The 49,385-nt window shown below is 74.2% G+C and carries 45 protein-coding genes; 24 read left to right on the forward strand and 21 right to left on the reverse strand.

What is annotated here, in order from left to right; all coding sequences use genetic code 11:
- The first annotated feature begins 131 nt into the window (after positions 1-131).
- From erpA to K7640_RS28730, 3 genes are all read left to right on the forward strand, one after another.
- Positions 132-500: an iron-sulfur cluster insertion protein ErpA gene (erpA, locus tag K7640_RS28720; RefSeq protein WP_222958076.1), complete on the forward strand. Its 369-nt coding sequence runs from the start codon at positions 132-134 to the stop codon at positions 498-500.
- Between the two features lie 226 nt (positions 501-726).
- Positions 727-1,704, forward strand: coding sequence for a carbohydrate kinase family protein (locus tag K7640_RS28725; protein WP_222958077.1), 978 nt, complete (start codon positions 727-729; stop codon positions 1,702-1,704).
- Entirely contained in the window at positions 1,701-2,240 is a 540-nt protein-coding gene (locus tag K7640_RS28730) for an ATP-binding protein (RefSeq protein WP_222958078.1), read from the forward strand. Before K7640_RS28725 ends, K7640_RS28730 begins: the two co-directional genes overlap by 4 nt.
- Before the next feature lie 62 nt (positions 2,241-2,302).
- On the opposite strand, the gene K7640_RS28735 is transcribed toward K7640_RS28730, so the two are convergent.
- Together K7640_RS28735 and K7640_RS28740 are read right to left on the reverse strand one after the other, a co-directional pair.
- Positions 2,303-2,530 carry a sulfurtransferase TusA family protein gene (locus K7640_RS28735; RefSeq protein ID WP_222958079.1) on the reverse strand — a complete coding sequence of 76 codons (228 nt, stop codon included), beginning with the start codon at positions 2,528-2,530 and terminating at the stop codon, positions 2,303-2,305.
- On the reverse strand, positions 2,527-3,678 hold the full coding sequence (locus K7640_RS28740) for an aminotransferase class V-fold PLP-dependent enzyme (RefSeq protein ID WP_222958080.1): 1,152 nt from the start codon (positions 3,676-3,678) through the stop codon (positions 2,527-2,529). The genes K7640_RS28735 and K7640_RS28740 overlap by 4 nt, the downstream gene beginning before the upstream one ends.
- Positions 3,679-3,848: 170 nt before the next feature.
- On the opposite strand from K7640_RS28740, the gene coxB reads away from it, so the two are divergent.
- Positions 3,849-4,802, forward strand: a complete 954-nt coding sequence (gene coxB, locus K7640_RS28745) for a cytochrome c oxidase subunit II (protein WP_222958081.1) — start codon at positions 3,849-3,851, stop codon at positions 4,800-4,802.
- Between the two features lie 10 nt (positions 4,803-4,812).
- Entirely contained in the window at positions 4,813-5,241 is a 429-nt protein-coding gene (locus tag K7640_RS28750; RefSeq protein ID WP_222958082.1) for a cytochrome c oxidase subunit 4, read from the forward strand.
- 113 nt (positions 5,242-5,354) lie between these two features.
- On the opposite strand, the gene K7640_RS28755 is transcribed toward K7640_RS28750, so the two are convergent.
- The 4 genes from K7640_RS28755 to K7640_RS28770 all read right to left on the reverse strand — a co-directional run bounded on the left by K7640_RS28755 (position 5,355) and on the right by K7640_RS28770 (position 8,666).
- Positions 5,355-5,567: a hypothetical protein gene (locus K7640_RS28755; protein WP_222958083.1), complete on the reverse strand. Its 213-nt coding sequence runs from the start codon at positions 5,565-5,567 to the stop codon at positions 5,355-5,357.
- Between the two features lie 336 nt (positions 5,568-5,903).
- Positions 5,904-6,950 carry an anthranilate phosphoribosyltransferase gene (trpD, locus tag K7640_RS28760; RefSeq protein ID WP_222958084.1) on the reverse strand — a complete coding sequence of 349 codons (1,047 nt, stop codon included), beginning with the start codon at positions 6,948-6,950 and terminating at the stop codon, positions 5,904-5,906.
- A 118-nt stretch (positions 6,951-7,068) separates the two neighbouring features.
- A complete protein-coding gene (locus K7640_RS28765) occupies positions 7,069-7,464 on the reverse strand; it encodes a hypothetical protein (RefSeq protein ID WP_222958085.1) in 396 nt (131 codons plus the stop codon).
- 224 nt (positions 7,465-7,688) lie between these two features.
- Complete coding sequence (locus tag K7640_RS28770; protein ID WP_222958086.1) at positions 7,689-8,666, reverse strand: cytochrome c oxidase assembly protein; 978 nt, start codon at positions 8,664-8,666, stop codon at positions 7,689-7,691.
- Between the two features lie 108 nt (positions 8,667-8,774).
- Here K7640_RS28770 and K7640_RS28775 point away from each other — a divergent pair, with 108 nt between their 5' ends.
- The 5 genes from K7640_RS28775 (at position 8,775) to K7640_RS28795 (ending at position 14,057) form a co-directional block, all read left to right on the forward strand.
- On the forward strand, positions 8,775-9,374 hold the full coding sequence (locus K7640_RS28775; protein ID WP_222958087.1) for a heme-copper oxidase subunit III: 600 nt from the start codon (positions 8,775-8,777) through the stop codon (positions 9,372-9,374).
- 72 nt (positions 9,375-9,446) lie between these two features.
- On the forward strand, positions 9,447-10,283 hold the full coding sequence (locus K7640_RS28780) for a cytochrome c (protein ID WP_222958088.1): 837 nt from the start codon (positions 9,447-9,449) through the stop codon (positions 10,281-10,283).
- Positions 10,284-10,350: 67 nt separating this feature from the next.
- Positions 10,351-11,436, forward strand: coding sequence for a ubiquinol-cytochrome c reductase iron-sulfur subunit (locus K7640_RS28785; protein WP_222958089.1), 1,086 nt, complete (start codon positions 10,351-10,353; stop codon positions 11,434-11,436).
- Positions 11,433-13,058, forward strand: coding sequence for a cytochrome bc complex cytochrome b subunit (locus K7640_RS28790; RefSeq protein WP_222958090.1), 1,626 nt, complete (start codon positions 11,433-11,435; stop codon positions 13,056-13,058). The genes K7640_RS28785 and K7640_RS28790 overlap by 4 nt, the downstream gene beginning before the upstream one ends.
- A gap of 315 nt (positions 13,059-13,373) precedes the next feature.
- Positions 13,374-14,057: a DUF4142 domain-containing protein gene (locus tag K7640_RS28795; RefSeq protein WP_222958091.1), complete on the forward strand. Its 684-nt coding sequence runs from the start codon at positions 13,374-13,376 to the stop codon at positions 14,055-14,057.
- A gap of 54 nt (positions 14,058-14,111) precedes the next feature.
- Here the strand turns inward: K7640_RS28795 and K7640_RS28800 are convergent, their stop codons facing one another.
- The 5 genes from K7640_RS28800 to K7640_RS28820 form a co-directional block, all read right to left on the reverse strand.
- Positions 14,112-14,399: an Lrp/AsnC family transcriptional regulator gene (locus K7640_RS28800; RefSeq protein ID WP_088972423.1), complete on the reverse strand. Its 288-nt coding sequence runs from the start codon at positions 14,397-14,399 to the stop codon at positions 14,112-14,114.
- Entirely contained in the window at positions 14,396-15,358 is a 963-nt protein-coding gene (locus K7640_RS28805; protein ID WP_222958092.1) for a sugar phosphate nucleotidyltransferase, read from the reverse strand. Before K7640_RS28805 ends, K7640_RS28800 begins: the two co-directional genes overlap by 4 nt.
- Before the next feature lie 59 nt (positions 15,359-15,417).
- Positions 15,418-15,954, reverse strand: coding sequence for an NUDIX hydrolase (locus tag K7640_RS28810; protein ID WP_222958093.1), 537 nt, complete (start codon positions 15,952-15,954; stop codon positions 15,418-15,420).
- Positions 15,955-16,007: 53 nt separating this feature from the next.
- Positions 16,008-17,798, reverse strand: coding sequence for a bifunctional (p)ppGpp synthetase/guanosine-3',5'-bis(diphosphate) 3'-pyrophosphohydrolase (locus K7640_RS28815; RefSeq protein ID WP_222958112.1), 1,791 nt, complete (start codon positions 17,796-17,798; stop codon positions 16,008-16,010).
- A 130-nt stretch (positions 17,799-17,928) separates the two neighbouring features.
- Positions 17,929-19,683, reverse strand: coding sequence for a DEDD exonuclease domain-containing protein (locus K7640_RS28820; RefSeq protein WP_222958094.1), 1,755 nt, complete (start codon positions 19,681-19,683; stop codon positions 17,929-17,931).
- A 127-nt stretch (positions 19,684-19,810) separates the two neighbouring features.
- Between K7640_RS28820 and K7640_RS28825 the strand changes: the two genes are divergently transcribed.
- The 4 genes from K7640_RS28825 to K7640_RS28840 all read left to right on the forward strand — a co-directional run bounded on the left by K7640_RS28825 (position 19,811) and on the right by K7640_RS28840 (position 24,263).
- Positions 19,811-21,214, forward strand: coding sequence for an NYN domain-containing protein (locus tag K7640_RS28825; RefSeq protein ID WP_222958095.1), 1,404 nt, complete (start codon positions 19,811-19,813; stop codon positions 21,212-21,214).
- 322 nt (positions 21,215-21,536) lie between these two features.
- Positions 21,537-21,755, forward strand: coding sequence for a hypothetical protein (locus K7640_RS28830; RefSeq protein ID WP_222958113.1), 219 nt, complete (start codon positions 21,537-21,539; stop codon positions 21,753-21,755).
- 127 nt (positions 21,756-21,882) lie between these two features.
- Positions 21,883-23,142: a M48 family metalloprotease gene (locus K7640_RS28835; RefSeq protein ID WP_222958096.1), complete on the forward strand. Its 1,260-nt coding sequence runs from the start codon at positions 21,883-21,885 to the stop codon at positions 23,140-23,142.
- The gene (locus K7640_RS28840) at positions 23,139-24,263 is read left to right on the forward strand and encodes a glycosyltransferase family 4 protein (protein ID WP_222958097.1); all 1,125 of its coding nucleotides are present in this window, start codon (positions 23,139-23,141) and stop codon (positions 24,261-24,263) included. Before K7640_RS28835 ends, K7640_RS28840 begins: the two co-directional genes overlap by 4 nt.
- A gap of 129 nt (positions 24,264-24,392) precedes the next feature.
- On the opposite strand, the gene K7640_RS28845 is transcribed toward K7640_RS28840, so the two are convergent.
- Complete coding sequence (locus K7640_RS28845; protein WP_222958098.1) at positions 24,393-26,501, reverse strand: MMPL family transporter; 2,109 nt, start codon at positions 26,499-26,501, stop codon at positions 24,393-24,395.
- Positions 26,502-26,658: 157 nt separating this feature from the next.
- On the opposite strand from K7640_RS28845, the gene K7640_RS28850 reads away from it, so the two are divergent.
- A complete protein-coding gene (locus K7640_RS28850; protein WP_308042834.1) occupies positions 26,659-27,963 on the forward strand; it encodes a sensor domain-containing protein in 1,305 nt (434 codons plus the stop codon).
- On the forward strand, positions 27,915-28,589 hold the full coding sequence (locus tag K7640_RS28855) for a response regulator transcription factor (RefSeq protein WP_222958099.1): 675 nt from the start codon (positions 27,915-27,917) through the stop codon (positions 28,587-28,589). Before K7640_RS28850 ends, K7640_RS28855 begins: the two co-directional genes overlap by 49 nt.
- A 4-nt stretch (positions 28,590-28,593) precedes the next feature.
- Here the strand turns inward: K7640_RS28855 and K7640_RS28860 are convergent, their stop codons facing one another.
- The 5 genes from K7640_RS28860 to K7640_RS28880 form a co-directional block, all read right to left on the reverse strand.
- A complete protein-coding gene (locus tag K7640_RS28860) occupies positions 28,594-30,282 on the reverse strand; it encodes a bifunctional diguanylate cyclase/phosphodiesterase (RefSeq protein ID WP_222958115.1) in 1,689 nt (562 codons plus the stop codon).
- An 82-nt stretch (positions 30,283-30,364) separates the two neighbouring features.
- Positions 30,365-31,177 carry an SAM-dependent methyltransferase gene (locus K7640_RS28865; protein ID WP_222958100.1) on the reverse strand — a complete coding sequence of 271 codons (813 nt, stop codon included), beginning with the start codon at positions 31,175-31,177 and terminating at the stop codon, positions 30,365-30,367.
- Between the two features lie 230 nt (positions 31,178-31,407).
- Complete coding sequence (locus K7640_RS28870) at positions 31,408-32,076, reverse strand: response regulator transcription factor (RefSeq protein WP_088972416.1); 669 nt, start codon at positions 32,074-32,076, stop codon at positions 31,408-31,410.
- Positions 32,077-32,083: 7 nt separating this feature from the next.
- Positions 32,084-33,778, reverse strand: a complete 1,695-nt coding sequence (locus K7640_RS28875) for a GAF domain-containing sensor histidine kinase (protein WP_222958101.1) — start codon at positions 33,776-33,778, stop codon at positions 32,084-32,086.
- A 14-nt stretch (positions 33,779-33,792) separates the two neighbouring features.
- On the reverse strand, positions 33,793-35,586 hold the full coding sequence (locus K7640_RS28880; protein WP_222958102.1) for a long-chain fatty acid--CoA ligase: 1,794 nt from the start codon (positions 35,584-35,586) through the stop codon (positions 33,793-33,795).
- Between the two features lie 127 nt (positions 35,587-35,713).
- On the opposite strand from K7640_RS28880, the gene K7640_RS28885 reads away from it, so the two are divergent.
- The 6 genes from K7640_RS28885 to K7640_RS28910 all read left to right on the forward strand — a co-directional run bounded on the left by K7640_RS28885 (position 35,714) and on the right by K7640_RS28910 (position 40,986).
- Positions 35,714-36,169, forward strand: a complete 456-nt coding sequence (locus K7640_RS28885; RefSeq protein WP_222958103.1) for an SRPBCC family protein — start codon at positions 35,714-35,716, stop codon at positions 36,167-36,169.
- 43 nt (positions 36,170-36,212) lie between these two features.
- Positions 36,213-36,869, forward strand: a complete 657-nt coding sequence (locus K7640_RS28890) for a hypothetical protein (protein WP_222958116.1) — start codon at positions 36,213-36,215, stop codon at positions 36,867-36,869.
- A gap of 62 nt (positions 36,870-36,931) precedes the next feature.
- On the forward strand, positions 36,932-37,888 hold the full coding sequence (locus K7640_RS28895; protein WP_222958104.1) for an ROK family glucokinase: 957 nt from the start codon (positions 36,932-36,934) through the stop codon (positions 37,886-37,888).
- An 11-nt stretch (positions 37,889-37,899) separates the two neighbouring features.
- Positions 37,900-38,604, forward strand: coding sequence for an endonuclease/exonuclease/phosphatase family protein (locus K7640_RS28900; RefSeq protein ID WP_308042837.1), 705 nt, complete (start codon positions 37,900-37,902; stop codon positions 38,602-38,604).
- A gap of 92 nt (positions 38,605-38,696) precedes the next feature.
- Entirely contained in the window at positions 38,697-40,109 is a 1,413-nt protein-coding gene (locus K7640_RS28905) for an NAD(P)/FAD-dependent oxidoreductase (protein WP_222958105.1), read from the forward strand.
- Positions 40,110-40,179: 70 nt separating this feature from the next.
- Entirely contained in the window at positions 40,180-40,986 is an 807-nt protein-coding gene (locus K7640_RS28910) for an alpha/beta fold hydrolase (RefSeq protein WP_255610161.1), read from the forward strand.
- Positions 40,987-41,580: 594 nt separating this feature from the next.
- Here K7640_RS28910 and K7640_RS28915 read toward each other — a convergent pair.
- Positions 41,581-42,996 (reverse strand): trehalose-6-phosphate synthase, encoded by a 1,416-nt coding sequence (locus K7640_RS28915; RefSeq protein WP_222958107.1) that lies wholly within the window; start codon positions 42,994-42,996, stop codon positions 41,581-41,583.
- 160 nt (positions 42,997-43,156) lie between these two features.
- A complete protein-coding gene (locus K7640_RS28920; protein WP_222958108.1) occupies positions 43,157-43,999 on the reverse strand; it encodes a DUF308 domain-containing protein in 843 nt (280 codons plus the stop codon).
- Between the two features lie 180 nt (positions 44,000-44,179).
- On the opposite strand from K7640_RS28920, the gene K7640_RS28925 reads away from it, so the two are divergent.
- Complete coding sequence (locus tag K7640_RS28925) at positions 44,180-44,860, forward strand: 1-acyl-sn-glycerol-3-phosphate acyltransferase (RefSeq protein ID WP_222958109.1); 681 nt, start codon at positions 44,180-44,182, stop codon at positions 44,858-44,860.
- A 4-nt stretch (positions 44,861-44,864) separates the two neighbouring features.
- On the opposite strand, the gene K7640_RS28930 is transcribed toward K7640_RS28925, so the two are convergent.
- The gene (locus K7640_RS28930) at positions 44,865-48,437 is read right to left on the reverse strand and encodes an adenylate/guanylate cyclase domain-containing protein (protein WP_222958118.1); all 3,573 of its coding nucleotides are present in this window, start codon (positions 48,435-48,437) and stop codon (positions 44,865-44,867) included.
- Positions 48,438-48,639: 202 nt separating this feature from the next.
- Here K7640_RS28930 and K7640_RS28935 point away from each other — a divergent pair, with 202 nt between their 5' ends.
- A complete protein-coding gene (locus K7640_RS28935) occupies positions 48,640-48,834 on the forward strand; it encodes a hypothetical protein (RefSeq protein WP_222958110.1) in 195 nt (64 codons plus the stop codon).
- A gap of 59 nt (positions 48,835-48,893) precedes the next feature.
- On the opposite strand, the gene K7640_RS28940 is transcribed toward K7640_RS28935, so the two are convergent.
- A partial coding sequence (locus K7640_RS28940; RefSeq protein ID WP_222958111.1) for a Crp/Fnr family transcriptional regulator occupies positions 48,894-49,385 on the reverse strand: 492 nt, incomplete at its 5' end.

Below are 49,385 nucleotides of genomic sequence, written 5' to 3' on the forward strand. Positions count from 1 at the left end.
GGCCGCCACGCCAGCCGGGTGGCCGGCGGCGGGGCGGCGTACGATCGGATCTGGACCACATCGGGAATCACTGGACCAGCCGCGATGTTGGCCAGTGCGTCCGGACCTATACCGCGCAGGGAGATTTCCACGTGACCACGCCAGCGCAGACCGAGTCGACCGAGGCCCAGGCCCCTACTTCCGTCGTCCTCACCGACGTCGCGGCGCAGAAGGTCAAGGCCCTGATCGAGCAGGAGGGCCGCGACGACCTGCGGCTCCGGGTCGCGGTGCAGCCGGGCGGCTGCTCCGGCCTGCGATACCAGCTCTTCTTCGACGAGCGGTCGCTCGACGGTGACGTCGTCACCGACTTCGGCGGCGTCGAGGTCGTCGTCGACCGGATGAGCGCCCCCTACCTGGCCGGCGCGACGATCGACTTCGCCGACCGGATCGACGCCCAGGGCTTCACCATCGACAACCCGAACGCCGGCAACTCCTGCGCCTGCGGCGACTCGTTCAGCTGAGTCGCGCCGGCCGCGGCCGGGCCCGACGGGCCGACGCCGCGAGGTGACCCGAAACGGCGAATCGCCCCGACTTGGGGCGGTTCGCCGTTTTTGTCGTACTCTTTCGGGTGTCCGGGCGGTGACGTCTCGATGTGCGCCTGGCGACCGGTTCCGCACCGACCCGTGACGGGTGTCCCCGCCGGACCGGTAGGCTGACCGCGCCCTGCTCCCGACCACGAGGGTTGACATGAAGATCGCCGTGACCGGCTCGATCGCGACAGACCACCTGATGAGCTTCCCCGGGCGCTTCGCCGACCAGCTCCTCGCCGACCAGCTGGACAAGGTGTCGCTGTCCTTCCTCGTCGACGAGCTGGTGCTGCGGCGGGGCGGGACCGCCGCCAACATCGCCTTCGGCATGGCCCAGCTGGGCCTGCGGCCGGTGCTGCTCGGCGCGGTCGGCGCCGACTTCGCCGACTACCGGTCCTGGCTGGAGCGGCACGGGGTCGACTGCGACTCGGTGCACGTCAGCGAGGTGGCGCACACGGCCCGCTTCGTCTGCACCACGGACACCGACATGTGCCAGATCGCCTCGTTCTACGCCGGCGCGATGAGCGAGGCCCGCAACATCGAGCTGGCCCCGGTCGCCCAGCGGCTCGGCGGGCTGGACCTGGTGCTGGTCAGCGCGAACGACCCGGCGGCGATGATCCGGCACTCGGGGGAGTGCCGGGAGCGGGGCTACTCCTTCGTCGCCGACCCGTCGCAGCAGCTCGCCCGGATGGACGGCGCCGACGTGCTCGGCCTGGTCGACGGCGCCGACTACCTGATGACCAACGAGTACGAGAAGTCGCTGCTGCTGAGCAAGGCGGGGCTGACCGACGCCCAACTGCTGGACCGGGTCCGGATCCGGGTGACCACGCTGGGCAAGCAGGGCGTGGAGATCGCCGGCCGGGAGGTCGGCACCATCCACGTGCCGATCGCCCGGGAGATCCAGGCCGTCGACCCGACCGGCGTCGGCGACGGCTTCCGGGCCGGCTTCTTCGCCGCGCTCAACTGGGGCGTCAGCCTGGAGCGGGCCGCCCAGGTCGGCTGCCTGCTCGCCACCCTGGTGCTGGAGAACTTCGGCGGCCAGGAGTACGAGGTGCGCCGCGACCTGTTCGTCAAGCGGCTCGCCGAGTCGTACGGTGACGCCGCCGCCGAGGACGTGCGGCCGCACCTGCTGCCGTGAGCGGCCTCGCGGCCGAGGTGAGCACCGCGCCCACCGGCGGCGGCCCGTTGCTCGTGGCCTTCGCCGGACTGCCCGGGGTGGGCAAGAGCACGCTCGCCACCCGGGTCGGCGCGGCGCTGTCCGCCCCGGTGCTGCCGGTGGACCCGGTGGAGCGGGCGATGGCCCGGTACGGGCTGGTCGGCGACGTGCCCGGCATGGCGGCGTACGGCGCCGTCGCCGGGCTGGCCGAGGTGCAGCTCGGGCTGGGCCTGAGCGTGGTGGTCGACGCGGTCAACCCGGTGGCCAGCGCCCGGGGGCTCTGGCACGACCTGGCCGAGCGCGCCGGGGTGCCGCTGCGGGTGATCGAGGTGCACTGCGGTGACGAGGCGGAGCACCGCCGTCGGGTCGAGGCCCGGCCGCCGGGCGAGCACCATCCCACCTGGGACCAGACGCTGATCCGCCGGGCGGAGTACGAGCCGTACGTCGGGCCCCGGCTGGTGGTGGACACCGCCGTCGACACCGACCCCCTGCCGGGGATCCTCGCCTACCTCCGCTGAGCCCGGGGTGTTAATAAGGGGCCCCTCCTCTACCGGAGGCGTTAACAAGGGGCCCCTCCTTACTACCCCACCCTGCGCACGTCGTACGCCGGGCCGTCCGGGTGCGCGCCGAGGAACTCCTGCCCGCGCATCCGGCACCAGGCCGGGATGTCCACCGCCGCCGCCGGATCGTCGGCGAGCACCCGGACCACCGCGCCCACCGGCAGGCCGGGCAGCCGCCGGGCCAGGTTGATCACCGGCAGCGGGCAGCGCTGCCCCCGGCAGTCCAGCACCTCGTCGGGTTCGCTCACAGCCCGCTCACCCCCGCCTCGGCGCGCAGGTCGGCGACGATCCCGGGCAGCTCGGCGAGGAACCGGTCCACGTTTGCCTCGGTGGTGTCGCGGTGCAGCGACACCCGGACGTTGCCGTGCGAGAGCACCCCCATCGCCTCCAGCACGTGCGACGGGCGCAGCGTCGAGGAGGTGCAGGAGGAGCCGGAGGAGACGGCGAACCCCCGCCGGTCCAGCGCGTGCAGCAGCGCCTCGCCGTCCACGTACAGGCAGGAGAACGTCACCAGGTGGGGCAGCCGGTCCACCGGATCGCCCACCACCTCCACGTCCGGCACCTCGGCCGCCACCCGGGCCCGGATCCGGTCCACCAGCGGCGCCAGCCGGACCGCCTCGGCCGCCGCGTCGGCCGCCGCCGCGCGCAGGCTCGCCGCCGCCGCCACCACCGCCGGCAGGTTCAACACCCCCGGGGTACGCCCCGACTCCCGCTCGTCGGCCGGCCACGGCGACTCCCAGCGGGTGCCCTTGCGCACCACCAGCAGCCCCACCCCGGGCGGACCGCCCCACTTGTGCGCGCTGGCCGTCAACACCGACCAGCCGGCCGGCAGCGGCACCCGGCCCACCAACTGTGCGGCGTCCACGTACAGCGGCACCCCCGCCTCGGCGCACACCTCGGCGGCGGCCGGCACCGGCTGCACGGTGCCCACCTCGTGGCTGGCGCCGATCAGCGTGGCGAGCGCCACGCCGGGGGAGCGGACCGCCGCCGACCAGGCGGCCAGGTCGAGCCGGCCCACCCGGTCCACCGGCACCGGCACCGCCGCGCCGCCGGCCGCCACGTGCCGCTGCGCGGCGTGCAGCACCGCGGAGTGCTCGATCGCCGAGTGCACCAGCGTGTCGCCGGCCCGCCGCCGCCCGGCCAGCCCGCCGAGGACGGCGGAGTGCGCGGCGGCGGTGCCGCTGGGGGTGAAGGACAACTCGTCGGGGCGTACGCCGAGGACCTGCGCGGTGGCCTCCCGGGCGGCGTCGAGCAGTTGGCGGGCCCGCCGGGCCGGCGCGTACAGCTTGCCCGGGTCGGCCCAGCCGTCGTCGAGGGCCGCCAGCAGCGCCTGCCGGGCCACCGGGTGCAGCGGTACGGCGGTGGCCGCGTCGAGATAGACGGGGGAAGCGTTCACAGGTCCCCACGCTATCGCCCGGGTGCGGCCAAGATCCCCCGATGGGGGCGGACAGTGACCCCAACACGGTCCAGCCGGTCATGGTCGAGTAATCTGCGACCGTCGGTGACGCCTTTGCCGTGGTGTCGAGGGAAATCCACCACCACGGCGCGCTAGGGAGGCAGGACCAGGTGGTCGCAAGGAGTTCGGAGGTACGGCCGTCGGCCGTGCGGCACAGCGCGCGCCGGGGGCGGGGTGCCGGTCGGCTCGCCGGGCTCGGCCTGGGTGGCGCGGCGCTGCTGGTCCTGCTGACCGGCTGTGACGTCGGCAAGGCGTTCGGCGGCTTCGGCTGGCCGCAGGGTGGCATCACGCCCGAGGCCAACCGGATGTACGACCTGTGGATCGCGTCCTGCATCGCGGCGCTCGCGGTCGGCGTGTTCGTCTGGGGCCTGATCTTCTGGTGCGTGGTGCGCTACCGCAAGCGGGGCAACGAGCTGCCGGTGCAGACCCGGTACAACCTGCCGATGGAGTTCCTCTACACGATCGCTCCGATCCTGATCGTGTCGGTGCTCTTCTACTACACCGCGATCGTGCAGACGGACGTCGTGCGGACCACGAAGAACCCGGACGTCACGGTCGAGGTCGTCGCCTTCAAGTGGAACTGGCAGTTCAACTACCGCGACGGCCAGGGCCGGGACGCCAACACGGAGGCCTCGGTGCTCGGCACCAGCGAGGTGATCCCGGTGCTGGTCCTGCCGACCGGCCGCTCGATCCGGTTCGAGGAGACCAGCCGCGACGTCATCCACTCGTTCTGGGTGCCGGAGCTGCTGTTCAAGCGGGACGTCTTCCCGGGCAGCGTCCGCAACGTCTTCGAGGTCTCCAGCCTCGACCAGGAGGGCGCGTACGTCGGCCGCTGCGCCGAGCTGTGCGGCAGCTACCACGCCTTCATGAACTTCGAGCTGCGGGTCGTCTCGCCGGAGAAGTACGACCAGTTCCTGGCGGCGAAGAAGTCCGGCAAGTCGACGCAGGAGGCGCTGGAGTCGATCGGCGAGGAGCCGTACGCCCAGACCACCAAGCCGTTCGACACCCGGCGCAGCACGGCTAACTTCAACCCGGACGCCGCCACCGCCGGCGCGGGCAAGTGAGGGGGCGGGCATGAAGACCGAATGGCGCATCTTCCTGACGATCGCGGGCTTCCTCCTCTTCGCGACCATCCTCTACGGCGCCTGGACCGCCGGCGACTCCGGCGGCCACATCGAGTGGGTCGGCACCACCGCGCTGCTGCTGTCGTTCCTGCTCTGCACGATGTGCGGCGGCTTCTTCTGGTTCGTCTCCCGCCGCATCGACCTGCGGCCGGAGGACCGGCCCGACGGCGAGATCGCCGACGGCGCGGGTGAGATCGGCTTCTTCAGCCCGGGCAGCTACTGGCCGTTCGGCCTGGCCCTGGCCGCCGCGATCGCCGGTCTCGGCCTGGTCTTCTGGCAGCTGTGGCTGGTGGGCCTCGGCCTGGTGGCGGTCGTCTTCGGCGCCTGCGGCCTGCTCTTCGAGTACTACACCGGCACCCGGCGCACCGCCGAGCACTGAGCCGACACGTACCGTCACGAAGGCCCGCCTCCCGTTCGGGAGGCGGGCCTTCGTCGTGCTGGGCGGCTGGCGTACGGCCGCGTCGGGCTGTCCTCCTCCGGTCGGGTGCCGGCTCAGGCGGCCCGGCGGTGCGGGGCGGAACGGCGCGCCCGGCGCCGGTCGGCCAGCCGGGGCGCGGGGAAGGTGAACGTGGCGATCAACACCGCGCTGCCGCAGCCGGTGCAGATCAGCTCGGGGCAGTCGGCCCCGTGACCGTCAACGCAGGGCGGCGTCTCGAACGACTGCACGCCCTCGCAGGTTTCGCAGTGCAGTTCGCGGTCCGACACGGGCGTCTCCTCTCGCTGCCGGGCTCCCGCCGGCCGGCGGCCCGGGGCTCCCGCCGCGGGTGCGGCGTCCGGTGGCCGGTTGCTCGGCCGCTGGCCGGCGCGGAGCCGGTGGCCGTCGCACAGCCGGCTGGCGGACAGGCGGCTGGCGGACGAGCCGGTGGGAACTACTCGCCTGTAGTTTGGCACGGGGGTCCGACAGCCTCGGCGACGACGCCGGCCGGCGCGGCCCCAGCCCAGCTCAGCAGGGGCGGACGGCCTGGCCGGGGTCCACACGAGGGCGGACGGCCCGGCCGGGTCCAGCAAGGGCGGGGGCTCAGCAGCCGGGGCGGCCGGGGCTCAGGCCGACCGGGCCACGTCGACCCACCGGTCCAGCACGGCGGCCGCGGCGCCCGAGTCGATCGACTCGGCGGCCCGGTCCAGCCCGGCCCGGAGCACGGCGGTCAGGTCGCCGTCCAGCGGACCCTGGGTGGCCAGCGCCACCGCCGAGTTCACCAGCACCGCGTCCCGGACCGGCCCGGTTTCCCCGGCCAGCAGCCGGCGGGCCACCGCGGCGTTGTACGCGGCGTCCCCGCCCCGCAGGTCACCGAGGGTGGCCCGGGGTACCCCGAGCTCCGTCGCGTCCAGCACCGCCTCCCTCACGGTGCCCTGCTGGGCCAGCCAGACCCGGGTGGGCGCCGCGGTGCTGAACTCGTCGAGGCCGTCCTCGCCGCGCATCACCACCACCGAGTCGCCGCGGTCCGCGAACACCTGCGCCATCACCGGGGCCATCCGCAGGTCGAAACAGCCCACGGCGCCGGCCCGGGGCCGGGCCGGGTTGGTCAGCGGGCCGAGGAAGTTGAACGCGGTGGGTACGCCGATCTCCCGCCGGACCGGGCCGGCGTGCCGCATGCCGGGGTGGAAGCGGGCCGCGAAGCAGAACCCGATGCCCGCCTCGGTCACGCACCGGGCCACCTGCTCCGGGTCCAGGTCCAGCGGCACGCCGAGGAACTCCAGCAGATCCGCCGTGCCGCAGAGCGAGGAGGCCGCCCGGTTGCCGTGCTTGACCACCCGGACCCCGGCCCCCGCCACCACCAGGGCGGTCATCGTGGAGATGTTCACCGTGTGGGCGAGGTCACCCCCGGTGCCGACCACGTCCAGCGCGCTGCCGCGCAGCTCCTCGGGCAGGCGTACCTCGACCGCCCGGCCGAGCATCGCCTCGACCAGGCCGGCCAGCTCGGCCGGGGTCTCGCCCTTGGCCCGCAGCGCCACCGCGAAGGCGGCGATCTGCGCCCCACCGGCCGCGCCGGTCATGATCTCGTCCATCGCCCACGCGGTGTCCGCGGTGGAGAGCTCCTCGCGGCGCAGCAGCGCGTTGAGCAGGTGCGGCCAGGTCCGTTCGCCCATGGTGGGCCTCCCGAGCGGGCGTGGATGCGGTGGTGGGTCGGCGGCCGGCGCGGGTCGACCGGCTCGCTCGGTGTGCGCGCGTACCGGCGACGCTGCCGGGTGGCGCGGCCGGGTGCGGTCAGGCCGGGGTGTGGGCCCGCAGCAGCCCCGCGACGGTGGTGCCCGTGGTCACCGGGTCGAGCGGGTGCACGAGGGTGGCGTCGGCCTGGGCGTACGCGGCGAGCCAGCGGTCGGCGGCCCGGGCGATCACCACGCAGGTGGGCGGGGCGTCGTCCCGGTCGTCCTTGATCTGGCGGGCGATGCCGAGGCCGCCGCCGGGGCTGGCCTCGCCGTCGAGCAGCAGCAGGTCGATCTCGTAGTCGTCGACCAGCCGGATGCATTCGGCGTAGGTGGACGCCTCGGCGAACTCGATCTGGAGGCCGGGGGCCGGCCGGGTGCCGACGGCCAGTCGCATCCGGTCCCGGACCTCCGGGTCGTCGCTGTAGAGCAGGACGGTGCAAAGACGATCGCTCATCGCTGGCTGGCTCCCACCTCGTAGCTGCCCGCCGATCCTAGCGGTCGGTGTGACGAGCACGACGCCCCGCCCCGGTCCCCTGCGGCGCGGGTGGGCGGGCGAGCGCGGTGTGCGGCGGGTCGGGCTGTCTGCGCGCCGGGAAGCCCCGGGTTGCGGCAGGTCGGGCTGCGCCCGGGCGGGCGGGACGCGGCGAGGCGGGGACGCGGGCGGGCAGGGCGCGGCCGTCAGGCCGGTGTGCCGGGCGCGGCGGGTGCCTCCGCCTCGGCCGCCTCGGCGGCCCGCTGCCGGGCCTCCTGCCGGTCCAGCTCGCGGTCCAGCCGGCGGGCCTCCCGCTCGGACTGGCGGATCCACTGCACGACCAGCACCGCGAGCATCGTCACACTGACGAACTCCCCGCCGGCCCACAGGATGCCGCCGGCGAGCCGCTGGTCGTCCCACGGGTCCGCCCAGGTCAACCCCAGCGACGGGTACCAGTCGCCGCCGAAGAGCGTGGTGCTCTGCATGATGGTCAGCCCGAGCACCGTGTGGAACGGCACCGACAGCAGCATCAGCAGGGCCCGACCCGGGTACGGCCAGCGGCCCGGCAGCGGGTCCAGGCCGAGCAACGGCCAGAAGAACACGCAGCCGGTGGCGATGAAGTGCGCGTGCACCAGCTCGTGCGCCCAGCCGTGCTCCAGGGTGAACCGGTAGAGGTCGGTGAAGTAGAGCACGAACGGGTTCACCACGAAGATGGCGAAGGCCACCAGCGGGAAGGTGTAGATCCGGGCGAGCCGGCTGTGCACGACCGCCAGCAGCCGCTTGCGCGGGCGTACCGGCAGGGTGCGCAGGGCCAGGGTGACCGGCGCGCCGAGGGCGAGGAAGATCGGCGCGATCATGGAGAGCACCATGTGCTGCACCATGTGCACCGAGAGCAGCGTGGTGTCGTACGCGCCGAGCCCGCTGAGGGTGACCGCCGCGATGCCGCCGAGCCCCGGGCCGAGGAAGAACACCGTCCGCAGGACCGGCCAGTGGTCGCCGCGCAGCCGCAGCCGGTGCACCCCGTAGAGGTAGAGTCCGGCGGCGAGCACCAGCCCCAGGGTCAGCCAGTTGTCCACCTCGACCTCGGTGAAGACCCGGGCGATGGTGAACGGCGGCGGCGTCTCGGCGGCCAGCGGCGTGGTCCCGGCCGAGGTGGCGGCGAAGATCGAATCGACGTGCAGCACGCTTTTCAGGCTAGGCCAGGCGAACCGGACCCCCACGATCGGGCCACGGATGGCGCCGGTTTGCCACCCCGCTGATCGCTCGCGCCGGTCAAGGGCAATAATGACCGCGTGACTGCGGCCCCAGCCATTGACAAGAGCCGGATCCACTCCCTGACGCGGCCCAACATGGTCAGCGTCGGGACGATCGTGTGGCTCTCCAGCGAACTCATGTTCTTCGCGGCGCTGTTCGCGATGTACTTCTCGATCCGCGCGGCGGCGCCGGAGCAGTGGGAGAAGCACACCGAGGTACTCAACATCCCCTACGCGACCACCTTCACGGTGATCCTGGTGTTGTCCTCGGTGACCTGCCAGCTCGGTGTCTTCGCGGCCGAGAAGGGTGACGTCCACGCCCTGCGGCGCTGGTTCACGATCACTTTCGTGATGGGCCTGATCTTCGTGCTCGGCCAGGCGAACGAGTACCGGACGCTGGTGCACGAGGGCGTGAAGATCAACGGAGACGGGTACGGGTCGATGTTCTACCTGACCACCGGCTTCCACGGCCTGCACGTGACCGGCGGTCTCGTCGCCTTCATCATCTTCATGATCCGCACCACCATGGGCCGGTTCACCCCGGCGCAGGCCACCTCGGCGATCGTCGTGTCGTACTACTGGCACTTCGTCGACGTGGTGTGGATCGGGCTCTACGCCATGATCTACTGGCTTCAGTGATCTTGGCGCGTCACGTACCGCGCCGCTGCTTCGTCCCCTGAGACAAGGTCCAACCGGTTAAGGACACAGGTCATGACTTCTGACAACGACCGCCGACGCGGTCTGCTCGCGCGGCTGCGCGGGCGGCCCGCGGCGCGCAGCAGGGGCCGCCGCCGGCTGGGCGCCGCGGTCCGGCTGATCGCCGCGCTGACGCTGGCCGGCGGCGCCTACACCGCCTTCGCCCCCGGTGTGCAGGCGCAGGAAAACCCGCCGCTGACCGGCGCCGCCGCCGACGGCAAGGCGCTGTTCGACGTGAGCTGCGTGACCTGCCACGGTCGCAACGCGCAGGGCGTCGAGGGTCGTGGTCCGAGCCTGATCGGTGTCGGCTCCGCCTCGGTCGAGTTCCAGGTGAGCTCCGGCCGCATGCCGATGGCCCGCCAGGAGGCGCAGGCCATGCGCAAGCCGCCGTCCTTCACCGACGAGCAGGTGCGCCAGCTCGGCCAGTACATCCAGGAGCTCGGCGGCGGCCCGCAGGTGCCCGAGGGCAACAACCTGCACCGCAACGCCGACATGGCCGCCGGTGGCGAGCTGTTCCGGATCAACTGCTCGCAGTGCCACGCCTTCGCCGGTGGTGGCGGCGCGCTCTCCTCCGGCAAGTACGCGCCGAGCCTCGCGCCGGCCAGCGACCGGCAGATCTACGCCGCCATGCTGAGCGGCCCGCAGAACATGCCGGTCTTCGGCGACAACCAGATCACTCCGGAGCAGAAGGCGGACATCATCGCCTACATCCAGGAGACCCTCAAGCACAACCAGGACCAGGGTGGGTTCAACCTCGGTCGCTACGGCCCCTCCACCGAGGGCCTGGCGATCTTCCTGGTCGGCATCGTCGCGCTGGTCTTCACGAGCCTGTGGATTGCGGGCAAGTCGTGACCGAGCACATCATTGGCATCAGTGCTGTGGCGCCGACCCCCGGCGCCACCCGTAGCGAGGTGACGGCATGAGCACCCACACCGAGCACGCCCCGCAGGGCCGGGAGCCGCTCGACGTGAACGACCCCCGGCTCTCCCGGTTCGACATCGTGCGGGAGGGCGCGCGGCGGGACGACATCGAGATCGTCCACTACGAGGAGCAGCTCGTCCCGGGCACCAAGGCCGAGCGCCGGCTGGTCCGGCTGGTCGCCGCGATGTTCCTGCTGACCGGCGTGGCCGCCACCGCCTTCCTGGTGATCTACATCTGGTGGCCGTGGCAGTGGGAGGCCGGCCGGGGTGGCGACAAGCTCTACACCCCGCTGCTCGGTCTGACCCTGGGCCTGGCCCTGCTGGGCATCGGCTTCGGCATCCTCACCTGGGGCAAGAAGCTGCTGCCCAAGGAGGTCTCGATCCAGGACCGGCACGACCAGCCGGGCCCGCCGGAGGACCGGAAGATCACCGGCGAGACCATGCTCTACCTGGCCGACGAGATGGGCGTGCGGCGCCGGCCGCTGCTCGGCTTCTCCGCGGTGCTCGGTCTGCTGCCGGTCGGCGCGGTCGCCGCGGCTCCGCTGATCGGTGGGCTGATCTCCAACCCGCACAAGAACAACCAGATGTTCACCACCGGCTTCGCGCCGGGCGAGGGCGGCGAGAAGATCCGGCTGGTCCGCGAGGACGGCCGGCCGATCCGCCCGTCGGATGTCAGCGCCGGCGGCCAGCTCACGGTCTTCCCCGGCATCGACCACGGCGTCAGCAACAAGCACGCCGACTCGCCGACGCTGCTGATCCACCTGCGCGAGGACGACGCGGAGAAGTCCCGCGCCGCCAACGAGCGGGTGGGCCACGGCGACTACATGTGGGGCAACTACGCGGCATACTCCAAGATCTGCACGCACGCCGGCTGCCCGGCCAGCCTGTACGAGCAGCAGACCAACCGGCTGCTCTGCCCCTGCCACCAGTCCCAGTTCCTCATCACCGACAACGCCAAGCCGATCTTTGGCCCGGCCAGCCGGCGGCTGCCGCAGCTGCCGATCGAGGTGGACGAGGAGGGCTTCTTCGTGGCGAGGTCCGACTACACCGAAACCATCGGTCCCGACTTCTGGGAGCGGCCATGAAGCGCCGAAAGATTGACGTAGCAGCGGTGCCGGGCAAGGCCGCCGGTGCTTTGGACGACCGCTTCCAGGCGGCCACCCCGCTGCGCAAGCTGCTGAACAAGGTCTTCCCCGACCACTGGTCCTTCCTGCTCGGCGAGATCGCGCTCTTCTCGTTCATCGTGCTGCTGCTGACCGGGGTCTTCCTGACCTTCTTCTTCGAGCCGGCGATGACCGAGGTGGTCTACAACGGCAGCTACGCCCCGCTGCGGGGCACCCCGATGTCGGCCGCGTACGCCTCCAGCCTGGACATCTCGTTCGATGTCCGCGGTGGTCTGATCATGCGGCAGATGCACCACTGGTCGGCGCTGCTGTTCATGGCCGCGATCGTGGTGCACATGCTGCGGATCTTCTTCACCGGCGCGTTCCGCAAGCCGCGCGAGACCAACTGGATCATCGGCTCGCTGCTGTTCTGGGTCGGCTTCCTGGCCGGCTTCACCGGCTACTCGCTGCCGGACGACGGCCTCTCCGGCACCGGCCTGCGGATCGCCTCGGCGATCATGCTGTCGATCCCGGTGATCGGCTCCTGGCTCACCTCGTCGATCTTCGGCGGGGAGTTCCCGGGCACGATCATCATCAGCCGGTTCTTCATCGCCCACGTGCTGCTCATCCCCGCTCTGCTGGTCGCCCTGATCAGCGTCCACCTGGGCCTGGTCTTCAAGCAGAAGCACACCCAGTGGCCCGGCCCCGGCCGGACCAACGAGAACGTGGTCGGCGAGCGGATGTTCCCGCGCTACGCGCTCAAGCAGGGCGGCTTCTTCATGGTCGTCTTCGGCGTGATCGCGCTGATGGGTGGCCTGTTCCAGATCAACCCGATCTGGTATTTCGGACCGTACGAGGCGTGGGTGGTCTCGGCCGCCAGCCAGCCTGACTGGTACGTCATGTTCCTCGACGGCTCGACGCGGCTCATGCCGGCCTGGGAGATCAACATCCCGATCGGCGACGGATACGTGATTCCGCCGCTGTTCTGGCCCACCGTGGTGCTCCCGGGCATCCTGGTGATGATCTCCCTGTTCTATCCGTTCCTGGAGGCCCGGCACCTCAAGGACTACCGGCACCACAACCTGCTCCAGCGGCCCCGCGACGTTCCGGCCCGGACGGGCGCCGGCGCGATGGCCGTGACGTTCTACCTGGTGCTGACCCTGTCGGGCGCCAACGACGTCATCGCCGACAAGTTCCACATCAGCTTGAACGCGATGACCTGGGGTGGCCGGATCGGCCTGTTGCTCCTGCCGCCGCTGGCCTACTACCTGACCTACCGGATCTGCCTGGGCCTGCAGCAGCACGACCGTGAGGTGCTGGCGCACGGCGTGGAGACCGGCATCATCCGGCGGCTGCCGGACGGTCGGTTCGTCGAGGTGCACCAGCCGCTGACCGCGGCCGACCACGACGGGCACGGCGAGTTGGAGTACGTCGGCTGGGTGGTGCCGAAGAAGATGAACCGGCTCGGCGCCCTCGGGCCCGCCATCCGGGGCTTCTTCTACCCGATCGAGAAGCCGGCCGAGGCGCCGGTCTCGCCGGGGCACCCGCCGGTCGAGCCCCGCGCCGAGCGGGAGGAGATCGGCAGCGGCGAGAGCCGCCGCTGACCGCCCCACACGCAGCACCTCGTGGCGCCCGCCGGATCTCCGGCGGGCGCCACGCCCCTTTTCGGGCGGCCGGTCCGGCCGGGGTGCCGCAAGTCGGCCCGATGGGGCGGCCGGTCAGGCCGGGGTGCCGCAAGTCGGCCTGACGGGGTGGCGGGGCAGGCCGTAAGTCGGCCCGAGAGCCACCGCCCGTCCGGTCACGCACCCCTCGTCACCGCTGCCCCGACCGGACATCCGGACCTCGGGCACGGGCGGGATCGCAGGAATATCCCCGGCCAGTCGGGTATCCGTGCGGTCCAACGGAACAAGGGGGGGAACATGTTGGGTATCAAACGCCTGGGAGTGCTGGCCGCACTGGTGCTGGTCGGGCTGGCGCCCGCGGCGGCGGCGCAGGCCTCGGCGCAGCCGTCGACGCAGGACACCCAGTACCTGCAGGCGCTGCACCAGGTCAACCTGGCCGAAGTCGAGAGCGGCAACCTGGCCAAGCAGAAGGGCCAGAACCAGCAGGTCAAGGACCTGGGTGCCCAGTTCGTGACCGACCACACCCAGTTGGACCAGACGGTGAAGAGCACCGCGCAGCAGTTGAACGTCAAGCTGCCGAACAAGCCGACCGCTGATCAGCAGAAGGTGATCAACAAGCTGAAGAACCTCAGCGGCGCCGAGTTCGACAAGGCGTGGGTGACCGCCGAGCTGGCCGGCCACGTGCAGGCGATCCAGGCCACGCAGACCGAGATCTCGCAGGGCTCCGACCAGTCCGTGGTCCAGCTGGCGCAGGACGCGCTGCCGGTCCTCCAGGCGCACTACGACGCCCTGGTGGCCCTGGCCCAGCAGCTGGGCATCCCGGTCCCGCAGGCCACCGCCAGCGGCTCGGCCTCGCCGGCTCCGGGTGGCACCGAGTCCCCGGCTCCGGGTGGCACCGAGTCGCCGGCCCCGGGTGGCCCGACCGAGTCGCCGGCCCCGGGTGGCGGCAACACCGGCACGCCGGCTCCGAGCCAGAGCTGACGTCGTACGGCCGACGGTGGCCGGTCCGCCCGTCCGGGGCGGACCGGCCACCGGTCAGTCCGCGCTGGCCAGCCCGATGGCGAACGCCTCCTCCAGGTCGTGCTGGGAGTAGGCGCGGAACGCGATGTGCGACTCGGTGTTGAGCACGCCGGGGACCTTGGAGATGCTGCCGGCGATGATCTCGGCGATCTGCTCGAACTCGCGGACCCGGACCATGGCGATCAGGTCGACGTGGCCGGCCACCGAGTAGACCTCGCTGACGCCGGGCAGGTTGGCCAGGTTCTCGGCCACCTCGGGGATCGAGTCGGTGGCACAGTCGATCAGCACGATCGCGGTGATCACGGGACATTTCTCCGTTCGTCGGCGTCGTCGCCCATGCTAGAGGTTTCGCCCGGCACGGCGGCCCCGGCCGCCCGGATCGGACCCGCCGGGACGGTCAGCCCGCCGTCGGCGCGGATCGCGTCGGTCAACCGCTCCCGCGGCCCGACCGTGGCCCCCGGCCAGAGCACCGCGCGGGTGACCTGGCCGCGCATGACCGCGCCGGCGCCGACGACCGCGCGCTCCACCCGGCCGGTAACCGTGGCGGTCCCGTCCACCAGGCTGCCGTCACCGGCGGCGTGTAGGTTGGCCGCCAGGTAGTCCGCCGGGGTCCCGGTGTCGTAGAAGGTGCCGGGGTACCGCACCACGGTCAGCTCGCCGGCGGCCTCCGCCGGCCGCCACACCGCGCGGACCAGGTCACCGAAGGTGGCCGGCAGCTCGCCGACCCGGTGCCACGGCAGCAGCGAGAAGCCGACGAACCGGTGTCCGTCGAACGTCCCGGGCTCCGACCGGTCCGCCGCCGGCTGGCCGAGCAGGCGTACGCCGCGCCCGTCCCAGCCGTCCAGCAGCGCGGCCAGGTCCGGCCCGGGCGGCGCCTGCGGGTCCGCCAGGTAGGCGTCGGCGTTGCCGACCAGCACCCCCCGGCCGGCGATCCAGTCCCGCAGGTTGCCCAGGCCACCGGCGGTGCCCAGCGGGTCGCCCGGCTCGACGGAGAGGTGGGCGCGCCGCCCGACGTGGGCGACCACCTGCCCACCCAGGTAGCACGCGTTCACCGCGACCCGATCGGGGCCGGTCAGACCCAGCCCGGCCAGCCGGTCCAGGGCCCGGTCGAGCAGCGGGACGTTGCCCACCGGGCAGAGCGCCTTGGGCAGCCGCTCGGTCAGCGGCCGCAGCCGGGTGCCCTCGCCGGCGGCCAGCACCACCGCGCAGACCGGCACGGCCGTCCGCCAGCCCGGCCCCGCCGCGCCGTGGGCGGTCGTCATCCCACGACCGCCGGAGGCCGCGTCCGTCGCGCCGGGGCGGGCGTCGGAGCGCCCGCCGGTCACGTCGGGGTGCCGCCGGCCGGCGGCGTCCGCTCCGGGCCGATGCCGTAGTGGCCGAGGAGCCGGGCGGTGGCCCGGCTCAGCCGGGGCAGGTCGTCCAGCGGGTGCCAGGCCGCCTCGAACACCTCCGCGCCGTCGACCACCAGTTCGGTGGTCGAGGCCGGCACCTCCGTCTCGAACACCACGTCCACCCAGCCCTGCGCGTGCACCACCGCGTTCGGCACGGCGGGCCGTAGCCGCGCCGGGTCGAGCCGGATGCCGCTCTCCTCGAACAGCTCCCGGGCCGCGCCCACCACCGGGGCCTCGCCCCGCTGGAGCAGGCCGGCGGGGAGCGTCCAGCTGTAGCCGGGCGGCTGGCGCAGCAGCAACAGGCGGCCGGCGCCGTCGGTGGCCTCCGAGTCGCGGACCAGGGCGACCGCCCCGACGATGTACTTCGGCACGACCAGGCGGACCAGGCGGCGCCGCAGCGGCACCGGCAACCGGTAGAAGAGTTGGTACGCGACGGCCCGGCCGGTGGCACGCGAGCGGGGGATCATGTTTCCAGGCTAGTGGGCGGCCGTGCCCCGCAGGCGCTCGCCCTGCGACCGGGTCACTGGCGGTGGTCCACCAGGTCGATGAGCTGGCGTACCACGGTGTCCGGCTCGACCGTCCGGTCGAAGACCGCCACCAGCATGGTCTCCAGGTCGGGGTAGCCCAGCTCCTCGGAGAGCCGCAGCAGCGGCAGGTCGCTGGCCAGCCCCCGGTCGTGCTTGCGCAGCGCCAGCCCGATGGTGGCCCGGCCGAGGCGTACCTTGTCGGCGATGGAGATGCCGGGCTCGGTGTGCTCGGCGAACCAGCGGTTGATCTGCATCTGGGCGTGCGGGGACTTGACGAAGCCCAGCCACTCGCGGCGCGGGCCCCGGGGCGCGGCGTCGGCCTCGAAGCCGCTCTCCGCGTCGCTCTCGGTGAAGATCTCCACCACGTCGCCCTCCTCCAGTTCCGAGGAGAGCGGGGCGAGCCGGCCGTTGATCCGGGCGGCCAGGCAGTGGTCACCGCGCTCGGTGCCCAGCTCGTACGCCAGGTCGACCGGGCTGGCGCCGGCCGGGAGCACCACCTGCCGGCCGTCCGCCACCACCTGGATCTGCGCCTCGGCCAGGTCGCAGCGCAGCGACTCCATGAACTGGGTCGGGTCGACCGTCTCCTGCTCCCAGTCCAGCACCCGGCGCAGCCAGGCCAGCTCGTCGGCCCGGTCCGCGGCGCGCCCGGCCGCCCGCGGAAAGCGGTAGTGGGCGGCGACGCCGTACTCGGCGGACCGGTGCATCTCGTCGGTGCGGATCAGCACCTCGACGGTGCGGTCCTGCGGGCCGCGGACGCTGGTGTGCAGCGACCGGTAGAGGTTGTTCTTGGGGGAGGCGATGAAGTCCTTGAACCGGCCGGGGACCGGACGCCACAGCCCGTGCACCGCGCCGAGCGCGGCGTAGCAGTCGGTGGCCGGGCCGTCCACCACGATCACGATGCGGGGCAGATCGTACGGGGCGGTGTGGTCGCCCGCGACGGTGTCCTTCCAGATCGAGTAGAGGTGCCGGGGCCGGGGCGCGACCTCCGCGTCGACCCGGCTGCGGCGCAGCGCCACCCTGGCTCGGGCCACCACGTCGTCGAGGTAGCCGTCCCAGCCGGGCCGGTCGTGCACGAACCGGGCGAGCCGGGCGTGCTCGTCCGGCTCCAGGTGCAGCAGCACCACGTCGTCCAGCTCGCGCTTGAGGGTCTGGATGCCGAGCCGGTCGCAGAGCGGGACCAGCACCTCCTGGGTCTTGCGGGCGATCCGCTCCCGGGAGGCGGCGGAGCGGACGCCGAGGGTACGCATGTTGTGCAGCCGGTCGGCCAGCTTGATGATCAGCACCCGGACGTCCTTGCCGGCCGCGACGATCATCTTGCGGACCGTCTCCGCCTCGGCGGCCTTGCCGTAGAACGCCTTGTCGAACTTGGTCACCCCGTCGACCAGGTGGGCGACCTCCGGCCCGAAGTCCTCGGCCAGCGCCTGCAACGTGTAGCGGGTGTCCTCGACCGTGTCGTGCAGCAGCGCCGCGACCAGGGTGGTGGTGTCCATGCCCAGCTCGGCGCAGATCTCGGCGACCGCGAGCGGGTGGGTGATGTACGGCTCGCCGCTCTTGCGGAACTGGCCGCGGTGCATGTTGTCGGCGATCGTGTATGCCCGGCGCAGCACCGAGGCGTCGGCGTTGGCGTGGATGCCGCGGTGGGTGCGGACCAGGTGGGCGACCGGGTCGTTGTCGGTGGTCGGCCAGGTCAGCAGCGAGCGCAGTCGGCGGGCCAGCGGCAGCTCGCCCGGCTGGGTCGGTAGGGCGCCCCCCAGGGCGGCGCCGCGTCCGGCGTCGACGTCCACCTGGGACACCTCCTCCACCCCGGGCTCCACGGCCGCCGAAATCGGCAACCGGAAGCAGGCCCACGAATCGGGCAGGACTGCACTCCTCTAACAGAGTAAGTGAGTCGAGGTGGTCCGATCGGTCACTTGCTCATGAGCGTTCGGTCGAGAGTTGGGCGGACGAGGCGTTCTCCGCCTTGTGCAGCAGGTCACGGAAGCGGGCCGCACCGGCGATCGGAGAGGACCATCCGGAGGACATCTCCACCAGCCGGGTCTCCGGGCGCTCCAACCAGGACAGGATCCGCTCGGTCTCCTCGGCCGTGGCCCGCGGCACCGGCCCGTGCCCCGGCAGCACCGTCTCGGCGGTGGCCCGGATCGCCTGGATGGTCGGTCGCGGATGGACGCCGGGCGGGGAGACGCCCGCGCCGGCCAGCCGGCCGTGCCGCACCAGGGCCAGCTCCCAGCCGCCGTGCGGGGCCCGGCGGGCGGCCGCCAGCTCGGCGATGCCGGTCAGCCCGGCCAGCCGCTGCATGCGTACGGTGGCCCGGAGCACCGCCACCAGCCGGGTGCGCACCACCGCCGCCTCCTCGTAGCGCTGCCCGGCGGAGAGCGCGTCGATCCGGGCCAGCAGCGCGTCCACCACCGGTTGCGGGTCGCTCGCGGTGGCGGTGCGGAACGGGGCCGCCGCGGCCTCGTCGTACTCCTCCGGGGAGATCCGGTGCTCGCAGGGCGCGGGGCAGCGACCCAGCTCGGCCAGCGCGCAGGCCGGCGCGGTGGTGCGCCGGGAGAGCTTCTGCGTGCACTGGCGCAGCGGCACCGCGTCGTGGAACCCGGCGGCGGCCAGCTCGGCGGCCTGCTTGGAGCGGAACGGCCCCAGGTATGCCGCGTCGGTGGGGGAGAGGCTGCGCACCACCGACAGCCGGGGGTACGCCTCGTCGGTGAGCTTCAGCCAGACCATCCGCTCCGGGAACTTCGACCGGCGGTTGTAGGGCGGCGCGTGCGCCGCGATCAGCCGCAGCTCGCGGACCTCCGCCTCCAGCGAGTGGGCGCACTCGACCGCCTCGACCCGCTCGGCGGCGGCGAGCATCTCGGATATCCGGGCCCGCTTCTCCCCGGCGGTGAAGTAGCTGCGCACCCGGGTGGCGATGTCGCCGGAGGTGCCGACGTAGAGCGGGCGGTCGTCGGCGGCCCGGAAGATGTAGACCCCGGGCACCTTCGGCAGCCCCTCGGCCAGGTGCCGCTTGCGGCGCTGGGTCGGGGTGACCGCCCGGGCGAACTCGATCGCCTCGCCGATCGTGTGCACCCGGTGCCCGCCGAGCCGGCCGATCAGCCCGTGCAGCACGTCCACGGTGGCCTTGGCGTCGTCCAGCGCCCGGTGGGTCGGCTGGGTGGCGGTGCGGAAGTAGGCCGCCAGGGTGCCCAGCTTGCGGTTGGGCACCTCGTCGCGCAGCAGCGCCCGGCGGGCCAGCGCCGCGGTGTCCAGCACCCGGGGGTTGGGCCACCGGTAGCCGTGCTTCGCGCAGGCCGCCTTGAGGAAGCCCACGTCGTACGGGGCGTTGTGGGCGACCAGCACCGCGTCGGAGAGGAACTCCAGGAAGCTCGGCAGCACCTCCTCGATCGGCGGCGCGGGCAGCAGCATGGCCTGGGTGATCCCGGTCAGCACGGTGATGAACGGCGGAATCGGGACGCCCGGGTTGACCAGGGTGCCGAGCACCCCCAACTGCTCGCCGCCGCGCACCTTCACCGCGCCGATCTCGGTGATCCCGCCACCGTCCGGCGCGCCGCCGGTGGTCTCCAGGTCGACCACCACGAAGGTGGTCGCGTGCAACGGCAGCGCCGGGTCCACCCCGTTCACCGTCGGGTCCAGGCCGGCCAGCGCCGCCTGGACGTACTCCTGTCCCGCCACGGCCGGCACCGTAACGCCCCGGTCCGACACTCCCGTCCCAACGGCCTCAGGCGTCACCACCGGTCTAGGATGAGAGATCGGCTCACTCACCAGGCGGTGGGCCCGCCCGCGGTGGGAGACTTGCCACATGCCCCTCACCGACCCGCACGACGATCGACTCCCCGTGGAGGAGTCGGCCGTCGCCGTGCCGGGTGCCGGTGAGGACTCCGGGCCGGCCGAGCCGGAGCCGGTCCTGCCCGAGCCGGTCCGGCAGCGGATCGTGACGCTCACCGCGACGGTGCTGCCCGGGCTGCCCGTGGACGAGGTGCCGGTGCCGCTGCGCCGGGTGGCGAAGTTCGCCCCCAACCGGCGTGCCCGGCTGGGCGCGCCGATGATCGCCGCGCAGCTCACCGCCGACCCGCTGTTCCGCCAGCGGGTCACCGCCCGGGTGCTGGCCGACGCGGGCGACCTGGGCGCCGCCGTGGTCGAGGGCACCGCGCCCGCCGCCGCCGACCCGGTCGAGGTGGCCGCCCTGGCCTACCTGGCCCGGCCCCGGGGCTGGCGGGACCTGATCGAGGCCAGCGGCGCCGCGGTGCGCGCCGAGGCGGACAGCGCGGTCGTCGCCGAGCTGGTCCGGGAGGCCGAGCAGCGGGCCACCCGCGCCGAGCACGATCGGGCGGTGGCCCGGGTCGAGGCGGAGAAGCTCCGCGACGAGCTGGCCCGGGTCCGCGAGGAGTTGGGGCAGCTGCGCGAGGAGTCCCGGCAGGTCGCCCGTACCCTGCGCGAGATCCAGGCCCGGGAGCGCAAGGCCGGCGAGCTGCTGGCCACCGAGCGGGGCCGGGCCGCGCGGGCGGCGGCCGACGCCGACGCGGAGCTGCGCCGGGTCCGGACCCGGCTGGCCGAGGCGGAGGCGGCGGCGGGGGTGGCCCGGGCCAGCGCCAAGGAGGCCCGTTCGGTCGACGAGGCGAAGCTGTGGCTGCTGCTGGAGACCATCGGGCAGGCGGCGGTCGGGCTGCGCCGGGAGTTGGCGCTGGACCCGGTCGACCGGATGCCGGCGGATTTCGTCGCCGACGCGTTCGCCGACAGCGCGGCCGGGACGACCGGGGCGACCGGCCCCGCCACCCGCGCCCGGGACACCGACGACCCGGCCCGGCTGGACCAGTTGCTCGCGCTGCCGAAGGCCCACCTGGTGGTGGACGGCTACAACGTCACCAAGCGCGGGTTCGGTGAGATGTCCCTGGAACAGCAGCGCAAACGCCTGATCGCCGGGCTCGGCGGGATCGCCGCGCAGACCGGCGACGAGGTGACCGTCGTCTTCGACGGCGCCGAGCGGATGCACGGGCTGCCGCCGACGCCCCGGGGGGTGCGGGTGCTCTTCTCCCGCAAGGGCGAGACCGCCGACGAGCTGATCCGGCGGCTGGTGCGGGCCGAGCCGGCCGGCCGCCCGCTGGTGGTGGTCTCCTCCGACCGGGAGGTCGCCGACGGGGTGCGCCGACACGGCGCCTACCCGCTGGGCGCCGACTCACTGTTGCGCCGGCTGTCCCGCTCCTGACCGGCCGAGGCCGGTCCCTCGGGGTGTCGGCCCCGGGTGGGAAGGGCGTTTTGCCGCGACTGGCGGTATCCCGGGCAGGGGTGGGGCCGTCTTGCGGCGTGTCGGGGTGTCGGGTCGGGGAGGGTGGCGTTGTCGCGGCTGGCGCTGTCCGGGGGAGTGGCACCGGGTAACGACACCGCCAGGTGCCGCATGTCGCTGTTGATCACTGGTTGTCCGGTTCTGTCGTACCCGGGGGCTAGTGTCCGACCTGACCGACGGTGGCCGGGTGCTCGCGACGCCCGTCCCGGCGCCCGCCACCGCCGCACAGCTGTCAGGAGGCAGGATGCTGATCGACTGCGACGGGTGCGGGATCCGGGGGGCCGGCTGCTCCGGCTGTCTGGTGACCGCCCTGCTCGACACGGACTCGCCGGCGGCCCGGCTCGACCCCGCCGAACACCACGCCGTCGAGGTCTTCACGCGGGCCGGCTTCGAAGTGGAAGTGCTGGAGGTTACGACCCGCGCGGCTGGTCGCCGGCCGAGGCGAAGCCGCCGAGTCGCCTGAGCCGTTCGCCCCGCACCCCCGCCGTGCCGTCCGGCGCGGGCAATAGGATGGGCGCTCTCGGCGGGAGGAGCGGTGACATGACGGGCGTACGGTGCGCGGCCGGCGCCGCCCGACGTCGGGCGCGCGGATGACCCCGCGCGGCTGGGCGCTGCTGACCCTCGCCGCCCTGGTCGCCGGGCTGCTGCTCGCCGCGGCCCTGCTGATCCCCTGGGCGCGCCCACCGGCGCCGCGGGCCGACCAGCTCGCCGCGCTGCGCACGCTCCCCGCCGAGCAGGTGGCCCGGGGCCGCGCCTTCCACGCCGCGCTGCGCCCCGGCGGCTACGGCGCGCTCGCCGTCGGCCTGCTGGTGGCCCTGGCGCTCGGGCTGACCCCGCTGGGCGCGCGCCTGGTCGAGGCGGCCGGCCGCCCGTTCGGCGACCACTGGGTGGCCCGGGCGGTGCTCGGCGGGCTGGCCGTGGTGCTCGTCGCCGACCTGCTCACCCTGCCCTTCTCCGCCTGGCGGCAGAGCGTGCTCAGCCGGTACGGGCTGAGCACCCACGGCTGGAGCGGCTGGGCCGTCGACCTGCTCAAGTCGTACGCGGTCAGCGCGGTCATCGCCGCGGTCGCCCTGCTCGGCTTCTACACCGTGACCCGGCTGGCCCCGCGCTGGTGGTGGGCGTTCGGCGCGGCCGGCGCGGCCGGCCTGGTGGTGCTGCTCTCCTTCGTGCTGCCGGTGCTGGTGGAGCCGGTGTTCAACCGGTTCACCCCGATGGAGCCCGGCCCGCTGCGCCAGGAACTGATGAGCATGGCCGCCCGGGACGGGGTGCCGGTCCGCGACGTGCTGGTCGCCGACGCGTCCCGGCGCACCCGGGCGGTCAACGCGTACGTCTCCGGGCTCGGGCCGACCCGCCGGGTGGTGGTCTACGACACCCTGCTGCGGGAGGCCACCCCGGCCGAGGTGACAAGCGTGGTGGCGCACGAGCTGGGCCACGCGAAGGACCGCGACGTGTGGGCCGGCACGCTGCTCGGCGCGCTGGGCGCGGCGGCCGCCGTGGTCGCGCTGTACCTGCTCGGCTCCTGGTCGGCACTGCTGCGGCTGGCCGGTGTCGACTCGATCGCCGAGCCGCGCGCGTTCCCCCTGCTGCTGGCCCTGGTCACGGTCGCCGGGCTGGTCGCCGCGCCGGCCCAGGCGCTGGTGTCCCGGCTGGTCGAGGCGCGGGCCGACGCGCACGCCCTGACGTTGACCGGCGACCCGGCCACCTTCGAGGCGATGCAGCGCCGACTGGCCGGGGTGAACCTGGCCGATCCCGACCCGCCCCGCTGGGAATACCTGTGGTCGGCCTCGCACCCGTCCACCGTGGAGCGGATGGCCGCTGCCCGCGCCTACGCCAGGGAGACCGGCCGATGACCCGGACGTTGCTGATCACCAACGACTTCCCACCCCGCCCCGGGGGGATCCAGTCCTTCGTGCACAACCTCGCCGTCCGGCAGCCCGCCGGTTCCGTGGTGGTCTACGCCTCGAGCTGGCGCGGGGCGGAGAAGTTCGACGCCGACCAGCCCTTCGAGGTGGTCCGCGAGCGGACCCGGGTGCTGCTGCCCACCCCGCTGGTGGCCCGGCGGGCGACCGCCCTGGCCCGGTCGTACGGCTGCGACACGGTGTGGTTCGGGGCCGCCGCTCCGCTGGGGTTGCTCGCGGCCGGGCTGCGGCGCCGGGCCGGGATCGGGCGGGTGGTGGCGCTGACCCACGGGCACGAGGTGGGTTGGGCGGCGCTGCCCGGCGCCCGCGCCCTGCTGCGCCGCATCGGCCGCGGCGCGGACGTGGTGACCTACCTCGGGGAATACACCCGGGTGCGGCTGGACCGGGCCCTGCACGGGCTCACCGACCTGCGCCGGCTGGCCCCCGGCGTGGACACCGACACCTACCACCCGTCGGTGGACGGCGAGCCGGTCCGGGTCCGGCTGGGGCTGGCCGACCGCCCGGTGGTGGTCTGCGTGTCCCGGCTGGTGCCGCGCAAGGGACAGGACATGCTGATCCGGGCGATGCCGGAGATCCGCCGCCGGGTGCCGGACGCCGCGCTGCTGGTGGTCGGCGGCGGGCCGCACCGGGCGGCGCTGGAGAAGCTGGCCCGGCAGGTGGGTGTCGAGCGGGACGTGGTGTTCACCGGCTCGGTCCCCACCGCCGAGCTGCCGATGCACTACGCGGCCGGTGACGTCTACGCGATGCCCTGCCGGACCCGCAACCGGGGGCTGGACGTCGAGGGGCTCGGCATCGTCTACCTGGAGGCGTCCGCCACCGGCCTGCCGGTGGTCGCGGGTGACTCCGGGGGCGCCCCGGACGCGGTCCGCGAGGGCGAGACCGGATACGTCGTGCGCGGCCGGGACGTCGCCCAGCTCGCCGACCGGGTGGCCACCCTGCTGGCCGACCGCGACCTGGCCCGCCAGCTCGGCGCGGCCGGGCGGGCCTGGGTCGAGCGGGAGTGGCGCTGGGAGACGCAGGCGCGGCGGATGGCCGACCTGCTCGCCGGGTGATTGCCAGGCGCTCTGCGCGAAGATCGCGCTCTGCCCGGGAAGTAGTGGCCTCGGCGCGGAGCTGAGGCCACTACTTCCACGTTCGAGCGCGATCTTGCAAGCGGCCACCCGGCGTGGCACCGGGATGGGTCAGGCGATGGCCAGGACGGGCTCGGGCGGGGTGGTGGGCTGGGTCGGGCGGGACAGCCGCCCCGGCCACCAGGTACGCGCCCCCAGGTCCAGGGTCAGCGCCGGGACCAGCAGGCTGCGGACCAGCAGGGTGTCCAGCAGGATGCCGACCGCCACGATGACGCCGGTCTGCACCGACGGCACCAGCGGCAGCACCAGCAGCGCGCCGAAGGTGGCCGCGAGCACCAGGCCAGCGCTGGTGATCACGCCGCCGGTGACGGTCAGCGCCCGGAGCATCCCCGCCCGGTGGCCGATCACCGCCGCCTCCTCCCGGGCCCGGGTCATCAGGAAGATGGTGTAGTCCACCCCGAGCGCCACCAGGAACAGGAACGCCTGCAACGGGATGCTCACGAACAGGTGCGGGTGGCCCAGCGCGTCCAGCAGCAGGCCGGCGGCGCCCATCGCGGCCACGTACGACAGCACCACGCTGGCCATCAGCAGCAGCGGGGCGATCAGCGACCGCAGCAGCAGCACCAGGATCACCAGCACGACGGCGAGCACCAGCGGGATGATCAGCCGGGTGTCCCGGGTGACCGTGCGCTGCTCGTCGACCAGGGTCGCGGTCCGGCCGCCGACCAGGGCCTGCGCGTCGGGCAGCCGGTGCACCGCGGCGCGCAGCCGGTCCACCGTGTCCCGGGCCGCCGCGCTGTCCGGCGCTCCGGCGAGCACCGCGGGGACGCGTACCCAGTGGCCGTCGGCGGAGCGTTGCGGCCGGCCCACCTCGGCGACCCCGGGCACCGCGCGGGCGGCGGCCACCACCTGGTCGGCGGCGCCGGCGGCGGCCAGCAGCTCGGCGGGCGCGGCCATGCCCTGCGGGTAGTGCGCGGCGATCAGCCGCTGCCCGGCGACCGAGCCGACCTCGGTGGTGAACGACTCGTCGTCGGGCAGGCCGAGGCTGAGGTTGCCGATGCCGAGGCCCAGCGCGACCAGCGCGGCGGCGGTGCCCACCCAGACCGCGCGCGGCCGACCGCCGACCAGGCCGGCGATCCGGCGCCAGACGCCGTGGTCGGCGGCGTGGTCGCGGTCCGCGGCGGCGGCGGAGTACCGGGGCACGAACGGCCAGAACAGCCACCGTCCGAACAGCACCAGCACCGCCGGCAGCAGGGTGGTCATGGCCAGCAGCGCCGCGCCGATGCCGATCGCGCCGACCGGCCCCAGGCCGCGGGTGGCGGGCAGGTCCGCGGCGAGCAGGCAGAGCAGCCCGATCGCCACGGTCGCCGCCGAGGCGCACACCGCGCCGTACGAGCGGCGCAGCGCCACCGCCATCGCGGCGTGCCGGTCGGCGTGCCGGCGCAGCTCCTCCCGGTAGCGGGCGATCAGCAGCAGGGCGTAGTCCACGCCGACGCCGAAGACCAGCACGGTGAGGATGTTCCGGCTCTGGAAGTCGACTGCCAGGTCGGCGTAGCGCGCCAGCAGGTAGACCGCCGCCCCGGCGAGCTGGTTGGCGACCCCGACGACGAGCAGCGGGATCAGCCACAGCACCGGACTGCGGTAGGTGATCAGCAGGAGCAGGGCGACGGTGCCCGCGGTGGCCAGCAGCAGCGCCACGTCCATCCCGCCGAACGCGTCGAACACGTCGTGCTCGGCGGCGGCGTCGCCGGTCAGCGCCGTGCGCAGGCCCGGCGGCGCGCCGTCGACCAGCCGGTCCTTCATCGCGCCGACCGCCTCGGCGCGGGCGTCGTCGTCGGTGCTGACCGGGAGCGAGAAGAGCAGGGCCTTGCCGTCCGCGCCGGGCACCGGCGGCGACACCGCGCCGCCCTCGGCGTACCGGGCGAATTCGGCGCGGTCGGCGTCGACCCGGGCCCGGTCGGCGGCGGTGAGGCCGCTGTCGCGGACGTACACGGCGATGGCCAGTTGCCGCCGCGACTCCGGGAAGGCGGCCTCGGCCCGCTGCGCGGCCCGGCTGCTCTCGGCCCCGGCCGGCAGCGCGCCGAGCGTCGAGTTGTCCTGCACCTCGCCGAGCCGCAGGGCGAGCGGGCCGGCCACCGCGAGCAGCACCAGCCAGAGGGCGAGCGCGGCGTACCTGCCGCGGCGGCCGGACGGCACGCCGGCCAGTCGTTGCCAGGACATCTCGGGTTCCCTTCGATCGATCGGTGGCGGGGAGCCACGTCCCCGTCCTGCCGTCGATCCTTCGGCCCGCCGCCCGCCCGGGCAGGGGTGGCACCCCGCCGAGCGGGGTGGTGCCAGCACCACCGCTCGCCTGGCGGCGGTGCCGGAGAATGGGCCCGTGGACAGCTCGGTACGCGGCATCTTCCGCGAGTGGGTCCGGCCCGGCGTGGTCACCGCCGGGCAGGGGTTGCTGACCGCCCTGCTGTCGTTGACCACGCACGTGGCGCTGTTCGTGCTGTCGCTGGCGTCGCTGCTGCTCATCCCGGTCTTCGGCGTCGGGTTCGCGCTCTTCCCGGTGGTCACCGCCGGCGTCCGGGTGGTGGCCGGGGCGCACCGCCGGCTGGCCCGCTGGGGCGGGGTGGAGCTGGCGGACCCGTACCCGCCGGCGCCCGCCGGCGCGCAGTTCGGCACCTGGCAGCGGTTCCGTTGGGTGGTCGCAGACCCGGCCACCTGGCGGGACCTGGCCTGGTTGCTGCCCGGGGCGGCCACCGGCGGCGTGTGCCTGGCCGCGTTCGCCGTGCCGCTGTACGGCCTGGAGGGCGTGCTCGGCGTCCCGCTGGCGTTGTACGCCGCCGGTGTCGAGTACGGTTACGGCCCGTTCTGGCCGCTCGGCAATCTCGTCCAGGCGCTGCTCTGCCTCCCCCTGGGCGTGTTGTTCCTGTTCGCCGGGCTGGCCGCCGGGCGTTGGCTGGTCTGGCTGCACCTGGCCTTCGCCGGCCTGCTGCTGCCGCCGACCCGCACCGCCGAGCTGGCGTTGCGGGTCCGCGAACTCACCGTCACCCGGGCCGAGACGGTGGACGCCCAGGCCGCCGAGCTGCGCCGGATCGAGCGGGACCTGCACGACGGGGCGCAGGCCCGGCTGGTCGCGCTGAGCATGAGCATCGGCCTGGCCGAGCAGCTGGTGCAGCGCGACCCGGACGCCGTCCGGCGGCTGCTGGCCGAGGCCCGGGAGAGCAGCGGGCAGGCGCTGGCCGAGCTGCGCGGGCTGGTGCGCGGCATCCACCCGCCGGTGCTCGCCGAGCGGGGGCTCGACGGTGCGGTGCGGGCGCTGGCGCTGGCCGTGCCGCTGCCGGTGGAGGTGACGGTCGACCTGCCGGGCCGGCCGCTGGCCCCGGTGGAGTCGGCGGCGTACTTCGCGGTGGCGGAGGGGCTGGCGAACGTGACGAAGCACAGCGGGGCCACCCGGGCCTGGATCCGGCTCGGCCACGCGGACGGGCGGCTGACGGTCGAGGTCGGTGACGACGGCCGGGGTGGCGCGGACCCGGTGGCGGGCAGCGGCCTGGCGGGTGTGGGGCGACGGCTGGCAGCCTTCGATGGAACGATGGTGGTGACCAGTCCGGAAGGTGGACCCACCGTCATCAGCATGGAGCTGCCGTGCGAGTTGTCATCGCCGAGGACCTCGCCCTCCTCCGGGACGGGCTGATCCGGATCCTGGAGGCGTTCGGGTTCGAGGTGGTCGCCGCCGTCGACAACGGACCGTCGGTGCTGCCCGCGCTGACCGCGCACCGCCCGGACGTCGCGGTGCTCGACGTACGGCTGCCGCCGACCTTCACCGACGAGGGCCTGCAGGCGGCGATCCGGGCCCGGACCGAGCTGCCCGGGCTGCCGATCCTCGTGCTCTCCCAGCACGTCGAGCAGCTCTACGCCCGGGAGCTGCTCACCGACCGGCAGGGCGGGGTGGGTTACCTGCTCAAGGACCGGGTGTCGCACGTGGAGCAGTTCGTGGACGCGGTGCGCCGGGTGGCCGCCGGCGGCACGGTGATGGACCCGGAGGTGGTCGCCCAGCTGCTGGCCAGCCGGGCCGGCGCGGAGCCGCTGGGGGAGCTGACCGCGCGGGAGCGGGAGGTGCTGGGGTTGATGGCCGAGGGCCGGTCGAACGCGGCGATCGCCGGCCGGCTCTTCGTCACCGAGAAGGCGGTCAGCAAGCACATCAACAACATCTTCAGCAAGCTGCGGATGCCGCCGTCCACCGACGACAACCGCCGGGTGCTGGCCGTGCTGACGTACCTGAACGGGGACGACGGCCGGCAGGTGCCGGCCCGGGCCTGACGGGTCAGGCGGTGGTGCCGGTGAGGGCGGGGGAGCGGCCCAGGTGCTGCTCCGCCGGCCCCGGCCGGCCGAAATACCAGCCCTGCGCGGCGTCGCAGCCCATCGCCCGCAGCCGGTCGGCCTGCTCGGCGGTCTCCACGCCCTCGGCGGTCACCGTCACGTCCAGCGCGTGGGCGAGGGAGACCAGCGAGGCGAGGATCCGTTCGTCGGTGCGGCCGGCCGGGTCGTCGGCCGGCGCGCGCAGCCCGCTGACGAACTCGCCGGCCACCTTCAGCTCGGTCACCGGCAGCCCGCGCAGGTACGCCAGGTTGCAGTAGCCGGTGCCGAAGTCGTCGATGGCGATCCGTACGCCCCGGTCGGCCAGCACCCGCAGCGCGCGTACCGGCTCCTCGACGGTGCTCATCATGGTGCTCTCGGTGATCTCCAGCTGGAGCCGTTCCGGCGGCAGGCCGGTGCGGCGCAGCAGCTCACCGACCTCGTCCACCAGCCCCGGGCGGCGGACCTGCTGCACGGCCAGGTTCACGCTGACGAACGGGGCGCCACCGCGACCGGCCGGCCAGTCCCGGGCCTGCCGGCACGCCTCGGCCAGCACCCAGCCGCCCAGCGGGACGATCTGCCCGGTCTCCTCGGCCAGCCCGATGAAGGCGTCCGGGCGCAACAGCCCGCGCTCCGGGTGCCGCCAGCGGACCAGCGCCTCCATGCCCCGCATGGTGCCGTCCGCCAGCGCGGTCAGCGGCTGGTAGTCGAGCAGGAACTCGCCGCGCTCCAGCGCCGCCGGGATGGCCGCGGAGAGCGCGTACCGGTCCAGCTCCCGCTGGTTGCGCTCGGCGTCGAAGACCGACCAGCGGGCCCCGCCCGCCGCCTTGGCCCAGTGCAGCGTGCTGCCGGCGGCCCGCATCAGCTCGCCGGGGGTGGTGCCGCGCACCGGCTGCTCCACGATGCCGATGCTGGCCGAGACGGTCAGCTCGTGCCCGGCCACCACGGCCGGTTCGCACACCGCGGCCAGCGCCGCCTCGGCCACCCGGATCACGTCCTCGGTGCGGCCGGTGCGTTCGACCAGGATGGCGAACTCGTCGGCGCCGAGCCGGGCGACCAGGTGCTCGCCCACGCTGCGGCGCAGCCGCTCGCCGACGGTGATCAGCAGCAGGTCGCCGATCTGGTGGCCCAGCGAGTCGTTGACCACCTTGAACCGGTCCAGGTCGAGGACGCAGACGCCGACCCGGTCGGCGCCGTCGCCGGGCCGCGCGATCGCGGCGGCCAGCCGCTCGGTGAGCAGGGTGCGGTTGGGCAGCCCGGTGAGCGGGTCGTGGTTGGCCTGGTACCGGAAGCGGGCCTCGCTGTCCCGCAGCGCCCGCTCGGCGTGCGCCCGGGCCACCATCGCGGCCCGCCGGATGGCCTCCTGCTCGTCGAGGGTGCGGTCGCGCAGCGCCCGGGCGTACCCGGTGGCGACGGTGGCCAGCAGGCGGGCCATCCGGTCGTCGGCGTCGTCGGTGACCAGCCCGAGGTCGCGCACCAGCCGCAGCTGGATGACCTCGACCGTACGCCCCAGCCCCTCGGCCGAGGCGATGTGCGCGGCGACCAGCTCCCCGCCGACCTGCTGGCCGATGCGCTGGTCGAACGGCTCGGCGAGGAACGCCTCGGCCAGCCGCCCGGTGAGGTCGTGCAGCGTCGCCTCCAGCTGCGCCTGGGTCATCGGCAGGTAGCTGGTGCCCGACACCGCCTTGGCCCAGGCCCGGGCGAAGACCCCGGGGCAGGACCGGCCGGTCTGCGCCGACTCAGTCACCGACCCGCCCCACCCCGCCCATGAACACGGACCGTTCGGCGTCCTCGGCGCTCTCCGGTGACTCGGGTCGCCACTGCGGCACCCAGACGACCCCCGGCTCGACCAGCTCGAAGCCGGCGAAGAGGTCGACCAGCTCGGCGCGGCCGCGGATCCAGAGCTGGCTGTCGGTGCGCCGGTAGACCCGCTCCGCCTCGGCCCGCTCGCCGGTGCCGCCCCGCCCCTCGTCGCTGGCCTGGGACAGGGTCAGGTAGCTGCCGGGCGCCAGGGCGTCGCGCAGCCGGCCCAGGATCAGCTCCGGCCGGTCCTCGGGGGCGATGAAGTGCAGCACGGCCACGACCATCACGGCGACCGGCTGGGAGAAGTCGAGCAGCCGGGTGACCTCGGGGTGGCCGAGGATCGCCTCGGGCCGGCGCAGGTCCTCCTGGATGACGGCGGCCCGGTCGTTGCCGTCGAGGATCTCCCGGCTGTGCGCGACGGCCACCGGGTCGACGTCCACGTACACCACCCGGGAGTCGGGGGCGACCCGCTGGGCGATCTCGTGCACGTTGCCGACGGTCGGGATGCCGGAGCCGATGTCGAGGAACTGCCGCACGCCCGACTCGGCGAGGAACTGCACCACCCGGCGCAGGAACGCGCGGTTGGCCTGGGCCATCAGCGGGGCGTCCGGCACGGCGGTCATCATCGCCCGGGCCGCCGCCCGGTCGGGGGCGAAGTTGTGCGAGCCGCCGAGGTAGTAGTCGTACATGCGGGCGACGCTGGGGCGCTCGATGTCGATGGTGTCGGGAGCCCAGTCCGGCCGCTGCATGCCGTTACCCCTTTTGGTGGACAACGCGAGATATGGTGTGCCCTGTGGGTCACCCGGCGTATTGTGCCCCTCTCCCGCCCGGGTGAGAAGAGGCGGTCCGTCCTTTATCGCCTCACCTGGGCCGGTGCATGATCAACCAGGCGGGTGGTCGGGGACGCACGAGAGGCCCGCGCCCGGCGGGGTCACCCCGGCGAGGGCACGGACCTCCCGGTCGGCGCGTGGTGCGGCGGTCAGAACTTCGGCGCGTCCGGTGCCTCGAGCAGGCCGAGTCGCAGCGCGGTCATCAGGGCCTGGGCCCGGTTGGCGGCGCCGAGCTTCTCGTAGAGCTTGGAGATGTGCGTCTTGGCGGTCGACTCGCTGACGAAGAGCTGCTTGGCGATGCCGGCGACGCTCATGCCGTCGGCGAGCAGCCGCAGCACCTGACCCTCCCGTGGGGAGAGCTGCGGGCCGGACGGCGCCAGCCGCCGCTTCATCGCCTCGGCCAGGTCGGCGGCGGTGAACGCGCTCGGGGAGGAGGCGGCGTGCCGGGCGGCGGCGACGACCTCGTCGGCCGGCGCGGTCTTCGGCACGAACGCGCTCGCCCCGGCCTCCAGGGCGCCGAAGAGCTGGTCGTCGCCGGCATACATGGTGAGCACCACGATGCCCATCGTCGCGCTGGACTTGCGCAGCGCGCGGGTGGCCTCCAGGCCACTGCCGTCGGGCAGGCGCAGGTCCATGATCACCACGTCGGGCTGCAGGGCACCGGCCTGTCGCACGCCCTCCGCCGCGGTGGCCGCCTCGCCGACGACCTCGAACTGCCGGTCTCGCTCGAACGCGTGCCGCAGCCCCTTACGGATGAGATCGTGATCGTCGACAAGGAGGACCTTGGTACGGGTGGCCGGTGTCGGGCTAGTGGTCATCCTCGGGTTACTCCCCTTCTGCTGCTGCGGCGCTGCCGCGCACCTTATCGCGCCGGGGCGAGGAGCCGACCACCACCGCCACCGTCGTGCCGCTGGGTCGCCGCGGCCTGATCTCCAACCGGCCCCGGATACGTTCCGCCCTCTCCGCCATGATCGCAAGACCATAGTGCCCGTCGGGCCGCTGGTCACCGATGCCGTGACCGTCATCCGACACTTCGATCTGGGCGTACGGGGGGTCCACCTCACAGGTGACCCAGAGGTTCGAGGCGCCGGCGTGCTTGCGCGCGTTGGTCACCGCCTCCTGCGCGATGCGCAGCAACTCGGCCTCGGTCGCGGCGGGCAGCCGGGCGGTCGACTCGTCCAGCGACAGGTGCACCCGCAGCCCGCCGGAGGCGCCGACGGTACGGGCGTACTCGGCGATGGCGGCGGCCAGGCCGCCGTGCCGGTCCACCTCGCTGCGCAGCTCGAACAGGCTCAGCCGCAGCTCGGTGATCACCCGGGTCACCTCGTGGCGCAGGGTGCGCAGCGCCTCGGCGGTCTCCTTCGGGTCCTCGTCGACGTACGCCAGCGCGTTGTCGATGCCGTAGCCGACCATCACCAGCTCCTGGGCGACCCCGTCGTGGATCTCCCGGGCCAGCCGCTGCCGCTCCTCGTTGGTGGCCAGCGAGCGCACCTCGTCGAAGAGCAGCGCCGCCTCCAGTCGCAGCGCCGCCGGGCCGGTCAGCGCGGTCACCCGGGACATCACCGGCGCCGGGTACGCCTGCGCGACGTCGGTCTCCAGCACCACCAGGCCGACCGTGCGCACCCCGGCGACCAGCGGCACGATCAGCGCCGACACGTCGCCGCCGCGGTGCGAGCGGGCCTGCGACCGGCTCGCGGTGTGCGGCTGCTGGCTGGCCCAGGCGTCGGCGATCGCGGAGTCCGCGTCGAGCGTCGTCTCCCAGTCGACCCGCTCGGCGCCGATCTGGGCGAGCACCACCAGCCGCCCGCCGCCGCTGGCGGAGAGCACCGCGCCCCGCTCGGTGGGCGCGGCCAGCCGCAGCTCCTCCAGCAGGTGCTCGGAGATGCCGCCGGGGTCGAGGGTGGCCCCGGGCAGCTGCCGGGCGACCGTGCGCAGCTGGGTCAGCAGCCGGGTCGCCTCGGCGTACGGCTGGGGCTTGCCCTCGCCGCTCACCCGCATCACCCGGTGCAGGCTGCGGGCGGCGTAGAGGCCGAGCCCGGCCAGGACCAGCCACTGCGCGCAGACCGCCAGGTAACCGGGCTGGCCCAGCTGACGGCCACCGTCGACCACGGTGAGCGCCCCACTGACCAGCAGCGTCACCGCGGCGACGGCGAGCAGGCCGGCGCCCTCGCGGAAGGCGCGGCGCAGCGCGGTCACCGTCACCGGCACGGCGAGGTACGGCAGGACGGCGGAGGCGCCGATGCCGTCGATCGGGCCGCCGATGTCGGCGACGGCGGCGATCTGGCTGGCGGCCAGGCCGAGCACCACCACCTCGGCGACCCGGCTGAGCGGGCCGAGCCGGGGGTGCTGCGGGGCCAGCACGGCGGGCAGCCCGGCGACGGCGAGCAGGGCGATCCACCAGAGCTGGGCGGGGTCGCGGGTGGCGACGTAGGTGAGCACGGCGACCAGCGCGAGCATCACCAGCCGCGCGGCGGCGGCGAGGGGATGGGTCAGCGGTTGACCGGGAGTCGAGGCGGGCACGTGACGGATCGTAGTCAGCCGCGGTAGATCTCGGCGATCTCCGCCGCGTACGTCTCGTGCACGACCTGCCGCTTGACCTTCATCGACGGGGTCAGCTCGCCGGTGGCCTCGGTGAAGTCCCGGGGCAGGACGCGGAACACCTTGATCGCCTCGGCCTTGGAGACCGACTCGTTGGCCCGGTCGATCGCGCGCTGGATCTCGGCCCGCAGCGCCTCGTCCTCGCGCAGCTCGGCCACCGTGGCCCCGGTCCGGCCCTGCGCGGCCAGCCAGTCGGGCAGGGCCTCCTCGTCGATGGTGACCAGGGCGGCGACGAACGGCTGCCGGTCGCCGACCACCAGGCACTGGCTGACCAGCGGGTGCGCCCGGACCTGGTCCTCCAGCACGGCCGGGGCGACGTTCTTGCCGCCCGCGGTCACGATGATCTCCTTCTTCCGGCCGGTGATGCTCAGGTAGCCGTCGTCGTCGAGCCGGCCCAGGTCGCCGGTGCGGAACCAGCCGCCGTCGAGCGCCTCGGCGGTGGCCGCCTCGTTGTTCCAGTAGCCCTGGAAGACCAGGTCGCCGGCGATCAGGATCTCGCCGTCGTCGGCGATCCGGACGGTGACCCCGGGCAGCGGCCGGCCCACCGTGCCGATCCGGGTGGCGGTGGGCAGGTTGGCCGCGGCGGCGGGGGAGGTCTCGGTCAGGCCGTACCCCTCGCAGATGGTCACCCCGACGCCGCGGAAGAAGTGCCCGAGCCGGGCGCCGAGCGGGGCGCCGCCGGAGATCGCGTCCTGGCAGCGGCCGCCGAGCGCGGCCCGCAGCTTGCGGTAGACGAGCTTGTCGAAGAGGGCGTGCTGGGCGCGCAGGCCCAGGCCCGGCCCGGCGGAGGTCTCCAGCGCCTCGCTGTACGCGACCGCCACCGCCTCGGCCCGGTCGAAGATCTTGCCCTTGCCCGCCGCCTCGGCCTTCTGCCGCGCGCCGTTGTAGACCTTCTCGAACACCCGGGGCACCGACAGCACGAAGGTCGGCCGGAAGTCCTGGAGCTCGGCGACCAGGTTCTTGGTGTCCGCGCAGTGCATCATCGTGGCGCGGGCCTGCACCACGCCGACCTGGATGAGCCGGGCGAAGGAGTGCGCCAGCGGGAGGAAGAGCAGGGTGGAGGCGCCCGGGCCGAAGAGGTTGGGCAGCACCGGCACCGCGTTGGCGACGTCCGCGTACATGTTGCGGTGGGTGAGCACGCAGCCCTTGGGGCGGCCGGTGGTGCCACTGGTGTAGATGATGGTGGCGATGTCGGCGGCGCGGACCTGCTTGCGGCGTACCTCGATCTCGGCGGGGTCGACGGCCTCGCCGGCCGTGACCAGCTCGCCCACCGCGCCCAGCTCGATCTGCCAGACGTCGCGCAGCTCGGGCAGCCGCTCGCGGATTCCGGCCACCAGGGTGGCGTGGGCGGTGGTCTCCACCACCACGGCGACGGCCCCGGAGTCGGCCAGGATCCAGGCGGCCTGCTCGGCGCTGGAGGTCTCGTAGATCGGCACGGTCACCGCGCCGGCCGCCCAGATGGCGTAGTCGACCAGGGTCCACTCGTAGCGGGTGCGGCTCATCAGCGCGACCCGGTCACCCGGGTTGACGCCGGCCGCGACCAGGCCGCGGGCGACCGCGACCACCTCGTCGCGGAACTGCCGGCAGGTCACGTCCTCCCGGCCGCCGTCGGGCCCGGGCCGGACGAACTGCACCGCGTCCGGCGCGGCCTCGGCGTTGTCCCAGACCGGGTCGGTCAGGTTGGCCGCGTCGCCGACGGTGACGATCGGCGGAACGGAGAACTCGCGCACCTGCACTCCCTCGTGCTCGCACTGGCCGGGACGCCGCCACCGTGGGTCGGCTTGCTGGAAACCTACCTGTCCGACCTGACCGGGGTGGAGCGCGGTGCCGCCGGCCCGGTCCGGGTAGCCTCCCCCCATGGCGGACAGCTCCACCCAGTCGATCATCATCGGCGCGTCACCGGACCGGGTGGCGGCGGTCATCTGCGACTTCCCGAGCTACCCGGAGTGGACCGACGCGATCCGCCGGGCGGAGGTCGTCGAGGAGTACGAGGACGGCTACGCCAGCCAGGTGCGGTTCACCATCGACGCCGGGGTGATGGCCGACGAGTACGTGCTCGCCTACGAGTACGCCGAGGACCTGTCCCGGATCGAGTGGCACCTGGTCGAGCCGTCGCGGATGCAGCGCTCCCAGCGCGGGTCGTACGACCTGGTCGGCAACCCGGACGGCGGCACGACCGTGACGTACACGCTGGAGGTGGAACTCGCCGTCGGCATGCTGGGCATGTTCCGCCGCAAGGCCGAAAAGATGATCATGGACGCCGCGTTGAAGCAGCTCAAGCGCCGGGTAGAAACACCCGGTGCGGCGCACTGACCCGACCACCGGCGGCCCGGTCGCCACCTTGGAGGAACCGACCATGGGGGGTACGGAGCCGGGCTCGGCCCGGGAAGAGGCGGAACGGCTGGTCGCCGCGCTGCTGGCGATGACCCGGCCACCCGCCGCCGGTGCCGCTGCGGCCGGCTGGGGCTCGCTGGGTGGGATCATCTCGGGTGTCCTCAATCACACCGGAGAGCGGTCCGTCCCCGGTCCCGGGCCGACCGCCCGGCCGGCGGGCGGCGGATTCGCCACCGGCGCCCCGGAATGCTGCGTGTGCCCGATCTGCCGGGGTATCGCCGCGGTACGCGACCCGAGTCCGGAATTCGCCGAGCGGCTCGCCACCGGCGCGGGCGATCTGGCCGCCGGGGTGGCCAGCCTGCTGCGCGCCTTCGGCTCCGCCGGCGCCCCGTCCCCGACCCCGGACGACCGGGCCCGCGCCACCCCCGGTGACGCCGATGGGGATCATGTGTGGCGCGAGGCCACCCGGACCGGGCATGATTCTCAGCCGGCACCCGAGCAGGACGTGTGGTCCGCCGCCACCCGGGGGGAGGGCTCGGCCGACCCGGGTGCCCCCGTACCGCCCGCCGACGGGCCCGACGCGCCGGTGACCGACCGGTCGCCGGCCGACCGTCCCGTGGTGCCCGCCTCGCGGGCGTCCGGCGAGGCGGGCGGGGACGCGCCAGGCGACGAGGCCTGACCACCGGACATCCGGCATCGTACGGCCGGCTCGGCCGAGGCCGGGCAGCACAGCAGAGGGGAGTGGCAGCGGTGACGCTGACCATCGGAGTCGACGTCGGTGGCACGAAGGTGGCCGGCGGTGTCGTGGACGACACCGGCACGGTCCTCGTGCAGGTCCGACGGGACACCCCCGCCGACGACGTGGCGAAGACCCGCGACGTCATCATCGAGGTGGTCACCGAGCTGGCCGCCAACCACGCCGTCGAGGCGGTCGGTATCGGCGCCGCCGGCTGGATCGACGCCAGTCGCTCCACCGTGCTGTTCGCGCCGAACCTGGCCTGGCGGGACGAGCCGCTGCGCGAGTACGTCAGCGGCGCCGTCGGCAAGCCGGTCATCGTGGAGAACGACGGCAATGTCGCGGCCTGGGCCGAGTTCCGGCACGGCGCCGCCCGCGACGCCGACGACTCGATGGTGATGTTCACCATCGGCACCGGCGTCGGCGGCGGGATCGTGCTCGGCGGCGAGCTGGTCCGCGGCGCCAACGGCATCGCCGCCGAGCTGGGCCACATGCTCACCGTCCCGGACGGCCACCAGTGTGGCTGCGGCCGGCTCGGCTGCATCGAGCAGTACGCCAGCGGCAGCGCGCTGGTCCGCTTCGCCCGGGCCGCCGCCCGCCAGGAGCCGCAGCGCGCCGTCGCCCTGCTGGACCTCGCCGGCGGGGAGGCCGACGCGATCACCGGCCCGATGGTGACCACCGCGGCGCAGGGCGGCGACCCGGTCTCCGCGGAGGCGTTCGCCCAGGTCGGCCGCTGGCTCGGCACCAGCCTGGCGGACATGGCCCAGATCCTCGACCCGCAGGTCCTGGTGGTCGGCGGTGGCGTGGTGGACGCCGGTGACCTGCTGATGGGCCCGACCCGCCGCTCGTTCACCGAGGCGCTGGCCCAGCGCAGCCGGCTGCCGGTCGCCGAGATCCGCCCGGCCGAGCTGGGCAACAGCGCCGGCGTGATCGGCGCGGCCGACCTCGCCCGCCGGCTGTAGGGGTGGCGCCGGTGACCCACGACCAGGGCGTGCCGCTGCGCGTCGTGTCGTACAACATCCACACCCAGCGCGACGACACGGCCGCGCTGGCCGAGGTGGTCCGGACGGCCCGGCCGGACGTGGTGATCGTGCAGGAGGGACCGCGCCGGTTCCGCTGGCGGCAGAAGTCGGCCTCGCTGGCCGCCTCGTTCGGCCTCACGGTCGCCGCCGGCGGGCTGCCGTCGCTGGGCAACCTGCTGCTGTGCAGCCTGCGGGTGCGGGTGCGGTCGACCCGGTGCACCCGGTACCCGCTGACCCCCGGCCGGCACCTGCGCGGCGCGGCGTACGCCGAGTGCGAGGTCGGCGGCGCCCGGTTCCTGCTGGCCGGCTCGCACCTGTCCACCGACCCGGCCGAGCGGCCGGCGCAGGCGGCGGCGTTCAAGCGGGAGCTGGCCGCGGCCACGCTGCCGGTGGTGGCCGGCGCCGACCTGAACGAGGGGCCGGGCGGCCCGGCCTGGCGGACCGTGGCGGACGGGCTGACCGACACCGCGGTGGCGATGGACCGGGCGGACCGGCACACGTACTCGTGCGCGAACCCGCGCCGCCGCATCGACGCCCTCTTCGTCGACCCGGGGATCGCCGTGGTCGACTACGACGTGGTCGACACGCCGCAGACCCGGCGGGCCAGCGACCACTTCCCGATCCTGGTCGACCTGCTGCTGCCGGTCGCCGGCTGACCGGCGCGGCGGGACGGGGCTGGACAACCGGGGCGGATCTGGGCAGGATTTCGCAGCGACCCCGGCGCTCGTGCCGTACGAAGGAGAATCCGGTGTCCCCCTCCCCCGAGCACGACCGGTCCGGACCGCAACCGGCCCCGCTCGCCCCGACCCGCGACGGCCGTCCGGTCTCCGACCGGGGCGACACGGTCTGCGTCATCGGCGCCGGCGCGAGCGGCCTCACCGCCGTGAAGAACCTGCGTGAGCACGGCTTCGGCGTCGACTGCTACGAGCGGGAGACCGGCGTCGGCGGCGCGTGGAACTGGCGGCACGACCGCAGCCCGGTGTACGCCAGCACCCACCTGATCTCGTCGCGGCCGTTCACCCAGTTCCCGGACTTCCCGATGCCGGACTCCTGGCCGGACTACCCGCACCACAGCCAGCTGCTGTCCTACTTCGAGCGGTACGCCGACCACTTCGACCTGCGCCAGCACATCTGGTTCGGCACCGAGGTGGTGCGGGTCGAACCGGCCGAGGGACAGCGGTGGGACGTGACCACCCGCAGCACCGGCGGGTACGGCCCCGAGCGGACCTCCCGGTACGCCGCGGTGGTGGTGGCCAACGGGCACAACTGGTCGCCGAAGCTGCCCCGCTACGAGGGGCTCGAAGAGTTCCGGGGCGAGGTCATGCACGCCTCGTCCTACCAGGACCCGGCGCAGCTGCGCGGCAAGCGGGTGCTGGTGGTCGGCGCGGGCAACACCGGCTGCGACATCGCGGTCGAGGCGGCCCAGCAGGCGTCGCACTGCTGGCACTCCACCCGCCGCGGCTACTGGTACGCCCCGAAGTATGTCCTCGGCCGCCCCGCCGACCAGGTAAACGACACCCTGCTGGCGCTGCGGGTGCCGCTGCGGGTGCGCCAGTGGCTCTACCACCTCACCCTGCGGCTGACCGTCGGCGACCTCACCCGGTTCGGGTTGCCCGCGCCGGACCACCGGGTCTACGAGACCCACCCGATCGCCAACAGCCAGCTGGTCTACTACGTCGGGCATGGCGAGATCGCCCCGGTGCCGGACGTGGCCCGGTTCCACGACCGGACGGTGGAGCTGACCGACGGCCGGCGGATCGACCCGGAGCTGGTCGTGTTCGCCACCGGCTACCTGCCGCGGTTCGAGTTCCTCGACCCGAAGCTGCTCGGCGACGAGGGGGCGGAGGGACGGCCCCGGCTGTGGCTCAACGCGTTCGTGCCCGGCCACCCGACCCTCGCCGTGGTCGGCCTGGTGCAGCCCGACTCCGGCATCTTCCCCCTGTCGCACTGGCAGGCGGTGCTCTTCGCCCGGCTGCTGCGGGCCCGGCTGGCCTGCCCGGAGCGGGCCGCCGCGTTCGCCCAGCGGGTCACCGCCGGGGCGGGGGAGCGCTACTCCGGGGCGGTCAAGGACAGCAGCCGGCACTGGTTCGAGGTGGGCCACGCCGACTACCTGCGCGCGCTGGAACGCGCGTTGCGCGAGCTGGAGGCGGGCGGCCGGTGAGCGCGAGGAACGCAGCGCAGCGAAGTCCCGCAGTCGCGAACGAAAGGTGGGTCCGGTGACGGAGCGGGTGATGCGGTCGTGGGAGTGGGCCCGGCCGGTCCGCCCGGCCCGCCGGGAGGTGCTGGCCGCCGTCCCCGAGCTGGACGAGGGCCGTCCGCCGCTGCTCTTCGTGCCCGGTTTCGGCCACGGCGCGTGGGCGTTCGCCGAGCACTGGCTGGGGCACACCTCCGGCCGGGGCTTCCCGGCGTACGCGGTGAGCCTGCGCGGCCACGGCGACAGCGAGCCGGCGCCGGACGCGACGCTGCGGGCGTACGTGCACGACGTGGTCCAGGTGGCCGCGGACCTGCCACGGCGGGCGGTGCTGGTGGGGCACGGCGCCGGCGCCCTGGTGGTGGCGCACGCGCTGGCCCGCTACCCGGCCCGGGCGGCGGTGCTGGTGGCGCCGGTGCTGGGCGGCTGGCCGACGTTCGGCGCGGCGCTGCGCCGCAACCCGGCCGGTACCCTGCCGGCGGTCTTCGGCGGCCGGCTGCGGCTGGCCCCCCGGCAGCTGTTCAGCCGGGAGCTGCCGGACGCCGACGCCCGCCGGTACGCGGCCCGGCTGGGCGGGGCGTCGCGGCGCGCGCAGTGGGCGCTGCTGAACCCGGACGAGCCGGAGGCGGCGGTGGGCCGCCCACCGGTGCTGGTGCTGGGCAGCCCGGACGACCGGGTGGTCCCGGTGTCCGCACTGAACCGGGCGGCCCGCCGGTACGAGTCGGCGCCGCTGCTCTTTCCCGGCCTGGGCCACGACATGATGCTCGACGCGCGGTGGCGTGAGCCGGTGGACGCGATCCTCGACTGGCTGGAGAAGGAGCCGGCGGCCGGCCCGTCCCGCGCCTGACCGGTCCGCGCCTGACCGGTCCGCGCCTGACCGGTCCCGCGCCTGACCGGTCCGCGCCTGACCGGTCCCGCCGCCACCTCGCGCCGCCGGGCGGCCCGTACGCGGGCACCGCCCGGCCCTCGCGACCGGACCCGCCCGCCGGACCCTGTGGTCTTTGGCCCCGATGCCCGACGTCTGCGGGCTGGTTGCTGGCGTCACGGGGCTCGCACCCTGCGGGGTTGACCTCAGCTCTTCAGATCGGCACGCCTGCGGCCAGCCTCAGAACCGACGCTGGACAGCCGCCCGGCCTGGCCCCTGTCCGCGCCCTACCAACTTGACCTCACAAACGAATCACCGACCCCGCTCGTTGCCGGAAGTGGGCGCAACCGAGCCAGCCAATGATTCGTTCACGACATCAAGTTGGTAGGGCACGGAACGCACCCGCCCGACCCCGGCGATGACACGCCCGGGACTGCCGCTACAGACCTCGCCCCAAGGGCCGAGCCGAGCGCGGCGCGGGGGTGCCGCCCGCGGCCGTCCCCCGGGTGCCCCGACCGGGCCCGCCGGCAGCGGCCGGAACGTTCGGACAGGCCCGGCCGGCGGAGCGCCGGCCGGTCAGTCGGTGCGCAGCCGGGCGGTCAGCGCCCCGCTCTCGTCCAGCGCGCTGAGGTAGGAGCGGGCCCAGGCGCGGATGTCGTAGCGGTGCAGGTGGTCGCGCATCGCGCGCATCCGGTCGGCGAGGTCCGCCGGGTCGGCCTGCAACGCGGCCAGCAGCCCCTGCTTCAGCCCTTCGAGGTCGTGCGGGTTGACCAGGTACGCCTGGGGCAGCTCGGCGGCGGCCCCGGCGAACTCGCTGAGCAGCAGCGCGCCGGAGTCGTCGACCCGGGCGGCGACGTATTCCTTGGCGACCAGGTTCATCCCGTCGCGCAGCGGGGTCACCGCCATCACGTCGGCGATCCGATAGAGCGCGGCCAGCTCGGAGCGGTCGAAGGGCTGGGTGAGGTAGTGGATGGCGGGCTCGCCGACCCGGCCGAACTCGCCGTTGATCCGCCCGACCTCGCGCTCCACCCGGTCGCGGAGGATCTGGTACTGCCCGACCCGCTCCCGGCTGGGCACCGCGACCTGGACCAGCACCGTGTCGCGGACCTTGATGTGCCCGCCGGAGATCAGCTCGCTGTACGCCTTGAGCCGCTGCTCGATGCCCTTGGTGTAGTCCATCCGGTCGACGCTGAGGATGACGTGCTCGGGTCCGCCCAGGTCCCGGCGCAGCCGGGCGGCCCGTTCGGCCACCTCGGGCCGGGCGGCGAGCGCCGCCATCTCGGCGGTGTCGATGGAGACCGGGAACGCGCCGATGCGGACCACCCGGTCGCCGACGCCGATCCGCCGGTCGGTGGCGGGCAGCTCCAGCACCTTGGCCACCAGCTGGGCGAAGTTGTGCGCGGCCTGGGCGCGCTGGAAGCCGACCAGGTCGGCGCCGAGCATCCCGCGCAGCAGCTCGGCCCGCCGGGGCAGCTGCATGAACAGCTCCGGGGGCGGGAACGGCACGTGCAGGAAGAAGCCGATCCGCAGGTCGGGCCGGAGCTCGCGGAGCAGGCCGGGGACCAGTTGGAGGTGGTAGTCCTGCACCCAGACCACGGCGCCCGGCTCGGCCACCTCGGCGGTCGCCTCGGCGAACCGCTGGTTGACCCGTTGGTATGCCTCCCACCAGCGCCGGTGGTATTCCGGCTGCTCGACGGCGTCGTGGTAGAGCGGCCAGAGGGTGGCGTTGGCGAAGCCCTCGTAGTGGTCCCGGAAGTCCTCCGCGCTGAGCGCCACGCTGCGCATCCGGACCCCGTCCACGTCGGGCAGGACGGGCGCCGGGCCGGTGCCGCCGGCCCAGCCCACCCAGGTCGCCGGGGTGTGCCGCAGCAGCGGGTGCAGTGCGCTGACGAGGCCGCCGGGGCTGCGGCGCCACTCGCAGGCGCCGTCCGGGGCCACTCCGTCGTCGATGGGGAGGCGGTTGGCCACCACCACGAGCGAATTCTGTCGCATCTCGGGCATTCCGATCAGCAGGGGCTGACCACCGCGAGCGAGGAACAACCGGGCAGTCAGTGGGGGAAGTGACGTACAGCCGTATTCCTACTGACCGTAAGTTACACCACTGTTACGCCCCACGCGTGTCGCCGCCCGTCCCGCCATGCGGGCGGGCGGGTCACACGACCGCGCCGTCGTCCGGGTCGCGGTCCTCGTCGCCGGGACGCAGCCGCCAGATCAGCGTGACGAAGCCGGCCAGGATGCCGGTGAAGCCGAGCAGGGTGACCACCGACGAGTCGATCGGCAGCAGCGTGGGGCGGAGGAAGAAGACGAAGCCCACCAGGATGCAGAGCACCCCCACCACGGCGTACTTCGACACCCGGGGCAGTGGGGGCGGGGGTGGGGGCGTGTAGCCCTCCTCCTCGTCGCCGGGCAGGTCGGCGCCGAAGGTGTCCAGCCCGTCCAGCAGGGAGGGCTCGTCGGGCCGGTCCCGGCCCACCGAGATCCCGGACACGTCGGCCGCGTACGGCAGCCGGCGCACGTCGGTGGCGGTGGGCCCGGGGGCGTCGTCGGCGCCGGTGCGGCCGGCCGGGCCGGCGGCCGGGCCCGGGCGCTCCACCGGGTCGTCGTCCACGTCCTCGGCCGCGGGCCAGGGGTGGGCGCCGGCGGTCGGCGCGGTGTGGAACCCGGCGACGATGCGGGCCCACTCGGCGTCCACGTCCGGCTCGGCGTCGCGGGCCGCGGGTTCGCCCTCGTCGGCGAGCTGGGTCAGGTAGTCCCGGGCGGTGGTGAGGTGGGACCGGTCGACGTAGAGCCGGTCGACGGGCCGGGGCGGCACGGTGGTGGTCCGGGTGACCGGGTTGAGGTCGGCGGAGGGTTGCAGGTACGCGGCGATGCCGCCGGCGGCCAGCACGTCGAGCAGGTGCTCACCGACCCGGGGATCCACGTCACCCGCGACGGCGTACTCGCTCGCGTCGAGGCCGTTGTCCCGCCGCCCCCGGCGGGGCCCACCCGCTGACACCGGACACCCTCCTCATCGCACCTGGCGGTGCGTCCGCTCGCGCCCCGGCGCCCGTACGCCGTGCCTTGAATCGTGACACGTCCCGGGCCGGTTCCGGGAGTGCGTTGTGGCGTGCCGCTCCCGGTTCGTACGCTCGACATCGACGGTTCCGCTCGCCGAACCCGTGCTGGAAGGACGCCGGTGCTGTACTGGCTGCTGAAGTACATCATCCTCGGCCCGCTGCTGAGGCTGGTCTTCCGCCCGCAGGTGGAGGGCCGGGAGCACATCCCCGACACCGGGCCGGTCATCCTGGCCAGCAACCACCTCTCCTTCTCCGACTCGATCTTCACCCCGCTGATCGTCAAGCGAAAAGTCACATTCATCGCCAAAGCGGAATATTTCCTCGGTAAGGGCATCAAGGGGTGGCTCACCAAGATGTTCTTCGTCGGGTCGGGCGCCATCCCGGTGGACCGCTCCGGCGGCCGGGCCGCCCGGGCCGCCCTGGACACCCAGCTCGAGGTGCTGCGCGCCGGCGGGATCGCGGGCATCTACCCGGAGGGCACCCGCTCGCCCGACGGGCGGCTCTACCGGGGCAAGACCGGGGTGGCCCGGCTGGCCCTGGAGAGCGGCGCCCCGGTGGTGCCGATGGTGCTGCTCAACTCCGACGAGATCCAGCCGACCGGCCAGCTGATCCCCAACCTCGGCCGGGTCCGGATCCGGTTCGGCCGGCCGCTGGACTTCTCCCGCTACGCCGGGATGGCCGGCGACCGGTTCGTCGAGCGGGCCGTCACCGACGAGATCATGTACGAGCTGATGGAACTCTCCGGCCGGGAGTACGTCGACACGTACGCGCAGAAGCTGAAGCAGCCCGTGCCCGCCTGACGGGTCAGCAGGCCAGGGCCGGCCCGGCGTCCGGGACCGGCCGCCGGGCCAGGGCCAGCAGCCCCGGCGCGTCGTTGCGCTGCGCGAAGGCGCGTACCTCGGCCAGCGGGCCGGCGACCGCGGCGTTGTCCCCGGCCCGGTCCAGCTCGGCCACCGCCAGCGCGAGGGCCAGCATCCGGTCGGTGACGTCCGGGATCCGGGCGTAGATGTCCGCCCCGGCCAGGTACAGCTCGCCGGCCCGCCGATGGTCGCCGTCCGCCGCCGCGACCGCCCCGGTCACCGTCCGCAACGCCGCCTCCGACCAGGGCGTCCGGTGCCCCACCCGGTCCAGCATCGCGCGGACCCGCACCGCCGCGTCCCGGCCGGCGAGGGTCGCCGCGTACGCCGCCGCGGCGATCCACTCCCCGCTGGCCAGGGCCGGCACCGCCGACCACGAGTCGGCCAGCTCGTCGATCAGTACCGCCGCCTCGTCCGTCCGGCCCTGCAACGCCCGGCACAGCGCGGCCATGCCGAGCATGGTCCAGTGCGGCCGGTGGAAGCCGCCGCCCCGGGCGCTGGCCAGCGCGGCGGACACGTCGTCGCGGTGCCGGACCACCTCCGCGCCGCCGTCCCCGCGTTGCCCGGGGGCGGGCCGGGCCGCCGGCGGCACCGGCTGGCCGCGCAGCAGCAGCAGGCAGGAGCGCATGCCGCGGACCTTCATGTCCCAGCCGCCCGTCGGGGTGTCGACGAACGCGTCCGCGGCGGCGATCAGCCGGGCGAAGTCACCGTCGAAGTACGCCCGGACCGCCTCGCCCGAGTAGCTGGTGGCCAGCGTCTGCCCGCTGCCCTTCACGCCCGGCACGGTGGCCAGCAGCGCGTCGGAGCGCCGCCACTCGCCCTCCTCGTTCAGCGCGAACATCAGGTTCTGCAGGGCGCGGGGAAGCGCGTAAAGCTGCTGGGTCCGGGCGGTCTCGACCAGGGCGTGCAGCTCGTCCAGCCCGGACCGGTCGCCGGCCTGGTAGCGGGCGGTCGCCGCGGTGATCCGCGCGTTGACGTTGACCTCGACCAGCCCCAGCCGGGCGCCGATCGCGGCGGCCGTCTCCGCCGCGGCGACCGCCTCGTCGCGCTCGTAGTTGAGCATGTGCAGCCGGCCCAGCTCGGCGTGCGCGTCCGCCTTCTGCTGGCTGTCCGGCAGCGGCTCGAACAGCGCCACCGCCCGGTTGAGGCAGGCCACCGCGTCGGTCCGGTCGGCGCGCAGCCAGGCCGCCTGACCGAGCATCGTCCAGGCCCGCGCGGAGCAGGCGTCGTCGCCGTGGGCGAGCAGCCGGTCGGCCAGCGCGTGCAACTGCTCCGGCCCGCCGCCGGAGAGGAACGCGTTGCCGTCCCGGTAGAACGAGATCTCCGTGCTCAGCAGCTCCAGCTGCAACCGGCCGACCGGGTCGCTGTCGTCGGCCAGGCCCAGCGCCCGCCCGGCGTGCGCGGCGGCGGCGTCCAACCCGTGCAGGGCGTACGCCCGGCGGGCCGCCCGGTGCAGTGCGGCGCGCGCCGGGGCGGCGTAGCGGGTGGTCTCGGTGCCCAGCGTGCGGGCGATCTCGTGGGCCGCCCACCGGTGGTGGGCCAGTACCTCGGCCAGGTCGGTGTCCCGGCTCTGCGACAGCGCGTCCAGCCAGTCGGCGGTCCGCTCGTGCCGGGCCACCCGCTCGGTGCGCGGCAGCCGCTGGTAGCAGACGTCCCGGACCAGCACGTGCCGGAACCGGTACTCCGGCTGCCCCGCCATCGTCGAGGCGCCCTGCTCGTGCACGAAGTCGCGCTGCTCCAGCCGGCGCAGCGCCCGCTCCACCGACTCGACCGACTGGCCCAGCGCGGCGGCCACCGCCCCCGGCCAGAACTGCACCCCGACCACCGAGGCGGCCAGCAGGACCGCGCGGTCCTTGGCGTCGAGCAGGTCGACCCGGTTGGCGATGACCGAGTGCACGCTCTCCGGCATCGGCAGCTCCAGGTGCTTCTCCAGCGACCAGCCGCGGCCGGACTGGCGCAGCGCGCCCTGCTCGATCAGCATCCGCACGTACTCGTGGGCGTAGAGCGGGTTACCGCCGGCCACCTCGATCAGCGGGTTGAGCATGTCCGCGGTGAACGCCGCCTGGCCGAACATGTGCGCGTAGAGCGAGGCGATGCCGGTGTCCCGCAGCGGGGGCAGGGTGATGGTGACCGAGCCGGTGATGATGCCGGCCCAGCTCGGGTCCCGGTCGATCAGCTCCGGCCGGGCCGTGCAGAGCAGCAGCAGCGGCACGTCCCGGGCGGCGGCGCCGAGCAGCTCGACGAAGCGCAGCATCGCGTCGTCGGCCCAGTGCAGGTCCTCGAAGACCAGCACGGTCGGGCGGCGGGCCGCCAGGGCCAGCAGGAAGCGCCGCCACGCCGACTCGGCCTCCTCGGCGGGCAGGGTGGCGCCGGCCAACCCGACCAGCGGGCGCAGCGCGGGCACGATCCGGTCCCGCTCGCCCGGCCCGACCAGCTCGCCGACCGCGGCGGTCAGCCGCTGCCCGGCGGTGGCCGCCGGGTCGGTGTCGAGGATGCCGGCCTCGGTCTTCACGATGTCGGCCAGCGCGGCGTAGGTGACGTTCTCGCCGAACGGCGGGCACCGCCCGGTCCGCCAGGTCAGCGGCTCGTCGACCAGCCGGCCGGCGTGCCGGTGCAGCTCCCGGACCAGCCGGCTCTTGCCCAGCCCGGCCCGCCCGAAGACGGTCACCACCTGCGGCAGCCGGTCGCGCAGCGACCGGTGCAACGCGTTGACCAGCAGCCCCAGCTCGTGCTCGCGGTCGATCAGCGGGGTGGTGTCCGGCTCCCGGTCGGTGGGCTGCCGGCGCACCGGGGCCAGGGCCAGCCACACCTCGGTCGGGGTGGAGCGCCCGCGCAGGGTGACCGGCGGCTGCTCCTCGTACCGGATGGCGTCCTTGGTGAGGGCGTGGGTGGCGCCGCAGACCAGCACCCCGCCGGGCGGGGCCACCGACTGCGTCCGGGAGGCGGTGTTCACCACGTCACCGGCCACGATCGCCTGCCCGCCGTCGCGGGCGGCGGCCACGTCGACAAGCGCCTCCCCGGTGGCCACGCCCACCCGGAAGCGCAGCTCGTCGGCGCCGCTGGGCGCGAACCGGGTGAGCACCCGTTGCAGCTCCAGCCCGGCCCGTACGCAGCGCAGCGCGTCGGTCTCGGTGGCCACCGGGGCGCCGAAGAGCGCCATCACGGCGTCGCCGATGTACTTCTCGACCACCCCGCCGTACTGCCCGACGACCCGCTTCGCGGTGGAGAAGAAGCCGGTCTGCATGGCGCGGACCTGCTCCGGGTCGGCCCGTTCCACGTACGGGGTGAAGTCGATCAGGTCGACGAAGAGCACGCTGATCCGGCGCCGGTCCTCCTGGGGCGCCGCGAACGGCTGCCGGGCGCCGGCCCGGGGCGATCCGCACGAGGTGCAGAACGCCACGTCGGCGGCGAGGGGCCGCAGGCAGTGCGGGCAGACCGCGCCCAGTTCCGCGCCGCAGCCCCCGCAGAAGCGGTCGCCGTCGGCGGCGGTACGTCCACAACGGTCACACTGGGCGGAGATGACACCCTCCGGTGGTGGGTCCTGGGGCCGGTCCTGGCCGGACGCCGCCCCCCGCGGCGTCCAGACCGAGTATCGCGGTCCGGTGACCTGTCGGGTACCGGGCTGTTGGCTTGTGGACAGTCATCCGGGCAGTCAGGTCGAGCCGTCGCGGATTAGATTCATGCCGCCGGACGACGAGGACCGCGATCAAGGGGGAAACATCATGGTGTACGTGAAGCTGGAGAGTGACTGGACCGACGCCGACGGGGTCAACCACTCCGCGGGCGAGTCCATCGACGTGGACGCGGCCACCCTGGCCGCCCTGCAGGCCCAGGGCATCGTCAGCGAGGGGCCCAAGGGCGGCGGCAGCAAGGACGGGACCGACGGGTGGATCGGCCCGACCAGCACCAAGCCGTGAGCTGACGCGGGACAGCTAACACGTGGCCGGGGCGTTCGACGCCCCGGCCACGCGCCGTCTCAGCGGTCGTTCATTCCCGCCCGGCGGCGCAACGCGGCCACGTCGGTGACCACGATCCGGCGCCCCTCCGTACGCAGCCAGCCCCGGTTGGCGAACGAGCCGATGGCCTGGTTGACGCTCTGTCGGGAGCCGCCGGCCATCTCGGCGAGCTGGCTCTGGTTGAGCTCGATGGTGATCATCGGCGCCTGGCTCTCGCCGGCCAGCCGGACCAGCGTCTTGGCCACCCGGCCGGGCAGGTCGAGGAAGACGTGGTCGGCGTTCTGCTCGGTCAGCCGCCGGATCAACCCGCCCAGCGAGCGCATCACCGCGTCCAGGATGCGCGGGTTGGAGTGCACCAGCTCCATGAAGGCGGGCCGGGACAGCGCCAGCGCGGCGCAGTCCTCGATGGCCTCGGCCGACGCCGAGCGGGTCGAGGCGTCCAGCAGGGAGACCTCGCCGAGCACGTCCGGCGGTCGGATCACCGACAGCACGGCCCGCTCCCCGGTGGGCGC

Origin of the sequence: Micromonospora sp. PLK6-60 (genome assembly GCF_019890675.1) — a bacterium.
Taxonomy (GTDB): domain Bacteria; phylum Actinomycetota; class Actinomycetes; order Mycobacteriales; family Micromonosporaceae; genus Micromonospora.

Bases quoted from the DNA above. Each gene is read 5' to 3' on its own strand.
- K7640_RS28725 (WP_222958077.1), top strand. From the start codon at position 727: ATGAAGATCGCCGTGACCGGCTCGATCGCGACAGACCACCTGATGAGC.
- K7640_RS28750 (WP_222958082.1), top strand. From the start codon at position 4,813: ATGAAGACCGAATGGCGCATCTTCCTGACGATCGCGGGCTTCCTCCTC.
- trpD (WP_222958084.1), bottom strand. From the start codon at position 6,950: ATGGGCGAACGGACCTGGCCGCACCTGCTCAACGCGCTGCTGCGCCGC.
- K7640_RS28765 (WP_222958085.1), bottom strand. From the start codon at position 7,464: ATGAGCGATCGTCTTTGCACCGTCCTGCTCTACAGCGACGACCCGGAG.
- K7640_RS28780 (WP_222958088.1), top strand. From the start codon at position 9,447: ATGACTTCTGACAACGACCGCCGACGCGGTCTGCTCGCGCGGCTGCGC.
- K7640_RS28785 (WP_222958089.1), top strand. From the start codon at position 10,351: ATGAGCACCCACACCGAGCACGCCCCGCAGGGCCGGGAGCCGCTCGAC.
- K7640_RS28790 (WP_222958090.1), top strand. From the start codon at position 11,433: ATGAAGCGCCGAAAGATTGACGTAGCAGCGGTGCCGGGCAAGGCCGCC.
- K7640_RS28795 (WP_222958091.1), top strand. From the start codon at position 13,374: ATGTTGGGTATCAAACGCCTGGGAGTGCTGGCCGCACTGGTGCTGGTC.
- K7640_RS28805 (WP_222958092.1), bottom strand. From the start codon at position 15,358: ATGACGACCGCCCACGGCGCGGCGGGGCCGGGCTGGCGGACGGCCGTG.
- K7640_RS28810 (WP_222958093.1), bottom strand. From the start codon at position 15,954: ATGATCCCCCGCTCGCGTGCCACCGGCCGGGCCGTCGCGTACCAACTC.
- K7640_RS28825 (WP_222958095.1), top strand. From the start codon at position 19,811: ATGCCCCTCACCGACCCGCACGACGATCGACTCCCCGTGGAGGAGTCG.
- K7640_RS28830 (WP_222958113.1), top strand. From the start codon at position 21,537: ATGCTGATCGACTGCGACGGGTGCGGGATCCGGGGGGCCGGCTGCTCC.
- K7640_RS28835 (WP_222958096.1), top strand. From the start codon at position 21,883: ATGACCCCGCGCGGCTGGGCGCTGCTGACCCTCGCCGCCCTGGTCGCC.
- K7640_RS28840 (WP_222958097.1), top strand. From the start codon at position 23,139: ATGACCCGGACGTTGCTGATCACCAACGACTTCCCACCCCGCCCCGGG.
- K7640_RS28845 (WP_222958098.1), bottom strand. From the start codon at position 26,501: ATGTCCTGGCAACGACTGGCCGGCGTGCCGTCCGGCCGCCGCGGCAGG.
- K7640_RS28860 (WP_222958115.1), bottom strand. From the start codon at position 30,282: ATGACCCAGGCGCAGCTGGAGGCGACGCTGCACGACCTCACCGGGCGG.
- K7640_RS28865 (WP_222958100.1), bottom strand. From the start codon at position 31,177: ATGCAGCGGCCGGACTGGGCTCCCGACACCATCGACATCGAGCGCCCC.
- K7640_RS28870 (WP_088972416.1), bottom strand. From the start codon at position 32,076: ATGACCACTAGCCCGACACCGGCCACCCGTACCAAGGTCCTCCTTGTC.
- K7640_RS28885 (WP_222958103.1), top strand. From the start codon at position 35,714: ATGGCGGACAGCTCCACCCAGTCGATCATCATCGGCGCGTCACCGGAC.
- K7640_RS28890 (WP_222958116.1), top strand. From the start codon at position 36,213: ATGGGGGGTACGGAGCCGGGCTCGGCCCGGGAAGAGGCGGAACGGCTG.
- K7640_RS28910 (WP_255610161.1), top strand. From the start codon at position 40,180: ATGCGGTCGTGGGAGTGGGCCCGGCCGGTCCGCCCGGCCCGCCGGGAG.
- K7640_RS28915 (WP_222958107.1), bottom strand. From the start codon at position 42,996: ATGCGACAGAATTCGCTCGTGGTGGTGGCCAACCGCCTCCCCATCGAC.
- K7640_RS28935 (WP_222958110.1), top strand. From the start codon at position 48,640: ATGGTGTACGTGAAGCTGGAGAGTGACTGGACCGACGCCGACGGGGTC.